Source organism: Streptomyces sp. NPDC043427, from assembly GCF_056436655.1.
Genome location: NZ_JBWKCC010000008.1, coordinates 57,319 through 114,280 on the forward strand (window position 1 = coordinate 57,319; position 56,962 = coordinate 114,280).

General features: G+C 70.0%; 55 protein-coding genes and 1 pseudogene (2 of these 56 running past the window's edge). 47 read left to right on the forward strand and 9 right to left on the reverse strand.

Annotated elements, in window-relative coordinates:
* A protein-coding gene (locus AC067M_RS16075; protein ID WP_478697613.1) for an HSP90 family protein crosses the window boundary here: on the reverse strand, positions 1–94 show its 5' end (the start). The gene continues 1,733 nt to the left of window position 1, outside the view; 94 of the gene's 1,827 nt are visible here — the first part of the coding sequence; the start codon lies at positions 92–94; its stop codon lies beyond the left edge, outside the window.
* A 169-nt stretch (positions 95–263) separates the two neighbouring features.
* Between AC067M_RS16075 and recG the strand changes: the two genes are divergently transcribed.
* From recG to mutM, 8 genes are all read left to right on the forward strand, one after another.
* The gene (recG, locus tag AC067M_RS16080; protein WP_478697614.1) at positions 264–2,474 is read left to right on the forward strand and encodes an ATP-dependent DNA helicase RecG; all 2,211 of its coding nucleotides are present in this window, start codon (positions 264–266) and stop codon (positions 2,472–2,474) included.
* A gap of 76 nt (positions 2,475–2,550) precedes the next feature.
* Positions 2,551–3,138: a 16S rRNA (guanine(966)-N(2))-methyltransferase RsmD gene (gene rsmD / locus AC067M_RS16085; RefSeq protein ID WP_478697615.1), complete on the forward strand. Its 588-nt coding sequence runs from the start codon at positions 2,551–2,553 to the stop codon at positions 3,136–3,138.
* A gap of 26 nt (positions 3,139–3,164) precedes the next feature.
* Positions 3,165–3,644 (forward strand): pantetheine-phosphate adenylyltransferase, encoded by a 480-nt coding sequence (gene coaD, locus AC067M_RS16090; protein WP_478697767.1) that lies wholly within the window; start codon positions 3,165–3,167, stop codon positions 3,642–3,644.
* 99 nt (positions 3,645–3,743) lie between these two features.
* On the forward strand, positions 3,744–4,877 hold the full coding sequence (locus tag AC067M_RS16095) for an ATP synthase F0 subunit B (RefSeq protein WP_478697616.1): 1,134 nt from the start codon (positions 3,744–3,746) through the stop codon (positions 4,875–4,877).
* Positions 4,878–5,038: 161 nt separating this feature from the next.
* Complete coding sequence (locus AC067M_RS16100; protein WP_478697617.1) at positions 5,039–5,692, forward strand: YceD family protein; 654 nt, start codon at positions 5,039–5,041, stop codon at positions 5,690–5,692.
* Between the two features lie 2 nt (positions 5,693–5,694).
* On the forward strand, positions 5,695–5,868 hold the full coding sequence (gene rpmF / locus AC067M_RS16105; protein WP_003951102.1) for a 50S ribosomal protein L32: 174 nt from the start codon (positions 5,695–5,697) through the stop codon (positions 5,866–5,868).
* Between the two features lie 19 nt (positions 5,869–5,887).
* Entirely contained in the window at positions 5,888–6,715 is an 828-nt protein-coding gene (gene rnc, locus AC067M_RS16110; protein ID WP_478697618.1) for a ribonuclease III, read from the forward strand.
* A 135-nt stretch (positions 6,716–6,850) separates the two neighbouring features.
* Positions 6,851–7,711, forward strand: a complete 861-nt coding sequence (mutM, locus tag AC067M_RS16115; protein WP_478697619.1) for a bifunctional DNA-formamidopyrimidine glycosylase/DNA-(apurinic or apyrimidinic site) lyase — start codon at positions 6,851–6,853, stop codon at positions 7,709–7,711.
* Here the strand turns inward: mutM and AC067M_RS16120 are convergent.
* Complete coding sequence (locus AC067M_RS16120; protein WP_478697620.1) at positions 7,684–8,091, reverse strand: winged helix-turn-helix transcriptional regulator; 408 nt, start codon at positions 8,089–8,091, stop codon at positions 7,684–7,686. The two genes, mutM and AC067M_RS16120, sit on opposite strands and share 28 nt — an antisense overlap.
* 85 nt (positions 8,092–8,176) lie before the next feature.
* Positions 8,177–9,277, reverse strand: a complete 1,101-nt coding sequence (locus AC067M_RS16125) for a CAP domain-containing protein (protein ID WP_478697621.1) — start codon at positions 9,275–9,277, stop codon at positions 8,177–8,179.
* A gap of 168 nt (positions 9,278–9,445) precedes the next feature.
* Here AC067M_RS16125 and AC067M_RS16130 point away from each other — a divergent pair, with 168 nt between their 5' ends.
* The 4 genes from AC067M_RS16130 to AC067M_RS16145 all read left to right on the forward strand — a co-directional run bounded on the left by AC067M_RS16130 (position 9,446) and on the right by AC067M_RS16145 (position 15,817).
* Entirely contained in the window at positions 9,446–9,727 is a 282-nt protein-coding gene (locus tag AC067M_RS16130) for an acylphosphatase (RefSeq protein WP_478697622.1), read from the forward strand.
* Between the two features lie 381 nt (positions 9,728–10,108).
* A complete protein-coding gene (locus AC067M_RS16135) occupies positions 10,109–10,312 on the forward strand; it encodes a hypothetical protein (RefSeq protein WP_478697623.1) in 204 nt (67 codons plus the stop codon).
* A 258-nt stretch (positions 10,313–10,570) separates the two neighbouring features.
* On the forward strand, positions 10,571–14,188 hold the full coding sequence (gene smc / locus AC067M_RS16140) for a chromosome segregation protein SMC (RefSeq protein WP_478697624.1): 3,618 nt from the start codon (positions 10,571–10,573) through the stop codon (positions 14,186–14,188).
* A 210-nt stretch (positions 14,189–14,398) separates the two neighbouring features.
* On the forward strand, positions 14,399–15,817 hold the full coding sequence (locus tag AC067M_RS16145) for a sugar porter family MFS transporter (protein WP_478697625.1): 1,419 nt from the start codon (positions 14,399–14,401) through the stop codon (positions 15,815–15,817).
* A gap of 85 nt (positions 15,818–15,902) precedes the next feature.
* Here AC067M_RS16145 and AC067M_RS16150 read toward each other — a convergent pair whose 3' ends face one another.
* A complete protein-coding gene (locus tag AC067M_RS16150) occupies positions 15,903–16,874 on the reverse strand; it encodes an LLM class flavin-dependent oxidoreductase (protein ID WP_478697626.1) in 972 nt (323 codons plus the stop codon).
* Between the two features lie 304 nt (positions 16,875–17,178).
* On the opposite strand from AC067M_RS16150, the gene ftsY reads away from it, so the two are divergent.
* Positions 17,179–18,384, forward strand: coding sequence for a signal recognition particle-docking protein FtsY (gene ftsY, locus AC067M_RS16155; RefSeq protein ID WP_478697627.1), 1,206 nt, complete (start codon positions 17,179–17,181; stop codon positions 18,382–18,384).
* Positions 18,385–18,476: 92 nt separating this feature from the next.
* Here ftsY and AC067M_RS16160 read toward each other — a convergent pair whose 3' ends face one another.
* Positions 18,477–19,142 (reverse strand): bifunctional DNA primase/polymerase, encoded by a 666-nt coding sequence (locus AC067M_RS16160; protein WP_478697628.1) that lies wholly within the window; start codon positions 19,140–19,142, stop codon positions 18,477–18,479.
* Between the two features lie 445 nt (positions 19,143–19,587).
* Here AC067M_RS16160 and nsdA point away from each other — a divergent pair, with 445 nt between their 5' ends.
* The 5 genes from nsdA to ffh all read left to right on the forward strand — a co-directional run bounded on the left by nsdA (position 19,588) and on the right by ffh (position 27,224).
* Positions 19,588–21,066 (forward strand): transcriptional repressor NsdA, encoded by a 1,479-nt coding sequence (gene nsdA, locus AC067M_RS16165; protein WP_478697629.1) that lies wholly within the window; start codon positions 19,588–19,590, stop codon positions 21,064–21,066.
* A 313-nt stretch (positions 21,067–21,379) separates the two neighbouring features.
* The gene (locus AC067M_RS16170; protein WP_478697630.1) at positions 21,380–22,723 is read left to right on the forward strand and encodes an ammonium transporter; all 1,344 of its coding nucleotides are present in this window, start codon (positions 21,380–21,382) and stop codon (positions 22,721–22,723) included.
* Positions 22,720–23,058: a P-II family nitrogen regulator gene (locus AC067M_RS16175; protein WP_030990174.1), complete on the forward strand. Its 339-nt coding sequence runs from the start codon at positions 22,720–22,722 to the stop codon at positions 23,056–23,058. The genes AC067M_RS16170 and AC067M_RS16175 overlap by 4 nt, the downstream gene beginning before the upstream one ends.
* A 36-nt stretch (positions 23,059–23,094) precedes the next feature.
* Complete coding sequence (locus tag AC067M_RS16180) at positions 23,095–25,545, forward strand: [protein-PII] uridylyltransferase (protein WP_478697631.1); 2,451 nt, start codon at positions 23,095–23,097, stop codon at positions 25,543–25,545.
* Positions 25,546–25,670: 125 nt separating this feature from the next.
* The gene (gene ffh, locus AC067M_RS16185; RefSeq protein ID WP_478697632.1) at positions 25,671–27,224 is read left to right on the forward strand and encodes a signal recognition particle protein; all 1,554 of its coding nucleotides are present in this window, start codon (positions 25,671–25,673) and stop codon (positions 27,222–27,224) included.
* Positions 27,225–27,339: 115 nt separating this feature from the next.
* Here ffh and AC067M_RS16190 read toward each other — a convergent pair whose 3' ends face one another.
* On the reverse strand, positions 27,340–28,197 hold the full coding sequence (locus AC067M_RS16190) for an SAM-dependent methyltransferase (RefSeq protein ID WP_478697633.1): 858 nt from the start codon (positions 28,195–28,197) through the stop codon (positions 27,340–27,342).
* A gap of 205 nt (positions 28,198–28,402) precedes the next feature.
* Here AC067M_RS16190 and proS point away from each other — a divergent pair, with 205 nt between their 5' ends.
* The 18 genes from proS to AC067M_RS16280 all read left to right on the forward strand — a co-directional run bounded on the left by proS (position 28,403) and on the right by AC067M_RS16280 (position 43,194).
* Complete coding sequence (gene proS / locus AC067M_RS16195; RefSeq protein WP_478697634.1) at positions 28,403–29,818, forward strand: proline--tRNA ligase; 1,416 nt, start codon at positions 28,403–28,405, stop codon at positions 29,816–29,818.
* Positions 29,819–30,133: 315 nt separating this feature from the next.
* Positions 30,134–30,730, forward strand: a complete 597-nt coding sequence (locus AC067M_RS16200) for a hypothetical protein (RefSeq protein ID WP_037677558.1) — start codon at positions 30,134–30,136, stop codon at positions 30,728–30,730.
* Between the two features lie 362 nt (positions 30,731–31,092).
* Positions 31,093–31,512, forward strand: a complete 420-nt coding sequence (rpsP, locus tag AC067M_RS16205; RefSeq protein ID WP_478697635.1) for a 30S ribosomal protein S16 — start codon at positions 31,093–31,095, stop codon at positions 31,510–31,512.
* A gap of 2 nt (positions 31,513–31,514) precedes the next feature.
* On the forward strand, positions 31,515–31,754 hold the full coding sequence (locus AC067M_RS16210; protein WP_003973401.1) for an RNA-binding protein: 240 nt from the start codon (positions 31,515–31,517) through the stop codon (positions 31,752–31,754).
* A gap of 99 nt (positions 31,755–31,853) precedes the next feature.
* Positions 31,854–32,396 (forward strand): ribosome maturation factor RimM, encoded by a 543-nt coding sequence (gene rimM, locus AC067M_RS16215; RefSeq protein ID WP_478697636.1) that lies wholly within the window; start codon positions 31,854–31,856, stop codon positions 32,394–32,396.
* Positions 32,396–33,229, forward strand: a complete 834-nt coding sequence (gene trmD / locus AC067M_RS16220) for a tRNA (guanosine(37)-N1)-methyltransferase TrmD (RefSeq protein WP_478697637.1) — start codon at positions 32,396–32,398, stop codon at positions 33,227–33,229. Before rimM ends, trmD begins: the two co-directional genes overlap by 1 nt.
* 133 nt (positions 33,230–33,362) lie before the next feature.
* The gene (rplS, locus tag AC067M_RS16225) at positions 33,363–33,713 is read left to right on the forward strand and encodes a 50S ribosomal protein L19 (RefSeq protein WP_053848457.1); all 351 of its coding nucleotides are present in this window, start codon (positions 33,363–33,365) and stop codon (positions 33,711–33,713) included.
* A gap of 45 nt (positions 33,714–33,758) precedes the next feature.
* The gene (gene lepB / locus AC067M_RS16230) at positions 33,759–34,475 is read left to right on the forward strand and encodes a signal peptidase I (RefSeq protein ID WP_478697638.1); all 717 of its coding nucleotides are present in this window, start codon (positions 33,759–33,761) and stop codon (positions 34,473–34,475) included.
* A complete protein-coding gene (gene lepB / locus AC067M_RS16235) occupies positions 34,468–35,562 on the forward strand; it encodes a signal peptidase I (protein WP_478697639.1) in 1,095 nt (364 codons plus the stop codon). Before lepB (AC067M_RS16230) ends, lepB (AC067M_RS16235) begins: the two co-directional genes overlap by 8 nt.
* Positions 35,450–36,454, forward strand: coding sequence for a signal peptidase I (lepB, locus tag AC067M_RS16240; RefSeq protein ID WP_478697640.1), 1,005 nt, complete (start codon positions 35,450–35,452; stop codon positions 36,452–36,454). Before lepB (AC067M_RS16235) ends, lepB (AC067M_RS16240) begins: the two co-directional genes overlap by 113 nt.
* A 51-nt stretch (positions 36,455–36,505) precedes the next feature.
* Positions 36,506–37,282 (forward strand): signal peptidase I, encoded by a 777-nt coding sequence (lepB, locus tag AC067M_RS16245; protein WP_478697641.1) that lies wholly within the window; start codon positions 36,506–36,508, stop codon positions 37,280–37,282.
* 28 nt (positions 37,283–37,310) lie between these two features.
* Positions 37,311–37,808, forward strand: a complete 498-nt coding sequence (locus tag AC067M_RS16250) for an NUDIX hydrolase (RefSeq protein ID WP_478697768.1) — start codon at positions 37,311–37,313, stop codon at positions 37,806–37,808.
* A 56-nt stretch (positions 37,809–37,864) separates the two neighbouring features.
* A complete protein-coding gene (locus tag AC067M_RS16255) occupies positions 37,865–38,173 on the forward strand; it encodes a DUF2469 domain-containing protein (protein WP_003993268.1) in 309 nt (102 codons plus the stop codon).
* Between the two features lie 80 nt (positions 38,174–38,253).
* Positions 38,254–38,655 (forward strand): YraN family protein, encoded by a 402-nt coding sequence (locus tag AC067M_RS16260; RefSeq protein WP_478697642.1) that lies wholly within the window; start codon positions 38,254–38,256, stop codon positions 38,653–38,655.
* Between the two features lies 1 nt (position 38,656).
* Positions 38,657–40,282: a YifB family Mg chelatase-like AAA ATPase gene (locus AC067M_RS16265; RefSeq protein WP_478697643.1), complete on the forward strand. Its 1,626-nt coding sequence runs from the start codon at positions 38,657–38,659 to the stop codon at positions 40,280–40,282.
* The gene (gene dprA / locus AC067M_RS16270) at positions 40,279–41,439 is read left to right on the forward strand and encodes a DNA-processing protein DprA (RefSeq protein ID WP_478697644.1); all 1,161 of its coding nucleotides are present in this window, start codon (positions 40,279–40,281) and stop codon (positions 41,437–41,439) included. The genes AC067M_RS16265 and dprA overlap by 4 nt, the downstream gene beginning before the upstream one ends.
* A 261-nt stretch (positions 41,440–41,700) precedes the next feature.
* Positions 41,701–42,543, forward strand: a complete 843-nt coding sequence (gene whiG, locus AC067M_RS16275) for an RNA polymerase sigma factor WhiG (protein ID WP_478697645.1) — start codon at positions 41,701–41,703, stop codon at positions 42,541–42,543.
* Positions 42,544–42,636: 93 nt separating this feature from the next.
* Complete coding sequence (locus AC067M_RS16280; RefSeq protein WP_478697769.1) at positions 42,637–43,194, forward strand: TetR/AcrR family transcriptional regulator; 558 nt, start codon at positions 42,637–42,639, stop codon at positions 43,192–43,194.
* 121 nt (positions 43,195–43,315) lie between these two features.
* On the opposite strand, the gene AC067M_RS16285 is transcribed toward AC067M_RS16280, so the two are convergent.
* Entirely contained in the window at positions 43,316–43,900 is a 585-nt protein-coding gene (locus AC067M_RS16285; protein ID WP_478697646.1) for a M23 family metallopeptidase, read from the reverse strand.
* A gap of 279 nt (positions 43,901–44,179) precedes the next feature.
* On the opposite strand from AC067M_RS16285, the gene rpsB reads away from it, so the two are divergent.
* The 6 genes from rpsB to AC067M_RS16315 all read left to right on the forward strand — a co-directional run bounded on the left by rpsB (position 44,180) and on the right by AC067M_RS16315 (position 49,501).
* Positions 44,180–45,094, forward strand: a complete 915-nt coding sequence (gene rpsB, locus AC067M_RS16290) for a 30S ribosomal protein S2 (RefSeq protein ID WP_478697647.1) — start codon at positions 44,180–44,182, stop codon at positions 45,092–45,094.
* 159 nt (positions 45,095–45,253) lie between these two features.
* A complete protein-coding gene (gene tsf, locus AC067M_RS16295; RefSeq protein WP_478697648.1) occupies positions 45,254–46,090 on the forward strand; it encodes a translation elongation factor Ts in 837 nt (278 codons plus the stop codon).
* A gap of 200 nt (positions 46,091–46,290) precedes the next feature.
* Positions 46,291–47,049 carry a UMP kinase gene (gene pyrH, locus AC067M_RS16300; protein ID WP_478697649.1) on the forward strand — a complete coding sequence of 253 codons (759 nt, stop codon included), beginning with the start codon at positions 46,291–46,293 and terminating at the stop codon, positions 47,047–47,049.
* Between the two features lie 133 nt (positions 47,050–47,182).
* On the forward strand, positions 47,183–47,740 hold the full coding sequence (gene frr, locus AC067M_RS16305; protein ID WP_030168208.1) for a ribosome recycling factor: 558 nt from the start codon (positions 47,183–47,185) through the stop codon (positions 47,738–47,740).
* Positions 47,740–48,909: a phosphatidate cytidylyltransferase gene (locus AC067M_RS16310; RefSeq protein WP_478697650.1), complete on the forward strand. Its 1,170-nt coding sequence runs from the start codon at positions 47,740–47,742 to the stop codon at positions 48,907–48,909. The genes frr and AC067M_RS16310 overlap by 1 nt, the downstream gene beginning before the upstream one ends.
* Before the next feature lie 142 nt (positions 48,910–49,051).
* The gene (locus AC067M_RS16315; protein WP_478697651.1) at positions 49,052–49,501 is read left to right on the forward strand and encodes an SRPBCC family protein; all 450 of its coding nucleotides are present in this window, start codon (positions 49,052–49,054) and stop codon (positions 49,499–49,501) included.
* A gap of 200 nt (positions 49,502–49,701) precedes the next feature.
* On the opposite strand, the pseudogene AC067M_RS16320 reads toward AC067M_RS16315, so the two are convergent.
* Together AC067M_RS16320 and AC067M_RS16325 are read right to left on the reverse strand one after the other, a co-directional pair.
* Positions 49,702–49,959: pseudogene (locus tag AC067M_RS16320) on the reverse strand (tyrosine-type recombinase/integrase); the annotation flags it as partial.
* 491 nt (positions 49,960–50,450) lie between these two features.
* Positions 50,451–50,651: a hypothetical protein gene (locus tag AC067M_RS16325; RefSeq protein WP_478697652.1), complete on the reverse strand. Its 201-nt coding sequence runs from the start codon at positions 50,649–50,651 to the stop codon at positions 50,451–50,453.
* Positions 50,652–51,103: 452 nt separating this feature from the next.
* Here AC067M_RS16325 and rlmN point away from each other — a divergent pair, with 452 nt between their 5' ends.
* From rlmN to AC067M_RS16350, 5 genes are all read left to right on the forward strand, one after another.
* Positions 51,104–52,210 carry a dual-specificity RNA methyltransferase RlmN gene (gene rlmN, locus AC067M_RS16330; RefSeq protein WP_478697653.1) on the forward strand — a complete coding sequence of 369 codons (1,107 nt, stop codon included), beginning with the start codon at positions 51,104–51,106 and terminating at the stop codon, positions 52,208–52,210.
* Between the two features lie 212 nt (positions 52,211–52,422).
* Positions 52,423–53,499, forward strand: a complete 1,077-nt coding sequence (locus AC067M_RS16335; RefSeq protein WP_478697654.1) for a thiamine ABC transporter substrate-binding protein — start codon at positions 52,423–52,425, stop codon at positions 53,497–53,499.
* 38 nt (positions 53,500–53,537) lie between these two features.
* Entirely contained in the window at positions 53,538–55,175 is a 1,638-nt protein-coding gene (locus AC067M_RS16340; protein ID WP_478697770.1) for an ABC transporter permease, read from the forward strand.
* Positions 55,175–56,194, forward strand: a complete 1,020-nt coding sequence (locus AC067M_RS16345; RefSeq protein ID WP_478697655.1) for an ABC transporter ATP-binding protein — start codon at positions 55,175–55,177, stop codon at positions 56,192–56,194. The genes AC067M_RS16340 and AC067M_RS16345 overlap by 1 nt, the downstream gene beginning before the upstream one ends.
* Before the next feature lie 25 nt (positions 56,195–56,219).
* Positions 56,220–56,962, forward strand: the 5' portion of a protein-coding gene (locus AC067M_RS16350) for a maleylpyruvate isomerase family mycothiol-dependent enzyme (protein WP_478697656.1). The gene runs 55 nt beyond the window's last position; 743 of the gene's 798 nt are visible here — the first part of the coding sequence; its start codon is at positions 56,220–56,222; its stop codon lies off the right edge, out of view.

Sequence of the window (56,962 nt, forward strand, 5' to 3'; positions counted from 1 at the left end):
GATGGGACAGCAGGTCCACCAGACCACGCAGGTCGACCTGGAACGTATGAGGTGACTGTGATGCCTGGGATGACTGTGAGGTCTGGGAGTCCATCGTCGCAGCGCCGGTGGGGGGAGATCGCGACGGCGCGGGGTCGGGCGGTCCCGGTGAGGCGGTGACCGCGGGGAGGGATGGCCGGAGCGCGCCATCCTAGGGCCCGAACGAGCGGCCTGACCAGGGGCTTCCCGGTATGTATCCGGCAATGTCAGTGCCGTGGTGTGCAATGGATCTCGTGCCCGCACTGGAAGAACCACTGAAGAAGGTGCTCGGCCCCGCCACCGCGAAGGTGATGGCCGAGCACCTCGGCCTGCACACCGTCGGCGATCTCCTGCACCACTATCCGCGCAGATACGAGGAGCGGGGACAGCTCACCCACCTCGCCGACCTCCCCATGGACGAGCACGTCACGGTGGTCGCCCAGGTCGCCGACGCCCGCCTGCACACCTTCGCCTCGGCCAAGGCTCCCCGCGGCAAGGGCCAGCGCCTGGAAGTCACGATCACGGACGGCAGCGGCCGCCTCCAACTCGTCTTCTTCGGCAACGGTGTTCACAAGCCCCACAAGGAACTCCTGCCGGGTACCCGCGCGATGTTCGCGGGCAAGGTCTCCCTCTTCAACCGCCGCCTCCAACTCGCCCATCCGGCGTACGAGTTGCTGCGAGGCGACCCCGACGGCGCCACCGAGTCCGTCGAGACCTGGGCCGGCGCCCTCATCCCGATCTACCCCGCCACCGCCAAGCTGGAGTCCTGGAAGATCGGCAAGGCGGTCCAGACGGTCCTGCCCAGCGCCCAGGAGGCCCTCGACCCCCTCCCCGACTCCCTCCGCGAGGGCCGCGGCCTGGTCCCCCTCCCCGAGGCCCTCCTCAAGATTCACCGCCCCCACACCAAGGCCGACATCGCCGACGCCCACTCCCGCCTCAAGTGGGACGAGGCCTTCGTCCTCCAGGTGGCTCTGGCCCGCCGCCGCCACGCGGACGCCCAACTCCCGGCCGTACCGAGGAAACCGGCCCCCGACGGCCTCCTCACCGCTTTCGACGCCCGCCTCCCCTTCACCCTCACCGAGGGCCAGCAGAAGGTCTCGAAGGAGATCTTCGACGACCTGGCCACGGACCATCCGATGCACCGCCTGCTCCAGGGCGAGGTCGGAAGCGGCAAGACTCTGGTGGCCCTGCGCGCCATGCTCGCCGTCGTCGACGCCGGGGGACAGGCCGCCATGCTCGCGCCCACCGAAGTGCTCGCCCAGCAGCACCACCGCTCCGTCGTCGAGATGATGGGTGAACTGGCCGAGGGCGGGATGCTGGGCGGGGCCGAGCAGGCCACCAAGGTGGTGCTGCTCACCGGGTCGATGGGGGCGGCCGCGCGGCGGCAGGCGCTGCTCGACCTGGTCACCGGAGAGGCCGGGATCGTGATCGGCACACACGCGTTGATCGAGGACAAGGTCCAGTTCCACGATCTCGGCCTGGTCGTGGTCGACGAACAGCACCGCTTCGGCGTGGAGCAGCGTGATGCCCTGCGCGGGAAGGGCAAACAACCCCCGCATCTGCTCGTCATGACCGCCACACCCATTCCGCGCACGGTCGCCATGACCGTCTTCGGCGACCTGGAGACCTCCGTCCTCGACCAGCTCCCGGCCGGCCGCTCCCCGATCGCCAGCCATGTCGTCCCGGCCGCCGACAAGCCCCACTTCCTGGCCCGCGCCTGGGAACGGGTGCGCGAGGAGGTCGAGAACGGGCACCAGGCGTACGTCGTCTGCCCCCGTATCGGGGACGAGGAGGACGACCCGAAGAAGCAGAAGAAGTCCGCCGAGGACGAGAACGAGAAGCGGCCCCCGCTCGCCGTCCTCGACGTGGCCGATCAGCTCACCAGGGGCCCGCTCCAGGGGCTCAAGGTCGAGGTTCTGCACGGCCGGATGCACCCCGACGACAAGGACGCGGTCATGCGCCGCTTCGCCGCCGGCGAGACCCACGTCCTGGTCGCCACGACCGTCATCGAGGTCGGCGTCAACGTCCCGAACGCCACCGCGATGGTGATCATGGACGCGGATCGCTTCGGCGTCTCCCAGCTGCACCAGCTCCGCGGCCGGGTGGGCCGTGGCTCGGCGGCCGGCCTGTGCCTCCTGGTCACCGAGATGCCCGAGGCGAGCGCGGCCCGCCAGCGCCTCAACGCCGTGGCCTCCACCCTCGACGGCTTCGAACTCTCCCGCATCGACCTCGAACAACGCCGCGAGGGCGACGTCCTCGGCCAGGCCCAGTCCGGCGCCCGCTCCTCCCTCCGGGTCCTCGCCGTCATCGAGGACGAGGAGATCATCGCGGAGGCGAGGGCGGAAGCGGCGGCCCTGGTGGCGACCGACCCGGACCTGGAGCGCCTGCCGGGCCTGCGTACGGCGCTGGAGGCTTTGCTGGATGACGAAAGGGAGCAGTACTTGGAAAAGGGTTGAGTGGACCTACCCAGGGGCGCGGGGAACTGCGCGACCAGCCACACTGAACCTTAAAGCCGCCCACAATCAAGGACTGATGATGACCCGCGTGATCGCCGGCGCTGCCGGCGGACGCCGATTGGCCGTCCCGCCAGGGACCGGCACCCGCCCGACCTCCGACCGCGCCCGCGAGGGCCTCCTCTCCACCTGGCAGTCCCTCCTGGGCGGCCCCCTCGACGGAGAACGAGTCCTCGACCTGTACGCAGGCTCAGGGGCAGTCGGCCTGGAGGCCCTCTCCCGAGGCGCGAGCCACACCCTCCTGGTGGAGGCCGACGCCCGCGCTGCCCGCATCATCCGCGAGAACGTGAGAAACCTCGCCCTCCCCGGCGCCGAGGTGAGGGCGGGCAAGGCCCACCAAGTGATCCAGACGGCGCCGACAACGCCGTACGACCTCGTCTTCCTCGACCCCCCGTACGCCGTCACAGACGACGATCTTCGCGAGATTCTGCTCACACTCCGCTCGGAAGGCTGGCTCGCGCCGGAGGCGATCGTCACCGTGGAGCGCAGCACCAGAGGCGGCCCATTCCACTGGCCGGAAGGCTTCGAGGCGATCCGGTCCCGTCGCTACGGCGAGGGAACGTTTTGGTACGGTCGCGCCGCCTCTACGTGCGAAGACGCACGATGACCGGACCGGAGAGCGAGGGATCACAAGTGCGCCGCGCCGTCTGTCCCGGGTCGTTCGACCCCATCCACAACGGACACCTGGACATCATTTCCCGCGCCTCCCGCCTGTATGACGAGGTCTACGTCGCGGTGATGATCAACAAGTCCAAGAAGAGCCTCTTCGAGATCGACGAGCGGATCGACCTGATCCGCCAGGTCACCGCCGAGTACGGCAACGTCCGGGTCGAGGCCTTCCACGGTCTCCTCGTCGACTTCTGCAAGTTGCGGGACATCCCCGCCATCGTCAAGGGTCTGCGCGCGGTCAGCGACTTCGACTACGAGCTGCAGATGGCCCAGATGAACAACGGCCTCTCGGGCGTGGAGACCCTCTTCGTGCCCACCAATCCCACCTACAGCTTCATGTCGTCCTCCCTGGTCAAGGAGGTCGCGACCTGGGGCGGAGACGTCTCCCACCTGGTGCCGCCCCTGGTCCTGGAGGCGCTCACCCGGCGCCTGCGGCGGGACTGACCCGCTGACGGCCCGTCACCCGGTGTCCGGCGGCCACCTCATGGCCGTACAGTCGTCCCGTCCGTCTCCAACGCATCTGTAGAGAGTGGCGAGCACACGGTGGACGTGCAGAAGAAGCTCGACGAGATCGTCGCCGCGGTCTCAGGCGCCCGGTCCATGCCCATGTCGGCCTCGTGCGTGGTCAACCGCGCCGACCTGCTCTCGATGCTGGAAGAGGTGCGTGCGGCGCTGCCCGACTCCCTCGCCCAGGCCCAGGAGCTGATCGGCGGCCGCGAGCAGATGGTCGAGCAGGCCCGCCAGGAGGCCGAGCGGATCATCGAGACCGCCCACGCCGAGCGCGGCTCCCTGATCTCCGACACCGAGGTCGCCCGCCGCTCCCAGGCCGAGGCCGACCGCATCCTCGCCGAGGCCCGCAAGGAGGCCGAGGAGGTCCGGGCCGAGGCCGACGAGTACGTCGACTCCAAGCTCGCCAACTTCGAGGTCGTCCTCACCAAGACCCTCGGCTCCGTCGGCCGCGGCCGCGAGAAGCTCCTCGGCACCGGCCCGGGCGTCGACGAGCGGGGCTACGAGGACGAGGACGCCCCCGAGCGCAGCCACGACCCGGAGACCCTGCGCCGTACCGCCGACGAGTACGTCGACGTCAAGCTCGGTGCCTTCGAGGCGGTCCTCGCCAAGACCCTGGAGGCCGTCGGCCGCGGCCGCCAGAAGCTGCACGGACGCATCGCCACCGACGACCTCGGCGCCCTCGCCGACGACCTCACGACCGTCCAGCACTCCAGCGACGCCGACTACCTGGCCGACCTCGCCGCGCTCGCGGAGGCTGACACCACGGCCGCGGCCGAGCAGCAGGCACAGCGGCAGTACGACCAGCAGCCGGCATATTCCCCCACCTCCGGCTACGCTCCGGCCGGCGGTGCCCCCGTCCAGCAGACCGACCCCTACGGCGGCTACCAGCAGCAGGGCTACGGTCAGCAGGCGGACCCGTACGGCTACCAGCAGGCTGACCCCTACGCCGTCACCTCCGGCTACGCTCCGGCGGGAGGCGCCCCCTTCCAGGGCTACGACACCCAGCAGGCCGCGTACGACCCTCACCAGAGCGCACAGCAGCCCCAGCAGGATCAGCAGGCCCAACAAGCCCAGCAGGATTACGCCCTCGACGAGACGAGCCTCTTCGACACCGGCATGATCAGCGCGGAGCAGCTGCGGGCCTACGAACAGGGCCGCGGCCTGTGACGACGGAAGTGCCAGGCACTGGATTGGGCTGTGAGCGAAAGGTCCAGTATCCTGGCTCTTCGGTCGCGTGTGCGCTTCGCTGACTTCGTATACGCCCGCGATCGACGCTGCCCAGGAACACCGAGGGCGGCACCCCCGAGCTCGAAAGATCGAAAGCAGGAATGGCCCTGAACGCCCGCCTCGACCACCGCAACCCTCTCGTGTTCGACACACACGAGCTGGGGCGGCGTCCTGGTGCGCTGCAGCGCCTGACCCGCACGATCGACGCTCCCAAGGACTTCGGTATCCAGGGAGTCATCGGAGTGCCGGAAGGCGCCCCGGTCGAGCTCGAACTCCGGCTCGAGTCGGTCATGGAAGGGGTGCTTGTCACAGGCACCGCCCGTGCACAGGCCGAGGGGGAGTGCGTAAGGTGTCTGGAGCCGCTCGAGCTCGAACTCGAAGCGGACTTCCAGGAGATGTTCTCGTACCCTGACGCCGACGACCGTGGCCGCGTGAAGGCGGAACCGGCCGACGACGCCGAGGAAGACGAGGACAGGCTCTTTATCGAGGACGGACTGTTCGACCTCGAACCCGTGCTGCGTGACGCGGTGGTGCTCGCACTGCCGATGCAGCCGGTGTGCCAGGAAGACTGCCCAGGTCTGTGCGCCGAGTGCGGTGCGCGCCTGGCGGACGACCCGGACCACCACCATGACGCCGTCGACATCCGTTGGGCGGCACTGCAGGGACTCGCCGAAACCATGACGGACGGCGAGAAGGACGAGATGAGCGGCGGCGCGCCTCGATCAGCACGCGCCGACGAGAAGCAGGAGAAGTAGCCGTGGCTGTTCCGAAGCGGAAGATGTCGCGCAGCAACACGCGCCACCGCCGGTCGCAGTGGAAGGCTGCGGTCCCCACCCTGGTTGCGTGCGAGCGCTGCCACGAGCCCAAGCAGCAGCACATCGCGTGCCCGTCTTGCGGCACCTACAACAAGCGCCAGGTCCTCGAGGTCTGAGCGGCTGGTGAGAGGCACTGTGTCCACGCCGAAGAAAAACTCTGCGGACAACACGGCCTCGTCCCACACGCTTCTGGAAGGGCGGCTCGGGTACAAGCTCGAGTCCGCCCTTCTGGTGCGTGCGCTGACCCACCGTTCGTACGCGTACGAGAACGGCGGTCTGCCGACGAACGAGCGGCTGGAGTTCCTCGGGGACTCCGTGCTCGGCCTCGTCGTCACGGACACGCTGTACCGCACCCACCCCGATCTGCCCGAAGGCCAGCTGGCCAAGCTTCGGGCCGCGGTGGTCAACTCGCGTGCGCTGGCGGAGGTCGGCCGCGGCCTCGACCTGGGCTCCTTCATCCGGCTCGGCCGCGGTGAAGAGGGCACGGGCGGCCGGGACAAGGCATCCATCCTCGCCGACACCCTTGAAGCGGTGATCGGCGCGGTCTATCTCGACCAGGGCCTCGACGCGGCCTCCGAACTGGTGCACCGCCTGTTCGACCCGCTGATCGAGAAGTCCTCGAACCTCGGTGCCGGCCTGGACTGGAAGACCAGTCTCCAGGAGCTCACCGCGACCGAAGGGCTCGGCGTGCCCGAGTACCTGGTCACGGAGACCGGCCCCGACCACGAGAAGACCTTCACTGCTGCCGCCCGCGTCGGAGGCGTCTCGTACGGCACCGGCACCGGCCGCAGCAAGAAGGAGGCGGAGCAACAGGCCGCCGAGTCCGCGTGGCGCTCCATCCGCGCCGCCGCGGACGAGCGAGCCAAGGCGGCGAAGACGGCTCAGGCCGCCCAGCCGGCCGACGGCACCCTGGACCCCGAGTCCGCCTCCGCATCACACGCAGTCGGCACTCAGCACTCCTGAGCTGCACAGACGAACAGCGCGAACCGAGCGCCCGTCCCCACGTCGGGGGGCGGGCGCTCGGATCGTGACCGGCTGACGGTCGCCGTGGCAGGCGCGTTACGCTGCGGTTGCCCGCACACCTGTCGAAGGAGCCCCGTGCCCGAACTGCCCGAGGTCGAGGTCGTCCGGCGTGGTCTGGAGCGGTGGGTCGCGCACCGGGTCGTCGCCGACGCCGAGGTCCTGCACCCGCGCGCGGTACGTCGGCACATCGCCGGCGCCGACGACTTCGCGCACCGCCTCAAGGCCCACCGCGTCGGCATTCCGAGCCGTCGCGGCAAGTACCTGTGGCTGCCGCTGGAGGACACGAACCAGTCGGTCCTGGCGCACCTCGGGATGAGCGGTCAGCTGCTGGTGCAGCCGCAGGGGTCACCCGACGAGAAGCACCTGCGCATCCGCGTCCGGTTCGCCGACGCCCAGGCCACCGAGCTCCGCTTCGTCGACCAACGCACCTTCGGTGGCCTGTCGTTGCACGACAACACCCCCGACGGTCTGCCCGACGTGATCGCGCACATCGCCCGAGACCCCCTCGACCCGCTCTTCGACGACGAGGAGTTCCACCAGGCACTGCGCCGCAAGCGCAGCACCATCAAACGGGCGCTGCTCGACCAGTCGTTGATCAGCGGTGTCGGCAACATCTACGCGGACGAGGCCCTTTGGCGCGCCCGCCTCCACTACGAACGCCCGACCGCCGGCTTCACCCGCCCCCGCACGGCCGAACTCCTCGGCCACGTACGGGACGTGATGACCGCGGCCCTCGCCGTCGGCGGCACGAGCTTCGACAGCCTGTACGTCAACGTCAACGGTGAGTCGGGCTACTTCGACCGGTCCCTGGACGCGTACGGCCGCGAGGGGCTGCCCTGCAAGAGGTGCGCCACGCCGATGCGCCGACGCCCCTGGATGAACCGGTCCAGTTACTTCTGCCCGAGGTGTCAGCGGGCGCCGCGCGTCTCGTCGTAGCGCAGGCGCGACCGGAGGACCTCCTCCATGTTGCCCTCGACGAAGTGGATGAGGGACAGCAGGCGCTCGGCCACCTCGTGTCCCAGCGGGGTCAGCTCATAGTCGACCCGGGGTGGGTTGGTCGGCTGGGCCTCGCGGTGCACCAGGCCGTCGCGCTCCAGCGCGTGCAGGGTCTGGGACAGCATCTTCTCGCTGACGCCGTCGACGCGGCGGCGCAGCTCGTTGAAGCGGAGGGAGCCCTCGTACAGCGCGCCGAGGGTGAGACCGCCCCAGCGCCCCGTGATGTGCTCCAGCGTGCCGCGCGAGGGGCATGCCTTGGCGAAGACGTTGAAGGGGAGGTCCTGGCCCTCCGTCTCGTCCGCGCGCTGAGTGATGTTCATGTTTGAAGCGTACTCGAAGGCAGCGCTACCCAACAGGTTGCACTAACCATAAGTTAGTGCTGGCTGCTTTCTCGGCAGGCGTTGATCAGTAGCCGAAGTCCTGCGTCCACCAAGGGCCGCCGGACCCGTAGTGCACACCGACGCCCAACGTCTTGAAGTCGCAGTTCAATATGTTGGCGCGGTGGCCGGGGCTGTTCATCCAGGCATCCATGACCGCTGCCGCGTCGGCCTGGCCCCGGGCTATGTTCTCGCCGCCGAGGCTGGTTATGCCGGCCTTCGCGGCCCGGTCCCAGGGGGAGGCCCCGTCCGGGTCGGTGTGGTCGAAGAAGCCCCGCGCGGCCATGTCGTCGCTGAAGGCCTCGGCCAGCTCGGTGAGCGAGCTGTTGGCGGCCACGGCGCTGCAGCCCACCTTCGCCCGCTCCTCGTTGACCAGCTTGAGCACCTCCGCCTCGACGGCGGCCTCCGCGGAGATCGTCCCGGGAGTGCTGCTGCGCTGCGGCGCCTTGCCTGACGGTGTGGGCCGCGGCTTCTTCGACGGCGTCGCCGTCGTCGGCTTCTCGGTCGGCTTCTCGGTCGGCGTCGCCGACGGGGTGGAGGACGAGGTCGAGGGGGAGGGCGAGGCGGACCGCTCCGCGTCGCGGCTGGTCGCCGTACCGCCGCTGCGGCTGTCCTCGGAGGTGGAGGCGGGGCCCGAGGCGCCACCCTGCTGGACGTCGGAGTTGCTGGGCGTGTCGACGGCCTGCGTCGCCTCACCGGCACTGCCGCCGCCGAGCTTGTAGCTCTCCAGACCGGGCACCACGCCCGAGGCGACCGCGACGGTGCCGAGGGCGACCGCGGCGGAGACGCCGAGCAGGCCGGCGCGGACCGGGGTGGCGGCCTTCCGCTTCCGGCGTCGGTTGCGCGCGCTGCCGCCGGAGGGCACGTAGCCGTCCGCCGGGAAGGCGGCGGTGGTGCCGGCGGAGTGGGCGTAGTCGTCGTCGGTCGCGAAGAGGTAGTCGTGGCTCTTCGTGTAGGTCTCGGCGTATTCCTCGGGGCGCAGATAGGGCGCGATGCCCATCGTGGCGTGCTCGCCCTCGTACGCGTCCTGCCGGCCGAGGCCTCCCGTGGAGGAGCCGTCGGCCTCTGTGACCCCCGTGGCGCGGCCTGTGGCGGCGCGGCCGGCGGCGTGGCGTCGGTGGCGTCCCATGTCCTGGCCTTCCTCGTCCTAGCGGTCAACCCCACCCATACGATCTTGTGGTCAGCCTGACTCACCTGATCGAGTGAGTTTCATATGAGATTCGTTGGGTGGGGACGGTACCGCATGGCGCTCGGGGCGGAAGTGTCCCGAGTGACTTTGGCCGGTTAGGTTTCACCCATGAGCGAGGATGTACGGCTGGTCGCCTGGGTGAGGGGACGCGTCCAAGGTGTGGGTTTCCGCTGGTTCACACGGGCCAAGGCGCTCGAGATCGGCGGGCTGAGTGGTTTTGCTCTCAATTTGGCCGACGGTCGGGTGCAAGTGGTGGCCGAGGGGGCACACGAGGGGTGTGAGGGGCTCCTGCAGTGGCTCCAGAGTGACGACACGCCCGGGCGCGTGGACGGAGTCACCGAGATCTGGGACACACCGCGCGGGGGCTACGACGGCTTCGCCATCCGCTGACCCGTGCCGTGAACCGGCCTCGGCGGAAGCGGAGGGGCATGCCACGGGCACATGCCCCAAGCGGAAAGGAGCAGGTGGTTGCCAAGAAACGCTTGCGATGGCAGGCTCCGCACGCAAGGATGATCGCCACGCCCCGAGGGGCCCGCAGGAGTCGCCGCGTCGCCGTTCAAGGCCGCGTGCCCCCGGGATGCCCGCCAATACGGGGCGTGATCGTGTTGACCGTCAAACTTTTTGGTGAGACGCTGAAAGCACCCCGCGCACCTTAGCTGTTTGGCATGGATGAACGGCAGCAAGAACTCAAGAGTGTCAAGCACCGCGGGTGCGAATCCCTCACGACCCACACCGCTTCGGTCGGTCACTCAGTGTGGAGGACCATCCATCATGGCAAAGGCGCTTCTCGGTTACGTCGGCGGCTCCGACCCTCGACTCCTCGCCGAGATGCGACGGCTCCAGCAGCGTGTACAAGACCTGGAATCCGAGCTCGTACGGATCCAGGCGGAAAACGACGCGCTGACGGCTGCCGCTTCTCACGACAGGATCATGGAGAGCATCGACGCACACCAGGCGGAGCCTGTGCTCACCTGATCGCTGCATCGCTCCACAACAGCACACGCAGTGGTTGGGCTGCCCGTATCAACCGCTAAGTTGTCAGAGTTTGCAAGGGACGCTTCGGCGTCCCTTCTTTCTTTCCCCCGTCGCCCCCGGTGTGCCGCTTTTGTGTCCTTCGGGTGCTTTCCCCGCGCATCCTTTCACTGTCTTTAACGTTTGGTGTGCCCTGCGCGTTCATGGGCGAAACCGCGCGTTCATGGAGTGAGACAACACCGGGGGGTAAAGTCCGGCGGCGTGCACCTCAAGGCCCTGACCCTCCGCGGCTTCAAGTCGTTCGCCTCGGCGACCACGCTCCGGTTCGAGCCGGGCATCACATGTGTCGTCGGTCCGAACGGCTCGGGCAAGTCCAATGTGGTGGACGCGCTCAGCTGGGTCATGGGCGAGCAGGGTGCCAAGTCGCTGCGCGGCGGCAAGATGGAGGACGTCATCTTCGCCGGCACCACCGGCCGTCCGCCGCTGGGCCGCGCCGAGGTCTCCCTGACCATCGACAACTCCGACGGGGCCCTGCCCATCGAGTACGCCGAGGTCACCATCACGCGGATCATGTTCCGCAACGGCGGCAGCGAGTACCAGATCAACGGCGACACCTGCCGTCTCCTCGACATCCAGGAACTGCTGTCCGACTCCGGCATCGGCCGCGAGATGCATGTCATCGTCGGACAGGGCCAGCTCGACTCCGTCCTGCACGCCGACCCCATGGGCCGTCGCGCCTTCATCGAGGAGGCGGCGGGCGTCCTCAAGCACCGCAAGCGCAAGGAGAAGGCGCTGCGGAAGCTGGACGCGATGCAGGCCAACCTCGCGCGCGTGCAGGACCTGACGGACGAGCTCCGCCGCCAGCTCAAACCACTCGGCCGCCAGGCCGCGGTCGCCCGCCGCGCCGCCGTCATCCAGGCCGACCTGCGCGACGCGCGCCTGCGCCTGCTCGCCGACGATCTCGTACGGCTGCGGGAGGCGCTGCAGACCGAGGTCGCCGACGAGGCCGCGCTCAAGCAACGCAAGGAGGCGGCCGAGGAGGAACTGCGCAAGGCGCTCCAGCGCGAGGCCCTCCTGGAGGACGAGGTGCGGCAGCTCACCCCGCGCCTCCAGCGCGCCCAGCAGACCTGGTACGAGCTGTCCCAGCTCGCCGAGCGGGTGCGCGGCACGATCTCGCTGGCCGACGCGCGCGTGAAGAGCGCCACCTCCGTGCCGCCCGAGGAGCGGCGCGGCCGTGACCCCGAGGACATGGAGCGCGAGGCCGCCCGCATCCGGGAGCAGGAGGCGGAACTTGAGGCGGCTTTGGAGGCGGCCGAGCGGGCCCTGGAGGACACGGTCGCCCACCGCGCCGACCTGGAACGCGAACTGGCCCTCGAGGAACGCCGCCTGAAGGACGTCGCCCGCGCCATCGCCGATCGCCGTGAAGGCCTGGCCCGGCTCAACGGCCAGGTCAACGCGGCCCGCTCCCGCGCCGCGTCCGCCCAGGCCGAGATCGACCGCCTCGCCGCCGCCCGCGACGAGGCACAGGAACGCGCCGTCCGGGCACAGGAGGAGTACGAGGCCCTGAAGGCGGAGGTCGACGGCCTCGACGCCGGTGACGCGGAACTCGCCGAACAGCACGAGGTGGCCAAGCGGCACCTGGCAGAGGCGGAGACCGCCCTGACCGCCGCCCGCGAGGCGGCCACCGCGACGGAACGCAAACGCGCCGCGACCCAGGCCCGCCACGAGACCCTGGCGTTGGGCCTGCGACGCAAGGACGGGACGGGCGCGCTCCTCGAGGCGAAGGATCGTCTGAGCGGTCTGCTCGGCCCGGCGGCGGAGCTGCTGACGGTGGCATCCGGGTTCGAGATCCCGCTGGCGGCCGCCTTCGGCGCGGCGGCCGACGCGATCGCGGTGACATCCCCGTCCGCAGCGGCCGACGCGATCCGCCTGCTGCGCAAGCAGGACGCGGGGCGTGCGGCACTGCTGCTGGCGGGGGATACAGCGCCCCTCAGTGGCGCGGGGAACGGCGCGACCAGCCACGACGAAGCCGCAGACGACCGACGGCCTCGCACGGCGCCCCCTCCGACGTCATCCCCGGCGGAGCGCCACGCCGCCGACCTCGTCCGCGGCCCCGCCGACCTCCTGCCCGCCGTTCGACGCCTCCTGCGGGACATCGTCGTCGTCGGCACCCTCGAGGACGCCGTGGATCTGGTCCACGCCCGCCCCGACCTCACGGCCGTCACAGCCGAAGGCGACCTGCTGGGGGCGCACTTCGCGCACGGCGGGTCCGGCGCGCCCAGCCTGCTCGAGGTGCAGGCGTCCGTGGACGAGGCCGCCGCCGAGCTGGAGGAGCTGGCGGTGCGGTGCGAGGAGTTGACGCAGGCACAGCACGCGGCCGGTGAGCGGCGCAAGGAGTGTGCCGTGCTCGTGGAGGAGCTGGGGGAGCGGCGCCGGGCCGCCGACCGGGAGAAGTCGGCGGTCGCCCAGCAGCTCGGGCGGCTGTCCGGGCAGGCGCGCGGTGCCGCAGGTGAGGCGGAGCGGTCGGCGTCGGCGGCCGCGCGGGCGCAGGAGGCGCTGGACAAGGCACTCCAGGAGGTCGAGGAGCTGGCGGAACGGCTCGCCGTCGCCGAGGAGATGCCGGTCGAGGAGGAGCCCGACACCTCGGTACGGGACCGGCTCGCCGCCGACGGGGCCAACGCGCGCCAGACCGAGATGGAGGCGCGCCTCCAGGTCCGTACTCACGAGGAACGGGTCAAGGGACTTGCCGGGCGGGCCGACTCGCTGGACCGGGGCGCCCGCGCGGAACGCGAGGCACGCGCGCGTGCCGAGCAGCGGCGGGCACGCCTCCGGCACGAGGCGGCCGTCGCCGAGGCCGTGGCCTCCGGTGCCCGGCAACTGCTCGCACACGTCGAGGTGTCGGTCGGGCGAGCCGAGGAGGAGCGGGCCGCGGCCGAGGCCGCGAAGGCCCGGCGGGAGCAGGAACTCACCGCCGCCCGAGGAGCCGGACGCGATCTCAAGGCGGAGCTCGACAAGTTGACGGATTCAGTCCACCGGGGCGAGGTACTCGGCGCCGAGAAACGGCTGCGGATCGAGCAGCTGGAGACGAAGGCGTTGGAGGAACTCGGTGTGGAACCGGCGGGACTCGTGTCGGAGTACGGCCCGCACCACCTGGTGCCGCCCTCGCCCCCCGCCGAGGGGGAGCAGCTGCCGGAGGACCCGGGGCACCCGCGCAACCAGCCCAGGCCGTTCGTGCGGGCCGAGCAGGAGAAGCGGCTGAAGGCCGCCGAACGGGCGTACCAGCAGCTGGGCAAGGTGAACCCGCTGGCACTGGAGGAGTTCGCGGCGCTGGAGGAGCGCCACCAGTTCCTCAGCGAGCAGCTGGAGGACCTGAAGAAGACGCGTGCCGACCTGCTCCAGGTCGTCAAGGAGGTGGACGAGCGCGTCGAACAGGTCTTCACCGAGGCCTACCGGGACACCGCCCGGGAGTTCGAAGGCGTCTTCAGCCGGCTGTTCCCGGGTGGTGACGGGCGTCTCATCCTGACCGACCCCGACAACATGCTCACCACGGGCGTGGACGTCGAGGCACGGCCGCCGGGCAAGAAGGTCAAGCGGCTCAGCCTGCTCTCGGGCGGCGAGCGGTCACTGACCGCGGTCGCCCTGCTGGTGTCGATCTTCAAGGCGCGCCCCAGCCCGTTCTACGTCATGGACGAGGTGGAGGCCGCCCTCGACGACACCAACCTCCAGCGGCTGATCCGCATCATGCAGGAGCTCCAGGAAGCGTCCCAGCTCATCGTCATCACGCACCAGAAGCGGACGATGGAGGTCGCTGACGCCCTCTACGGCGTGTCGATGCAGGGCGACGGCGTGTCGAAGGTCATCAGCCAGCGTCTGCACTGACTGGCCCTCAACTCTTCAAGGCTTGAACACATTCCCTTCACGTGCGGCTTCACGCCCCCCCGATTACGGCCTCGTATCTCACATTCAGGCCCTCTTGACTTCGAAACTTGAAGGCATAGTCTCTGCAGCGTTACTTTTACCTTCAGGTACCACCTACCAGAAGGGTCGCCCCCACCCGGCAGCGTTGCCGGTGGCCCGAGGAGTACACACGTGACCAGCACAGCGCAGGCACCCAAGTCAGGAGCCAGGACGGCTCATCCCGATCATCTCGGGCACGTCATCTTCATCGCGGCGGCGGCCGCGATGGGCGGCTTCCTCTTCGGCTACGACAGCTCCGTGATCAACGGCGCGGTCGAGGCGATCCGTGACCGGTACGACGTCGGCTCCGCGGCACTGGCCCAGGTCATCGCCATCGCCCTGATCGGCTGCGCCATCGGCGCCGCGACCGCCGGCCGCATAGCCGACCGCATCGGTCGCATCCGGTGCATGCAGATCGCCGCCGTACTGTTCACCGTCAGCGCCGTCGGCTCGGCGCTGCCCTTCGCGCTGTGGGACCTCGCCTTCTGGCGCGTCGTCGGTGGCTTCGCCATCGGCATGGCCTCGGTCATCGGCCCGGCCTACATCGCCGAGGTCGCCCCGCCCGCCTACCGCGGCCGTCTCGGCTCCTTCCAGCAGGCCGCGATCGTCGTCGGCATCGCCATCTCGCAGCTGGTCAACTGGGGTCTGCTGAACGCCGCCGGCGGCGACCAGCGCGGCAGGCTCATGGGCCTGGAGGCCTGGCAGGTCATGCTCGGCGTCATGGTCGTCCCGGCCGTCCTCTACGGCCTGCTCTCCTTCGCCATCCCCGAGTCCCCCCGCTTCCTGATCTCCGTCGGCAAGCGCGAGCGCGCCCGCGAGATCCTCGAAGAGGTCGAGGGCAATCAGGTCGACCTGGACGCCCGGGTCGCCGAGATCGAACTCGCCATGAAGAGCGAGCACAAGTCCACCTTCAAGGACCTGCTCGGCGGCGGCTTCTTCTTCAAGCCGATCGTCTGGGTCGGCATCGGCCTGTCCGTCTTCCAGCAGTTCGTCGGCATCAACGTGGCGTTCTACTACTCCTCGACGCTGTGGCAGTCGGTCGGCGTCGACCCGACGGACTCGTTCTTCTACTCCTTCACGACGTCGATCATCAACATCGTCGGCACCGTGATCGCGATGATCTTCGTCGACCGCGTCGGCCGCCGTCCGCTCGCCATCATCGGCTCGGTCGGCATGGTCGTAGGCCTGGCACTGGAGGCCTGGGCGTTCTCGTACGACCTGGTCGGCGGCAAGCTGCCCAGCGCGCAGGGCTGGACCGCCCTGATCGCCGCGCATGTCTTCGTCCTCTTCTTCGCCCTGTCCTGGGGTGTGGTCGTCTGGGTCATGCTCGGCGAGATGTTCCCGAACCGGATCCGCGCCGCAGCCCTGGGCGTGGCCGCCGCCGCGCAGTGGATCGCCAACTGGGCCATCACCGCGAGCTTCCCGTCGCTGGCCGACTGGAACCTGTCCGCGACCTACGTGATCTACACCGTGTTCGCCGCGCTCTCCGTCCCGTTCGTCCTGAAGTTCGTCAAGGAGACCAAGGGCAAGGCGCTGGAGGAGATGGGCTGACCCTCAGTCCGCCCCCTGAGTTCGGGGAGAAGGGCCAAGTCCCCGCTGCCCCTCTCCCCGTGTCCGTCAGACGTACTGCCCCGGCTCACCCCCCGAGCCGGGGCAGTACGTCTTCGCAGAACAGGCGCAGGCTGCGCCACCCCTCCTCCAGCGGCATCCCGCCGACCAGCGGATGCAGGACGAGACTGTCCAGGCCCAGCGCCACGCACGCGTCCGGCGTCAGCACCCGGTACACGCCCTCGGCGCGCAGCTCCGCCACGCTCGTGGCCGCCGACTTCACGGCCGAGCGGACCGTGCCGGACTGCCAGGAGGCGTAGGTCCGCGCCTCATGGAGGAAGTGCTCGCCGTACCGCGCCCACGTCCGCTCCGGATCCTCGGCCAGATGCAGCAGCGGGGTCTCGGCACTCGGCATCATCGTCCAGCCCTCGGTGCCGTACTCCACGAGCCGCTCCTTGTAGTACGCCTCCAGTTCCGGCAGGTGCGCGCTGGGGAAGAAGGGCAGGCCGAGCCGCGCGGCCCGGCGGGCGGCGGCCCGGGAGGAGCCGCCGACCAGCAGCAGGGGGTGCGGGTCCGAGCAGGGGCGCGGGGTGACCCGTACGGTACGGCCCCGGTAGGTGAACTCCTCGCCGGTCCACGCCTTCAGCACCGTCTCCAGCAGCTCGTCCTGGAGCCGCCCGCGCTGCTCGAAGTCCACGCCGAAGTGGTCGTACTCCTCGCGCCGGTAGCCGATGCCGGCGACCGTGACGAGCCGGCCGCCGCTCAGCAGGTCGAGCACGGCCATGTCCTCCGCCAGCCGCAGCGGGTCGTGCAACGGGCCGATGACCGCAGAGACGGTGACCGCCAGGCGCCGGGTCGCGCCGAGCACCGCGCCCGCGAAGACGAACGGCGAGGGCAGCCAGTTGTTGGCGGCCCCGTGGTGCTCCTCGGTCTGCACGGTGGCGACCCCGTGCTCGTCGGCGTACGCCGCCATCTCCAGGGCCGCGCGGTAGCGGGCGCTCAGCGAGGCGGGCGTGGCGCCGGGCTCGACGAGATTGAAACGGACGACCGTGACGGGCATGGCGGGCCCCCTTCGTGTGTGGAGGGGGACGGTAGCTGACGGGCCGTCAGGTAGCCAGAGGTGTCATCCTGGAGTCTTGTGAGGGTGCGTCGCGGCCCACGGCATGGACCGTGACACACCCTGGGTCCGCTTTTGCGGCCCGACCCGCCGCCGATGCTGATACTGGACGGGTTGTGACTCCGCCCCTGAGGGGCTTCCCGGCCGACTTGAAGCCGAGCGGGCGGGCCAGCCCGGCCCGGCGGGGCCTGAGGCCCGCGTGGACAACGAAGGTCCGAGCGGGAGGTCACGCCATACTGGAGCCGTTATGGACATCGTCATCCTTGCTGTAATCATCGCCGTGGTCGTGCTCGGCGCCATCGGCGGGCTCATCATCGGCAGTCGGCGCAAGAAGCCGCTGCCCCCGCCGCCGCCCGCCGCACCCGACATCACCGCGCCTCCCGCCGAACCGCACGTCGGCGACGAAGCCGAGACACCGCGCGACGAACCGCGCCGCACGATAGAGGAGGTGGATCTTCCGGACGGCGGCTCGACCGGCGTCGCCGTCGAGGAGCCACCCGTCGTCGAGGCTCCCGAGATCGAGATCCCGGAGCCCACCGAGGGGCGCCTGGTACGCCTGCGCGCCCGCCTTTCCCGCTCCCAGAACGCCCTCGGCAAGGGGCTGCTCACGCTGCTCTCGCGCGAGCACCTCGACGAGGACACCTGGGAGGAGATCGAGGACACCCTCCTCACCGCCGACGTCGGCGTCCAGCCCACCCAGGAGCTGGTCGAGGGGCTGCGCGCGCGGGTGAAGGTGCTGGGCACCCGCACCCCGGAGGAGCTGCGCGGCCTGCTGCGCGAGGAGCTGCTCAAGCTGGTCGGCACCGATTTCGACCGCACGGTGAAGACCGAGCCCGCGGACCGCAAGCCGGGCATCGTGATGGTCGTCGGCGTCAACGGCACCGGCAAGACCACCACCACCGGCAAGCTCGCGCGCGTGCTCGTGGCGGACGGCCGTACCGTCGTCCTCGGTGCCGCCGACACCTTCCGTGCCGCCGCCGCCGACCAGCTGCAGACCTGGGGTGAGCGTGTCGGCGCCCACACCGTGCGCGGGCCGGAGGCCGGCGACCCCGCCTCCGTCGCCTTCGACGCGGTCAAGGAGGGCAAGGAGATGGGGGTCGACGTCGTCCTCATCGACACCGCGGGCCGCCTGCACACCAAGACCGGGCTCATGGACGAGCTCGGCAAGGTCAAGCGTGTCGTCGAGAAGCACGCCCCGCTCGACGAGGTGCTGCTCGTCCTCGACGCCACCACCGGGCAGAACGGTCTCGTCCAGGCCCGGGTGTTCGCCGAGGTCGTCGACATCACCGGCATCGTGCTGACCAAGCTGGACGGTACGGCCAAGGGCGGCATCGTCGTCGCGGTCCAGCGCGAGCTGGGCGTGCCGGTCAAGCTGGTCGGACTCGGTGAGGGCGCGGACGACCTGGCGCCCTTCGAGCCGGAGGCGTTCGTGGACGCGCTGATCGGTGAGTGAAGCCCGTCCCCGCAAGGAAGCGCCCGTTCCCGAGAAGCAGTGGGGGGACGGGCGCTTCGCTGTGTGCGCCTGAGCGGTGTAGCCGGACAGCCCTACGCGCGCGAGCGGTGGGCCACGTACGCCAGTGTGCCCAGCAGCAGTCGGGCCGCCGGTGGTTTCATGGCCGTGTCCAGCTCGGGTGGGCGCAGCCAGCGGACCGGGCCGTGGCCGCCGCGGTCGGAGGGGGGCACCGTGATGTGCGTACCGGGGCCGAGACCGCGCAGGTCCAGAGAGGACGGGTCGTCCCAGCCCATGCGGTAGAGAAGTGCGGTCAGGTCCGCGGCCGCGCCGGGGGCGACGAAGAAGTGGGCGCGGCCCTCGGGGGTCACGGTCACCGGGCCCAGGGGGAGGCCCATGCGCTCCAGCCGGACCAGTGCCCGGCGGCCGGCGGCTTCGGCCACCTCGATCACGTCGAACGCGCGCCCGACCGGCAGCATCACCGCCGCCCCCGGGACCTCGCCCCACGCCTCGGTCACCTCGTCCAGCGTCGCCCCCGCGGGGATCTCCGGAGCGAAGTCGAGCGGATGAGCGCCCGGCGCCCGGCAGCCGGAGCGACCGCAGGAGCACGCGCCCGCGGCGGCCCGCGCGCCCGGTACGACGTCCCAGCCCCACAGGCCGGTGAACTCGGCCACGGCCGTGCACTCGGACGAGCGGCCGCGGCGGCGTGAAGTGGACCGGAAGTCGCGCATCCCCCGGCTGCTGCCGATCGTGAAGCCCATGCCCCCTCCAACGGGTCCGACGCACCGATGGTTACGAGAAGCGCCCGTAGTGTTACTTTGCGTTATCAACTTCCGCGTTCGGCGGTCGTGGAACCGGCGCTTGGAAGCGCGCAGGGTGGTGCGGCCGTCAACACGCGCCCCCGTGTGCATCGTTCCGCTCGCTCTCAACTGTCGTCAGTCAAGTCAATCGCGAGTGGACGACCGTTAGTTCATTCGAAGGGGTGGCGAATGGTGGCGTTTCCCTGTTCGCCATGGCTGGATGCGTGATCGTGGGATTACTTTGAGTGTGCGAGCCCTGGGGCACATGCACAGGTGAGTATGCCGGAGGCAAAGGCGACTCCCGTTCGAAGGGTGGCAACCGTCGTACGGGAGGCGGCGATTGGCGGCATTCTGATAGGGCTTGGCGCACTCGGCGACAAGTGGTCTCAGGGATGGGGGCGTTCCAGTGGGCGGCAACGGCGGAGGTGGGATGAACGCTGACAAGCGCCCCAACGAGCTGCTCGGGTCGTGGTTCGTGCGCAGCGGCTGGTCCAAGGGCGAGCTCGCGCGCCAGGTCAACCGCCGGGCCCGCCAGTTGGGGGCCAACCACATCTCCACGGACACCTCGCGCGTGCGCCGCTGGCTCGATGGCGAGAACCCCCGCGAGCCCATTCCCAGGATCCTGTCCGAGCTGTTCTCCGAGCGGTTCGGCTGCGTCGTCTCCGTCGAGGACCTCGGTCTGCGCGCAGTCCGCCAGTCACCGTCCGTGTCCGGCGTGGACCTGCCCTGGACGGGCCCGCAGACTGTGGCCCTGCTCGGCGAGTTCTCACGCAGCGACCTGATGCTGGCGCGGCGCGGCTTCCTCGGGAGCTCGCTGGCCCTGTCCGCGGGCCCGTCCCTCATCGAGCCCATGCAGCGCTGGCTCGTCCCCACGCCGCCCGCCCCGCGCACGGAAGCCGAGTCGATCCCCAGCAGCCGGGCGCGCGGCCGGCTCTCCAAGCCCGAACTGGAGCTGCTGGAGTCCACCACCGCGATGTTCCGGCAGTGGGACGCCCAGTGCGGCGGCGGCCTGCGCCGCAAGGCCGTCGTCGGGCAGCTGCACGAGGTCACCGACCTCCTCCAGGAGCCCCAGCCCGAGGCCACCACCAAGAAGCTGTTCAAGGTCGCCGCCGAGCTCGCCGAACTGGCCGGCTGGATGAGTTACGACGTGGGGCTGCAGCCCACCGCGCAGAAGTACTTCGTCCTGGCCCTGCACGCCGCCAAGGAAGCCGGCGACAAGCCGCTCGGCTCCTACGTCCTGTCCAGCATGAGCCGCCAGATGATCCACCTCGGCCGGCCCGAGGACGCCCTGGAACTGATCCACCTCGCACAGTACGGAAGCCGTGACTGCGCGAGCCCGCGCACCCAGTCGATGCTGTATGCGATGGAGGCCCGCGCCTACGCCAACATGGGGCAGCCCGGACGGTGCAAGCGGGCCGTGCGGATGGCGGAGGACTCCTTCGCCGACACCGACGACTGGGACGAGCCGGACCCTGACTGGATCCGCTTCTTCTCCGAGGCCGAGCTGCACGGCGAGAACAGCCACTCCTTCCGCGACCTCGCCTATGTCGCCGGCCGCAGCCCCACCTACGCCTCCCTTGCCGAGCCCCTCATGCGGCGGGCCGTCGAGCTGTTCGCCGAGGACTCCGAGCACCAGCGGTCGTACGCACTGAACCTGATCGGGATGGCCACGGTCCACCTGCTCCAGCGCGAGCCCGAGCAGAGCACCGGACCGGCCGTGCTGGCCATGCAGATCGCCAAGAAGGTGCGCTCCGAGCGCGTCAACACCCGTATCCGAAAGACCGTGGACACCGCTGTACGCGACTTCGGGGACCTCACCGAGGTCGTGGACCTCACCGAGCGGCTCGCGACCGAGCTTCCCGAGGCGGCCGAAGCAGCCGTCTGAACCCCTGAACCCCGGCCGCGGCCGGCCCTCCCGAACTGCCCGACTCGGCTCCCCCATGCCAGGTCGTCGGAGGCCGACCGCGGCCGGTTTTCGATCCTTCGAAAGAAGGTTGCGCCACGATAACGATCCACGCGGCGCCCATCCGGCAGTTCATCGACGCGTAACACACACGGCGCCTTCGTCACGGCGGCGAAACAACGAGGGGCTTCCACCGAAACCGCGCTGCGCCAATCTCATGGCGCATAACCGGCCCACCCCTCAATCCGCTCAGGCTTCGCCCGCACGGGGCCGTACCAACGACGAGGAGACGCCGATGGCACCAGCCATCACGCTCGCCGCAGAAGCACCCAAGCTGTCTGCCGCCAACACGGGCTTCATGCTCATCTGTTCCGCCCTGGTGCTGATCATGACTCCGGGTCTGGCCTTCTTCTACGGAGGCATGGTCCGGGTCAAAAGCACGCTGAACATGCTGATGATGAGCTTCATCAGCATCGGGATCGTCACCATCCTCTGGGTGCTGTACGGCTTCTCCATGGCCTTCGGTACGGACTCCGGCAGCGTCATCGGCTGGAACTCCGACTGGCTCGGCCTCAGCAACATCGGCCTGACCCAGCTGTGGGACGGCTACACCATCCCGATCTTCGTCTTCATGATCTTCCAGATGATGTTCGCCATCATCACTCCCGCCCTGATAAGCGGCGCTCTCGCGGACCGCGTGAAGTTCACCGCGTGGGCCCTGTTCGTCGCCCTGTGGGCCACGGTCGTCTACTTCCCGGTGGCGCACTGGGTCTGGGGGGCCGGCGGCTGGGCCTTCGAGCTGGGCGTGATCGACTTCGCCGGTGGTACGGCGGTCCACATCAACGCCGGTGCCGCGGCCCTCGGCGTGATCCTGGTCATCGGCAAGCGCGTCGGCTTCAAGAAGGACCCGATGCGCCCGCACAGCCTCCCGCTGGTCATGCTCGGCGCCGGTCTGCTGTGGTTCGGCTGGTTCGGCTTCAACGCAGGCTCGTGGCTCGGCAACGACGACGGCGTCGGCGCGCTGATGTTCGTCAACACGCAGGTCGCCACCGCCGCCGCCATGCTGGCCTGGCTCATCTACGAGAAGATCCGCCACGGCGCGTTCACCACGCTGGGCGCCGCCTCCGGCGCGGTCGCCGGTCTGGTCGCCATCACCCCGTCCGGCGGCGCGGTCTCCCCGCTCGGCGCGATCGCCGTCGGCGCCATCGCCGGTGTCCTGTGCGCCATGGCCGTCGGCCTGAAGTACAAGTTCGGCTACGACGACTCCCTCGACGTCGTCGGCGTCCACCTCGTCGGCGGTGTCATCGGCTCCCTGCTGATCGGCCTCTTCGCCAGCGGCCACGGCCAGTCCACGGTCGAGGGCCTCTTCTACGGCGGCGGCCTGACCCAGTTCTGGAAGCAGTGCGCCGGTGTCTTCGCGGTCCTCGCCTACTCGCTCGTGGCCTCCGCGATCCTCGCCTTCCTCCTCGACAAGACGATCGGCATGCGTGTCACGGAGGACGAGGAAGTGACCGGCATCGACCAGGCCGAGCACGCCGAGACCGCATACGACTTCAGCGGTGCCGGCGGCGGCGCCGCCCGTACCAGTGCCGTCGCGCCCCCGGTCGCCGACGCCGCGAGCAAGAAGGTGGACGCATGAAGCTCATCACCGCCGTCGTGAAGCCCCACCGGCTCGACGAGATCAAGGAGGCCCTCCAGGCCTTCGGGGTACACGGTCTGACGGTCACCGAGGCGAGCGGCTACGGTCGTCAGAGGGGCCACACCGAGGTCTACCGTGGTGCCGAGTACACGGTCGACCTGGTCCCCAAGATCCGCATCGAGGTCCTGGCCGAGGACGACGACGCCGAGCAGCTGATCGAGGTCATCGTCAAGGCCGCCCGCACCGGCAAGATCGGTGACGGCAAGGTCTGGTCCCTGCCGGTCGAGACGGCCGTCCGGGTCCGCACCGGCGAGCGCGGTCCGGACGCGCTGTAAAAGAAGAACCACCTGAATACAGGCAGGAGTCGCTGGGTGTCGAGCACGGAGATGCGCACGGAAGCAGAGGACTCGGGACCCAGCGGCTACGCGGCGGCCCGGCTGCGCCTCCTCCAGGAGGGGGCGCGGTCCGGGCCGCCGCGCCGTGCTGCCCTCGCCGAACTGACCGACGAATGGCTCTTGGGCCTCTTCGACGCGGGCAGCGAGGAACTGCGCGGTGTCTCCCTGGTCGCGGTCGGCGGCTACGGCCGGGGCGAGCTGTCCCCGCGCAGCGACCTCGACCTGCTCCTGCTGCACGACGGCCAGGACCCCAAGGCCGTCGCCGCCCTGGCCGACCGCCTCTGGTACCCCGTGTGGGACCTCGGCCTGGCCCTCGACCACTCCGTGCGGACCCCGGCGGAGGCCCGCAAGACCGCGGGCGAGGACCTCAAGGTCCAACTCGGCCTGCTCGACGCCCGGCACCTCGCCGGCGACCTCGGCCTCACGGCCGGCCTGCGTACGACGGTCCTCGCCGACTGGCGCAACCAGGCACCCAAACGCCTCCCCGAACTCCAGGAGCTGTGCGCCGAGCGCGCCGAACGGCAGGGCGAGCTCCAGTACCTGCTCGAGCCGGACCTGAAGGAGGCCCGGGGCGGGCTCAGGGACGCCACCGCGCTGCGCGCCGTCGCCGCCTCCTGGCTGGCCGACGCCCCGCGCGAGGGCCTCGACGCCGCCCGGCGCCGCCTGCTCGACGTGCGTGACGCGCTCCACCTCACCACCGGGCGGGCCACCGACCGGCTCGCGCTCCAGGAGCAGGACCAGGTCGCCGCCGAGCTCGGGATGCTCGACGCCGACACGCTGCTGCGGCAGGTGTACGAGGCGGCGCGGGTCATCTCGTATGCGAGCGATGTCACCTGGCGCGAAGTGGGGCGCGTGCTTCGGTCGCGCGCCGTACGGCCGCGGCTGCGCGCCATGCTGGGCGCCGGGAAGCCGGCCCCCGAACGGTCACCGCTCGCGGAGGGCGTGGTCGAGCAGGACGGCGAGGTGGTGCTCGCGCGCGCCGCACGCCCCGAACGCGACCCCGTGCTTCCGCTGCGTGCCGCGGCCGCCGCCGCACAGGCCGGCCTGCCGCTCTCCCTGCACGCCGTGCGGCGCATGGCGGCCGTCGCCCGCCCGCTTCCCACGCCCTGGCCCGCCGAGGCACGCGAACAGCTCGTCACCCTGCTCGGCTCCGGGCAGCCCACCATCGACGTGTGGGAGGCACTGGAGGCCGAAGGCCTGATCACCCGCCTGCTGCCGGACTGGGAGCGGGTGCGCTGCCGCCCGCAGCGCAACGCCGTCCACATCTGGACCGTCGACCGGCACCTCATCGAGACCGCCGTCCGCGCCTCCGAGTTCACCCGCCGCGTCAGCCGCCCCGACCTGCTGCTCGTCGCCGCGCTGCTGCACGACATCGGCAAGGGCTGGCCAGGCGACCACTCCGTCGCGGGCGAGATCATCGCCAAGGACGTGGCCACCCGCATCGGCTTCGACCGCGCCGACGTGACGGTGATCTCCTCGCTCGTACGCCATCATCTGCTGCTCGTCGAGACGGCCACCCGGCGCGACCTGGAGGACCCGGCGACCGTCCGCTCCGTCGCCGACGCGGTCGGCTCGCAGGGCACGCTGGAACTGCTGCACGCGCTGACCGAGGCGGACGCGCTCGCGACCGGCCCGGCCGCCTGGTCGTCCTGGCGGGGCTCCCTCGTCGCCGACCTCGTCAAGCGGGTCTCGGCCGTGCTGGCCGGGGACGACCTCGAGGAGCCCGAGGGCGCCGCGCCCACCGCCGAGCAGGAGCGGCTCGCCGTGGAGGCGCACCGCACGGGCGGTCCGGTGCTGGCGCTGCGCGCGCAGACCGAGCCGCCCTCCGACGGGGAACCCTCCGGCGACCCCGAGCCGCTGGGCGTGGAGCTGCTCATCGCCGTACCCGACCAGCCGGGCGTACTGCCCGCGGTCGCCGGCGTCCTCGCCATGCACCGCCTCACCGTCCGCACCGCGGAACTGCGCTCCCTCGGCCTGCCCGACGGCGTCGACGAGGGCTCCGTCCTGCTGCTGAACTGGCGGGTCGCCGCCGAGTACGGCTCCCTGCCCCAGGCCGCCCGGCTGCGCGCCGATCTGGTTCGGGCCCTGGACGGCTCCCTGGACATCGCCACCCGCCTCGCCGAACGCGACGCCGCGTATCCGCGCCGCCGGGGCGTCGTGGCGCCCGCGGCCCAGGTGAAGGTCGCCTCCGCCGCCTCCCGCCTGGCCACCGTCATCGAGGTCCGCGCGCAGGACGCTCCCGGCCTGCTCTTCCGCATCGGCCGTGCCCTGGAGGACGCCGCCGTCCACGTCCGCAGCGCCCACGTCAGCACCCTGGGCGCCAACGCGGTCGACGCCTTCTACGTCACCGGCCCGAAGGGCGATCCGCTGCCGGCCGACGAGGCGGCGGGGCTGGCCCGGAAGCTGGAGGAGACGTTGCGGGCGTGACCGTGTGGTGATGTCATGCGTTCGTCCCCGCCTGCTGAATGCGGCAGGCGGGGACGAATGTCTTGCGCGGCCAGATACCCTGGAAGACGCTCAGACCGCCCCCGACCCCGAGGACCGACGCCGCCGTGTTCGATACTCTCTCCGATCGCCTCTCAGCGACCTTCAAGAACTTGCGCGGCAAGGGGCGCTTGAGCGAAGCGGACATCGACGCCACGGCGCGCGAGATCCGCATCGCCCTCCTCGAAGCCGACGTCGCCCTGCCTGTCGTCCGCACGTTCATCAAGAACGTCAAGGAACGCGCACTCGGAGCCGAAGTCTCGCGGGCGCTCAACCCCGCCCAGCAGGTCCTGAAGATCGTCAACGAGGAACTCGTCACGATCCTCGGCGGCGAGACCCGGCGCCTGAGGTTCGCCAAGCAGCCGCCGACCGTGATCATGCTGGCCGGTCTGCAGGGTGCCGGTAAGACCACCCTCGCGGGCAAGCTCGGCCGGTGGCTCAAGGAGCAGGGGCACTCACCGCTGCTCGTGGCGTGCGACCTCCAGCGTCCCAACGCCGTCAACCAGCTGAGCGTCGTCGCCGAGCGCGCCGGTATCGCGGTCTTCGCGCCCGAGCCGGGCAATGGCGTGGGCAACCCGGTCCAGGTCGCCAGGGACTCCATCGAGCACGCCAAGACCAAGGTCCACGACATCGTGATCGTGGACACCGCCGGCCGCCTCGGTATCGACCAGGAGCTGATGCAGCAGGCCGCGGACATCCGCGACGCCGTCAGCCCCGACGAGATCCTCTTCGTCGTCGACGCGATGATCGGTCAGGACGCCGTCAACACCGCCGAGGCGTTCCGCGACGGTGTCGGCTTCGACGGTGTGGTGCTGTCCAAGCTCGACGGTGACGCCCGCGGTGGTGCGGCTCTCTCCATCGCCTCGGTCACCGGCAAGCCGATCATGTTCGCGTCGAACGGTGAGAAGCTCGAGGACTTCGACGCCTTCCACCCGGACCGGATGGCCTCCCGCATTCTCGACATGGGTGACCTGCTCACCCTGATCGAGCAGGCGGAGAAGACGTTCGACCAGGCCGAAGCCCAGAAGATGGCCGAGAAGCTGGCCTCCAAGAAGGGCCAGGACTTCACCCTCGACGACTTCCTGGCCCAGATGGAGCAGGTCAGGAAGATGGGCTCCATCTCCAAGCTGCTCGGCATGCTGCCCGGTATGGGGCAGATGAAGGACCAGATCAACAACCTCGACGAGCGGGACGTCGACCGCACGGCCGCGATCATCAAGTCGATGACCCCGGCCGAGCGCCAGGAGCCGACGATCATCAACGGCTCCCGTCGCGCCCGCATCGCCAAGGGCTCCGGTGTCGAGGTCAGCGCGGTGAAGAACCTCGTCGAGCGGTTCTTCGATGCCCGCAAGATGATGTCCCGCATGGCCCAGGGTGGCGGCATGCCGGGCATGCCGGGGATGCCGGGCATGGGCGGCGGCCCCGGCCGCACCAAGAAGCAGCCGAAGAAGGCCAAGGGCAAGCAGCGCTCCGGCAACCCGATGAAGCGCAAGCAGCAGGAGCAGGAGGAGGCCGCCCGCCGGGCCGCCGCCGCGCAGGGCGGCAATGCGTTCGGCGTGCCGGGCCAGCAGGCCGGCCAGGACTTCGAACTGCCGGACGAGTTCAAGAAGTTCATGGGCTGACGCGGCTCGTACGGCACGGCGTACGTCACCTCGTACGCTCGCATGTCACCTCGTACGTCGCTGGGGGCGCTCCTCGTGAGAGGGGCGCCCCCGGTGCTTTTCGGCCAGATCGAGGTCAGGCCGTCCGGGCCACCAGGTACCGGAACACGTTCGGCATCCACACCGTCCCGTCCGGACGCTGGTGCGGGTGCAGTGCCTCGGTCAGCTCCTTGTCGACCTGTCCCTGGTCCGTCGCGGCGATGGCCGCGTCGAACAGCCCCGTCGACAGTAGTCCGCGCACCGCGCTGTCGAGGTCGGCGTAGCCGAAGGGGCAGGAGACCCGTCCGGAGCCGTCCGGCCTGAGACCGGCCCGCTGGGCGACCTCCTCCAGGTCGTCGCGCAGGGCGGGACGCCAACCGCCCGAGGTGCGCATCGGATCGGCCAGCTTCGTGGCCACCCGCAGCACGGACGACGTGTCGCACCGCTCGGGCGGACCCCAGCCGGCCAGCACCACGGGCGCCCCGCGCTCGGCGAGCGGCGCCGCCGCCGTGAGGAGCTCGCTCAGCCCCTCCGAGTCGCCCGCCAGGCACCCGATGGGCTCGAAAGCGGTCACCAGGTTGTACGGGGGTGTCTCCGCGTCGGCCGCGTCCGCGGGCCCGCCGTCGATGAGCCGGGTGGCCGCACGCGTGCGCGTGCCCCATGACTCCGGCAGCAGCCGCTCCCGTGCCAGCGCCAGGCGCTCCGGACAGCGGGATTCGACACCGGTGACGGCGGCGCCTCTGGACGCCGCCATGAGCAAGGAGAGCCCCGAGCCGCAGCCGAGGCCCAGGAGCCGGGTGGCCGGGCCCACTTCGAGTCGCTCGTGGACGGCCTCGTAGAGCGGGACCAGCATCCGCTCCTGAATCTCGGACCAGTCACGCGCGCGTGCACCGCGGTCCACGTGGGATTCGGATCCCGCGTGGGGCAGGTGCTGCCGCACGAGCGTAGGTGTCATATGAAAGCGCCCCAATCCGCCGAGAGTTGCCAGATGTGTGCTCGTCGTGTCCGAGGCCCCCGTGGTGCGCGCTCGCGCTTCCCCCGTATGCCAGGAAACTCCCGGCTCGCGGCGGCGTCCAGGGGTTGTGGAGTCCGGCTTGGGGCTTTTCGGCGCCTGTGGCGAGAATTCACATTCCGGCAACGTGGGCCCGTACCATCTCGCCATGGCAAAAGCACCCGTTCTCACGCCCAGGGCGGACGACTTCCCGCGCTGGTACCAGGATCTGATCGCCAAGGCCGAGCTGGCCGACAACGGGCCGGTGCGCGGCACCATGGTGATCCGACCGTACGGGTACGGGCTGTGGGAGCGCATGCAGGCCGAGATGGACGCCCGGATCAAGGAGACGGGCACCCAGAACGCGTACTTCCCGCTGCTGATCCCGCAGTCGTACCTCACGCGTGAGGCCGACCACGTCGAGGGTTTCGCGCCCGAACTCGCCGTGGTCACGCATGGCGGCGGCAAGGAGCTGGAGGAGCCGGCGGTGGTCCGCCCCACCTCCGAGATGATCATCAACGACTACTTCTCGAAGTGGGTGCAGAGCTACCGCGACCTGCCCCTGCTGATCAACCAGTGGGCCAACGTGGTCCGCTGGGAGCTGCGGCCCCGGCTCTTCCTGCGCACCACCGAGTTCCTCTGGCAGGAGGGCCACACGGCGCACGCCACGTACGAGGACGCGCGCGCCTTCGCCTCGCACATCCACCGCGAGGTCTACGAGGACTTCATGGTGAACGTCCTCGCGATGGACGTCGTGCCCGGCCGCAAGACCGTCAAGGAGCGGTTCGCCGGTGCCATCAACACCCTCACCCTCGAAGGGATGATGGGCGACGGCAAGGCGCTGCAGATGGCCACCAGCCATGAGCTGGGGCAGAACTTCGCCAAGGCGTTCAACACCTCGTACCTGTCGAAGGACGGCACCCAGGAACTGGTCTGGCAGACCTCCTGGGGCTCCACCACTCGCATGATCGGCGCCTTGGTGATGATGCACGGCGACGACAACGGGCTGCGTGTCCCGCCGCGCCTGGCCCAGATCCAGGCCGTCGTCCTCGCGATCAAGGGCGACGAGGCGGTTCTGGCCAAGGTCCGTGAGATCGGCGACCGGCTCAAGGCGGCCGGCATCCGTGTCCAGGTCGACGACCGCACCGACACCCCCTTCGGCCGCCGCGCCGTCGACTGGGAGCTCAAGGGTGTGCCCGTCCGCATCGAGATCGGTCCGCGCGACCTGGAGAACGGCACCGCGATGCTGGCCCGCCGCATCCCCGGAGGCAAGGAACCGGTGTCCCTGGACGCGCTGGCCGAGCTGCTGCCCAGCGTCCTGGAAGAGGACCAGGCGCTGCTGCTGAAGCAGTCCCGGGAGCGTCGGGTGTCCCGTACGGCAGACGTGTCCTCGATCGAGGAGGCCGTCGAGGCCGCGACCGCCGGCAACTGGGCGCGCATCCCGTGGGCGACCCTCGGTGAGGAGGGTGAGAACAAGCTCGCCGACCACGCGGTGACCGTACGGTGTCTGGTTGCCGAGGACGGGTCGGTCCCGGAGGAGGGCGACGCGCCGGGTAACGTCGCGATCGTGGCGCGCGCTTACTGAGGTAGCGCCCTCCGAGCGGAAGAGCGACCGAAACGCCCCTTGCGCGCTCGCGGACCTCACCTGCCCCGGCGCGCGGACATCGTCTACGCGCCGGGACAGAGGGGTGGCCCGAAGAGCCTCGGTTGAGGGTGGTGGTGGGAGACGGGTGGGCGTAGGGCGAACTACGCACCAGCTTGGTATGAGCTGTGAGGCTTCTCCGCAGATCGGCGCACCCGCCCTCGTCAGGGCGCATCATTCGCAACTGACGGGTACGTGCAAATTATTTGGGATGGCCCGGAATCGGAACACAGGGGCACCCCGGCTCGTTGTCATTACGTGAGCACGACACAGACACCACCTGTTCTCGCCGCAGAGCTGGCACAGGCGTGGGCCGACATTCAGCGGTACCACCCCGAGCTGCCGGATCTCGCCGCGCCAGAGTCCCTGATCGGGGAGTCGTCGTCCGCGTGCGGTCACGAGCTCTCCTTCGAGCGACTGCTTCACGAGGCAGTCCACGGCATCGCGGCCGCACGCGGAGTCCGCGACACCTCCCGCGCCGGCCGCTACCACAACCGCAGATTCCTCGCGATCGCCGAGGAGCTGGGCCTGGACCACCCCGAGGAGCCGCATCCCAGCAGCGGATTCTCGCTGGTCACGCTCAACCCCGAGGCGAAACGCCGCTACCGGCCGACGATCGAGCGCCTGCAGCGCGCCCTGAAGGCGCACACGGCGGCCACCTCCGCCGAGACCACCCGCGCCTTCCGCGGCCCCGCCGCCCGGCACGGCTCGTCCGGCGGTGGCGTCCGCGTCAAGGCGGTGTGCGACTGCGGCCGCAACGTCCGCGTCGTCCCGTCGGTCCTGGCTCAGGCCCCCATCGTCTGCGGCGGCTGCGGCAAGCCGTTCCGCATCCCGGAGGTCATGGGCGCGGCGTAACGGCGGGCGCGCGGGAACCGGCATCTCGTGGCTGTCGGTTCGGGGCGCGGGGTGTCGTGTCCGCTCATCCGCGGGCAGTCGGGCCGCTGGGCGGCTCGGGTGGCGTAGGCGGCACCCCGCAAGCGCCGGGTTGCGCGTCGTACCCGAAGGCACCCGGCGCCGGGTGCCCCTCAGGCGTGCCCTCGTACACCCTGTGGCTCAAGGTGACCCGCAGGGTGTGGCACAATGGCTAGCTGTACTCGACAGTCGCACAGGACCCCTCTCTCCTCCGGCTGACGCGTCCATCGGGCACTCGGGTACCGCAACCCCACGCGGCCATCTCGCCGTGCCCAACCACGTCAAATCCAGGAGAACCCACTCCCGTGGCAGTCAAGATCAAGCTGAAGCGTCTGGGCAAGATCCGTTCGCCTCACTACCGCATCGTCGTCGCCGACTCCCGTACCCGTCGTGACGGCCGTGCGATCGAGGAGATCGGCAAGTACCACCCGACGTACCACCCCTCGGTCATCGAGGTGGACGCCGAGCGCGTCGCGTACTGGCTCGGTGTCGGCGCCCAGCCGACCGAGCCCGTGCTCGCCATCCTGAAGAAGACCGGCGACTGGCAGAAGTTCAAGGGCGAGCCCGCCCCGGCGCCGCTGCTCGTCGCCGAGCCGAAGGCCGCGCGCGTGTCGTTCGAGTCCCTCGGCGGCGACGACGAGGGCAAGGGTGAGGCGATCACCCAGAAGAAGAAGGCTGAGAAGAAGGACGAGGCTGCGGCTGAGTCCGAGTCGACCGAGGCCTGAGCATGCTCGAGGAGGCTCTCGAGCACCTCGTGAAGGGCATCGTCGACAACCCTGACGATGTGCAGGTCGCCTCGCGCAACCTGCGTCGCGGGCGCGTGCTCGAGGTCCGGGTCCACCCGGACGACCTCGGCAAGGTGATCGGCCGTAACGGCCGCACCGCACGCGCTCTGCGCACCGTCGTGGGCGCCATCGGCGGCCGCGGTGTCCGCGTCGACCTCGTCGACGTGGACCACGTCCGCTGACGCTTATCGCAACCGGCGGGATTCGCCGGACCGGCTCGGGCCGGGGAGGGCCACTGGGCCGTCCCCGGCCCGTAGTCGTACGACAGGAGATTTGGACACGTGCAGCTGGTAGTCGCACGGATCGGCCGTGCCCATGGCATCAAGGGTGAGGTCACCGTCGAGGTACGTACCGACGAGCCGGAACTCAGGCTCGCCCCCGGCGCCGTACTCGCCACCGATCCCGCCTCCGCGGGACCGCTCACCATCGAGACGGGCCGCGTCCACAGCGGCCGGCTCCTTCTGCGCTTCGAGGGCGTCGGCGACCGCACCGCCGCCGAGGCGCTGCGCAACATCCTCCTCATCGCGGACGTCGACCCGAACGAGCTCCCCGAGGACGAGGACGAGTACTACGACCACCAGCTCATGGACCTCGACGTGGTGACCGCCGACGGCGTGGAGGTCGGCAGGATCACCGAGATCTCGCACCTGCCCTCGCAGGACCTGTTCATCGTGGAGCGCCCGGACGGCACCGAGGTCATGATCCCGTTCGTCGAGGAGATCGTCACCGAGATCGACCTGGAGGAACAGCGGGCCGTCATCACCCCGCCGCCCGGGCTGATCGACGACAACGCCGAGATCGCCTCGTCCCGGGAAGAGTCCTGATGCGCCTCGACGTCGTCACGATCTTTCCCGAGTACCTGGAGCCCCTGAACGTCTCCCTGGTCGGCAAGGCACGCGCGCGTGGACAGCTGAACGTCCATGTGCACGATCTGCGCTCCTGGACGTACGACCGCCACAACACGGTCGACGACACGCCCTACGGCGGCGGACCCGGCATGGTCATGAAGACCGACCCCTGGGGCGACGCCCTGGACTCCGCCCTCGCCGACGGTTACGAGACGGGCTCCCACGCACCGGCTCTGATCGTGCCGACCCCCAGCGGACGCCCCTTCACCCAGGAACTCGCCGTCGAACTCTCCGAGCGTCCCTGGCTGATCTTCACGCCGGCGCGCTACGAGGGCATCGACCGCCGGGTCATCGACGAGTACGCGACCCGGATGCCCGTCTACGAGGTGTCCATCGGCGACTACGTCCTCGCCGGCGGCGAGGCGGCCGTACTCGTCGTCACCGAGGCCGTGGCGCGGCTGCTGCCCGGAGTTCTGGGCAACGCCGAGTCCCACCGGGACGACTCCTTCGCGCCCGGCGCCATGGCCAGCCTCCTGGAGGGGCCCGTCTACACCAAGCCGCCCGAGTGGCGCGGCCGCGGGATCCCGGAGGTGCTGCTCAGCGGCCACCACGGGAAGATCGCCCGCTGGCGCCGCGACGAGGCACTACGGCGTACGACGGCCAACCGCCCCGACCTCATCGAGCGTTGCGATCCCAAGGCCTTCGACAAGAAGGACCGCGAGATGCTCTCCATCCTGGGCTGGGCACCGGACCCGGAGGGTGAGCCGTACGGCCGATTTTGGCGCAGGACTCAGGGCGTGGAAGAATAGGTCGCTGTTGTGCGCCGTCCGGCGTGCGCCCCTGCCACAGGGGGACACGACGCCCGCCCCGACGCGCACGGCCTCATCCAGAACCTCTAGTTCCCGTTGATGACCTGTGGCATCAGCGAAGAAAGCAGACGAAATGTCTCACCTGCTCGACTCCGTCGACTCCGCGTCGCTGCGCAGCGACATCCCGGCCTTCCGCCCGGGTGACACCGTCAACGTCCACGTCCGCGTCATCGAGGGCAACCGCTCCCGTGTGCAGCAGTTCAAGGGCGTTGTGATCCGTCGCCAGGGCGCCGGTGTCCGCGAGACCTTCACGGTCCGCAAGGTCTCGTTCTCCGTCGGCGTCGAGCGCACCTTCCCGGTGCACACCCCGATCGTCGAGAAGATCGAGCTCGTCACCCGCGGTGACGTGCGTCGCGCGAAGCTGTACTACCTGCGCGAGCTGCGCGGCAAGGCCGCGAAGATCAAGGAGAAGCGCGAGAACTGAGCGCTTCCCGGGGTTCACAGCGGGGCCGGATAGCATCTGGCTCCGATGGACACCGAAGCACAGCCGACGGAGCGCGACCGCTCCTCCCGCCCTTCCGATTCCGAGGCGATCTCGGACACAGGGGGACAGGAGGGACGGTCGCGTTTCTCGTTGGTGTCGCGGATCACCAACTGGCTTCCGGGCGGCTGGATCAGTCTCACCCTGCTCGTCTGCCTGCTGTTTTTGCTGATCCTCAACAGGTTCGTGGTGCAACCGTTCCAGATTCCGAGCGGATCCATGGAACAGGGATTGAGGATCGGGGACCGCGTTCTCGTAAATAAGTTGGCATACCGTTTCGGGGCCGAGCCGCGGCGGGGCGACGTGATTGTGTTCGACGGCACTGGGTATTTCGGGGACGCCGACTACGTCAAGCGCGTTGTGGGTGTGGGGGGAGACCACGTGGTCTGCTGTGACAAGGAGGGGAGGATCCAGGTGAACGGCCGGTCGGTCGACGAGTCGGCGTTTCTGTTCCCCGGCGACAGTCCTTCCTCGGTGCCCTTCGACGTCGTCGTGCCGGACGGCACCCTCTTCCTCCTCGGCGACCACCGCAGCGACTCCAGCGACTCCCGCGACCACCTCGGGTCACCGGGCGGCGGCATGATCCCCGTCGGTGAGGTGATCGGGCGCGCCGACTGGATCGCCTGGCCCTTCGCCCACCTCTCCCATCTGCAACGGACCGACGCCTACGCGCGCGTGCCCGCCGCGGAGGGCGCCCATGGGTAACCGCGGCAAACCACGCGGCGCGGGGAGCAGCCCCGCCGACAGCCTGCTGCCCACCGGCTCCCGCCGGGCCGGCCCCGGCCCGTCCGCCGGCCGCAGCCGCGCCGAGCGGCGCAAGCTCCAGCGCAAGGTCAAGCGCCGCCGCAGGCGCTCGGCGGTCAAGGAGATACCCCTCCTCGTCGGCGTCGCGGTGCTCATAGCGCTGGTGCTGAAGACCTTCCTCGTCCAGGCGTTCGTGATCCCGTCGGGCTCCATGGAGCAGACGATCCAGATCGGCGACCGCGTCCTGGTCGACAAGTTCACCCCGTGGTTCGGCTCCAAGCCGCAGCGCGGGGACGTCGTCGTGTTCAAGGACCCGGGCGGCTGGCTGCAGGACGAGCAGACGACCACGAAGAAGAACGACCCGATCGTGGTCAAGCAGGCCAAGGAGGCGCTCACCTTCATCGGCCTGCTGCCCTCCGACGACGAGAAGGACCTCATCAAGCGGGTCGTCGGGGTCGGCGGGGACCGCGTGAAGTGCTGCGACACACAGGGGCGGGTCACCGTCAACGGCGTCCCGCTGGCCGAGGACTACCTCTATCCCGGGAACGCCCCGTCCAACACGCCGTTCGACATCACGGTCCCCCAGGGACGGCTGTGGGTGATGGGCGACCACCGGGCCAACTCGGCGGACTCCCGTTCGCACCAGGACACCGACTACGGCGGCACCGTCTCCGAGGAGGAGGTGGTGGGGCGGGCCATGGTGATCGCGTGGCCCTTCACCCACATGACCACCCTCGACGAACCCGGCACCTACGCTTCCGTGTCCGACTCGGTGGCCGGGTCGACCGCTGCCCCCCGGCTGTCGCATAGGGTTGCCCCGGACGATTCGAACGGAACGATCCAGCTCCCGAGCCCTGCGGAACTCCCGCTCGTTATGGGAGTGGTGGGCCTGCGCCGCGTATGGGGCAGGCGGTGGCACAGAGTGAGGAGTTGGCGTGGGGGATGTGGCGGTTGGCGCACGGTCCGGACACGACGGCGAGGAGCACCGCGGACGTCCCGTGGAAGCTGCCGTCCCGGCCGCGGACAGCGCCGTGACCTCCGGGAGTGACTCCGGAGCGACTGAGGACGGCAGGCCGGTGGACGAGGTGACCCAGGGTGGTGGCGAGGGGCCTGGAACCCCTGGGCCCAGGCAGAAGAAGCCCCGCTCCTTCTGGAAGGAGCTGCCCATCCTGATCGGTATCGCGCTCGTGCTGGCGCTGCTGATCAAGACGTTCCTGGTGCAGGCGTTCTCCATCCCCTCGGACTCGATGCAGAACACCCTCCAGCAGGGTGACCGCGTCCTGGTCGACAAGCTGACCCCGTGGTTCGGCTCCGAGCCGGAGCGGGGCGAGGTCGTCGTCTTCCACGACCCCGCCCAGTGGCTGGCGGGTGAGCCGACGCCCGACCCGAACGCCCTGCAGACGTTCCTCAGCTGGATCGGCCTGATGCCGTCCGCGGAGGAGAAGGACCTCATCAAGCGGGTCGTCGGCGTCGGCGGCGACACCGTCGAGTGCAAGAAGACCGGCCCGCTGCGGGTCAATGGCAAGGCACTGAACGAGCCGTACGTCTACCCGGGCAACACCCCGTGCACCATGGACGACCAGGGCGGCCAGTTCAAGGTCAAGGTGCCCAAGGGCTACATCTGGGTCATGGGCGACCACCGCCAGAACTCGCGCGACTCGCGCTACAACCAGTCGGACAAGAACCACGGCATGGTCCCCGTCAAGGAGGTCGTCGGGCGCGCCATCGTCAAGGCCTGGCCGATCAACCGCTGGGGCACGCTGCCCGTCCCGGACACCTTCGACCAGGACGGCCTGAACGACCAGTCGTCGGCGGCCGCCGGCCTCACGGTCGCCCCGCAGGGTCTCGCCCTCGCCGGCGTGGTGCCGGTGGCGCTGTGGCGGCGCAGGCGGCTCATGACCGAGCCGGCCCGGCGCCTCCAGCTCAAGGGCCGGTCATGATCTCGACCATGGGCTGACCCCGGCCCGTACCCCCGGGTAGGGTGCGGGTCCATGAGTGGCGAGAGCGCGACACGTACGGTCCCGCGCAGCGGTGGCGCGGGAAAGGGCCCCGTGGGCAGCCGGACCGGACAGATACTGTCCGGGCTGGCTGTCGCACTGGGCCTGCTGCTGTTCCTGGGCGGTTTCGGCTGGGGAGCGCTGGCCTACCGGCCGTACACCGTGCCGACCAGCTCCATGACGCCGACGATCGACGCGGGGGACCGCGTGCTGGCGCAGCGGTTGGACGGCGACGAGGTGCGCCGCGGTGACGTCGTCGTCTTCGAGGACGCCACCTGGGCCAACGCTCCCGTGGTCAAGCGTGTGGTCGCCGTCGGCGGGGACACGGTCTCCTGCTGCACCGACGGCAAGCTGACCGTCAACGGCAAGCAGATCGACGAACCGTATCTCGCCGCAGGCAGCCCGGCCGAGGACAAGAACATCCCCACGGTGAAGGTTCCCGAGGGGCGGCTCTTCCTCCTCGGTGACGAGCGTCAGGGCTCCCTGGACTCCTCAGCCCACCTCACGGACGCGGCCAGCGGCACGGTGGCCGTGAAGGCCGTACAGGCCCGCGTGGACGCCGTCGTGTGGCCCATGAACGGCATGCTGAAGCGCCCCACGGGCTTCGAGGCCCTCGGCAGCCTCTCCTCGCCGGGTCCGCTCGGCACGATCGGCCTCATGATCGTCGCGGGTGCGGTGCTGGTCCTGGGTGGCGGGGCCTACGGTCCGATCGCCAAGCGGCTGGGCGGCGGCCGGGGCGGTACGCGCACGGAGCCTGCCGGTGTCCGCTGAGCAGACGGACGCGGAGGCGGGTACGGGCATGGAGTCGCATGCGGGCGGCCTGCGGAAGGTCGCCAGGGTGGTCCTCCTCGACCCTCAGGACCGCATCCTCCTGCTGCACGGCCACGAGCCCGACGATCCGGCCGACGACTGGTGGTTCACGCCCGGAGGCGGCCTGGAGGGCGACGAGAGTCGTGAGGAGGCCGCGCTCAGGGAACTCGCGGAGGAGACCGGCATCACCGAGGTCGAGCTCGGCCCGGTGCTGTGGCGCCGGAGGTGCTCCTTCCCGTTCGCGGGCCGACGCTGGGACCAGGACGAGTGGTACTACCTGGCCCGTACGACCCAGACGGCCACCCGGGCCGCGGCCCTCACCGAGCTGGAACGGCGCAGTGTCGCCGGAGCGCGCTGGTGGACGTGTCAGGAACTGAGCCGGGCACATGAGACGGTGTATCCGACCAGACTCGCCGAGCTGCTGCGCAGGCTGCTCGACGAAGGTCCCCCGGCCAGGCCCGAGATCCTTGACACGGAAATCGTCTAGAGGCTCACGGGACTGGCGCACAATGGTGGGATCGCACGGCTGAAGGGGAACATGCCATGAGCGCCGAGGACCTCGAGAAGTACGAGACCGAGATGGAGCTGAAGCTCTACCGGGAGTACCGCGATGTCGTCGGTCTGTTCAAATACGTGATCGAGACCGAGCGGCGTTTCTACCTGACCAACGACTACGAGATGCAGGTGCACTCGGTCCAGGGTGAGGTGTTCTTCGAGGTGTCCATGGCGGACGCCTGGGTGTGGGACATGTATCGGCCGGCCCGGTTCGTGAAGCAGGTACGTGTCCTCACGTTCAAGGACGTGAACATCGAGGAGCTCAACAAGAGCGACCTGGAGCTCCCGAGCGGCTGAGGGGCGGGCCCCGAGTGGGTGACGGAGTTATCCACAACCGCTGAGTTCCCCACCAAGATCCACTTCGTGGGGGCGGATGCGTGACGGTTGGCGCCGGAGGTGGTGCCGACATGAACGCACATCGGGCACGCAGTGCTCTCGGCAGGTACGGCGAGACGCTGGCCGCGCGGCGGCTGGCCGAGGCCGGAGTGACGGTCCTGGAGCGCAACTGGCGCTGCGGCAGGACCGGGGAGATCGACATCGTGGCGCGGGATGGTGACGTCCTGGTCATCTGCGAGGTGAAGACCCGCAGGGCGGGGCCCTTCCAGCACCCCATGGCCGCGATCACACCCCTCAAGGCTGACCGTCTGCGGGGCCTCGCACAACGCTGGACCCAGGAACACGGCGGAGCCCCACCCGGAGGCGTCCGCATCGACCTCGTCGGCGTCCTCCTGCCCCGGCGCGGCGCGCCCGTGGTCGAGCACGTGCGGGGGGTGGCCTGAGATGGGGTTCGCACGTACGTGCTCCGTGGCCCTCGTAGGAGTCGAGGGCGTCGTCGTCGAGGTCCAGGCCGACCTGGAGCCGGGTGTGGCGGCGTTCACACTGGTCGGGCTGCCGGACAAGAGCCTGACGGAGAGCCGGGACCGGGTTCGGGCGGCGGTGGTCAATTCGGGAGGCGAGTGGCCGCAGAAGAAGCTCACCGTGGGCCTGAGCCCGGCATCGGTGCCGAAAGCGGGCAGCGGCTTTGACCTGGCGATCGCCTGCGCTGTGCTGGGTGCCGCCGAGCGGATCGACCCACGGGTGCTCGCCGACATCGTGATGATCGGAGAGCTGGGCCTGGACGGGCGGGTGCGCCCCGTCAGGGGCATCCTCCCGGCGGTGCTCGCCGCGGCGGACGCCGGGTACGAGCAGGTGGTCGTACCGGAGTGCGCCGCCGCCGAGGCCTCGCTGGTGCCGGGGATCTCCGTGCTCGGCATCCGCAGCCTGCGCCAGTTGATCGCCGTGCTGACGGACGAGCCGGTGCCCGAGGAGGAAGCGGAGGAGCCGGGGCGCCCCGATCCCCTCCTCGCCGGACTGCGCGTGCCCGGCACGGCCGCGGCCACCGGCATGCCCAGCGCCGGCGCGGCCCAGCACGACCAGGGACACGACCTCGCCGACGTCGTCGGCCAGATCTCGGCGCGCACCGCGGTCGAGGTGTCCGCGGCGGGCGGGCACCACCTGTTCCTGGAGGGCCCGCCAGGGGCGGGCAAGACGATGCTCGCGGAGCGGCTGCCCGCCGTCCTGCCCCGCCTCGCCCGGGAAGAATCGCTGGAGGTCACGGCGGTGCACTCGGTGGCAGGGCTGCTGCCGCCTGGCAGGCCCATGATCGACCTCCCGCCGTACTGCGCCCCGCACCACTCGGCCACGATGCAGGCGCTCGTCGGCGGTGGCGGGGGCGTCGCCCGGCCCGGAGCCGTGTCGCTCGCCCACCGCGGAGTGCTCTTCCTCGACGAGACGCCGGAGTTCAGCAGCCACGCGCTCGACGCCCTGCGACAGCCCCTGGAAGCGGGCCATGTCGTGATCGCGCGGAGTGCGGGGGTGGTGCGGTTCCCGGCGAGGTTCCTGATGGTGCTCGCGGCCAACCCGTGCCCCTGCGGGCGGTTCTCGCTCAGGGACAACCTCTGCGAGTGCCCGCCCTCGGCGATCCGCCGTTACCAGGCGAGGCTCTCCGGGCCCCTGCTCGACCGGGTCGATCTGCGCGTCGAGGTCGACCCGGTCGGCAGGGCCGAGCTCACGCAGCGCGGAGCCTCGGGCGAGTCCACTGCGACGGTCGCCGCCCGGGTGCGGGCCGCCCGGGAACGGGCAGCCATGCGGCTCGCGGGCACACCGTGGCGGACCAACAGCGAGGTCCCGGGCCGGGAACTGCGCAGCCGCTGGCATGCCGCCCCCGGGGCGATGGACGAGGCCGAGCGGAGCCTGGAACGCGGGGTGCTGACGGCGCGTGGCCTCGATCGCGTCCTGCGTGTCGCCTGGACCGTCGCCGACCTCGTCGGTCACGACCGGCCCGACGCCACGGACGTCGCCCTGGCGCTGCAACTGCGCACCGGGGTGCCGCGCGGCGTGCCGATGTCCATCGGGGCGCTGACGTGAGCGGAGGCGACGATCCGGGCGTCGAGCCGCTCGCCCGTGTCTTTCTCACCCGTGTCATCGAGCCCGGCGACGAGGTCGTCGGGCGGTGGGTGCGGGAGATCGGGGCGGTGGAGGTGGCGCGGCGGTTGCGAGGCGGTGGGGTCGCCCTGCCTGGGGTGAGTGACACGCGGTGGGCCGGGCTGGTGGCGCGGGCCGAGAGGGCGGAGCCCGAGCGGGATCTGGTGATCGCGCGGGAGGCCGGGGTGCGGTTCGTGTGTCCTGGTGGGGTCGAGTGGCCAGGGGTGCTCGACGACCTGGGGGACGCCCGGCCCCTGGGGCTGTGGGTGCGCGGACGGCCCAGCCTGCGGATGTGGGCGCTGCGGTCGGTCGCCGTCGTCGGTGCCCGCGCCTGCACCGAGTACGGCGCCCACATGGCCGCCACCCTCGCCGCGGGCCTCGCCGAGCGCGGCTGGGTGGTGGTCTCCGGCGGCGCCTACGGGGTCGACGGCGCCGCGCACCGGGGCGCCCTCGGTGCGGGTGGTGCCACCGTCGCCGTCCTCGCCTGCGGAGTCGACCGGCCCTACCCGCGCGGGCACACCGAGCTGATCACCAGGATCGCGGAACAGGGGCTCGTGATCGGCGAGCTGGCGCCCGGTGACCATCCGACGCCCAGCCGGTTCGTCCTGCGGAACCGGGTGATCGCCGCGCTCACTCGCGGCACGGTGGTGGTCGAGGCGGCGTACCGCAGCGGATCGCTCGTGACGGCGCGGGCGGCGCAGCGTCTCGGCCGGCACACCATGGGCGTGCCGGGGCCCGCCACCAGCGGCCTCTCCGCGGGTGTGCACGAACTGCTGCGCGGCGAGGCGGTGCTCGTCACCGACGCCGCCGAGGTCGTCGAACAGGTCGGCGGCATCGGGGAGCTGGCTCCGGACCGGCGCGGACCGGTGCTGCCCCGTGACCTGCTGGAACCGGGAGCCCGGCGTGTCCTCGCCGCACTGCCGGCGAGGAGAGTGGCGGCCGTGGGAGAGGTCGCGAGGGGCGCTCAGACGGCCGAGGACGACGCGATCGCGAGACTGTACGAACTTAGAGCACTTGGTTACGTCGAACGACACGGCGATGGCTGGAAGTTGACACGCCAGGCGATGCTCTCCGCCCGCGAGGGCCGCGGTGAAGATTGACCGAGCGTGTTCGGCCGTCCGGGGGAACCCCGAAGCCCTTGGGGTTTCCCGGAGTTGGGATCCATCGGCCGTCACCGAGAGCGACCGCCGCGACCCTGCCAAGCACCCGGCGACACCGTGCCGCTTACGGGTAAGGCCTCGCTCTTCGCGCACCGCAACACTTCAGTCACGCTACGCTCACGAGGATCCGGGCACAGTCCGGCAACTCGACATCAGACCGACACCTCACGTACTTCACGGCAGAACGGCACAAGGCGACGAATGCCCCAGCACACCTCCGGGTCCGACCGGGCGGCTGTCCCCCCAGCCGCCCGCGACGGTGGCAGCGTGCGGCCGCCCGCTCCCTCGACGCTCGACGAGCTGTGGCGGTCCTACAAGGCGACGGGGGACGACAGGCTGCGGGAGCAGCTGATCCTGCACTACTCACCACTCGTGAAATACGTGGCGGGACGGGTGAGTGTCGGTCTGCCGCCGAACGTGGAGCAGGCCGACTTCGTGTCCTCGGGCGTCTTCGGACTCATCGACGCGATCGAGAAGTTCGACATCGACCGGGAGATCAAGTTCGAGACGTACGCGATCACCCGCATCCGCGGCGCCATGATCGACGAGTTGCGCGCGCTGGACTGGATCCCGCGGTCCGTGCGGCAGAAGGCGCGGAACGTGGAGCGGGCGTACGCGACGCTGGAGGCGCGGCTGCGGCGCACGCCCACGGAGGGCGAGGTCGCCGCCGAGCTCGGCATCGCGGTGGACGAGCTGCACGCCGTGTTCAGTCAGTTGTCGCTGGCGAACGTGGTGGCCCTGGAGGAACTGCTGCACGTCGGGGGCGACGGCGGGGACGGCCTGAGCGTCATGGACACACTGGAGGACACCGCCGCGGACAACCCGGTGGAGGTGGCCGAGGACCGGGAGCTGCGGCGCTTCCTGGCGCGGGCGATCAACACGTTGCCCGAGCGGGAGAAGACCGTGGTCACGCTCTACTACTACGAGGGGCTGACGCTGGCAGAGATCGGCAACGTGCTGGGCGTGACCGAGAGCCGGGTCAGTCAGATCCATACCAAGTCCGTGCTGCAGCTGCGCGCGAAACTGGCGAGCTTCGGCCGTTGAAGCGGCCGTCCGGGGCAGGTCGGCGGGAGTCACTCCCGTCGAGGGTGCCACGTCCGTAAAGTGGTTGACGTGCCAAGGATTAGAGCGGCCTCCGTGGCCGAGCACCGGTCGATGCAGCGTGCCGCCCTGCTGAACGCGGCGCGTTCTTTGTTGTCCGAGGGCGGGACGGAGGCTCTGACCTTCCCGGCCCTCGCCGAGCGGACGGGGCTGGCGCGGTCGTCCGTCTACGAGTACTTCCGGTCGCGGGCGGCCGTCGTCGAGGAGCTGTGCGAGGTCGACTTCCCGGTCTGGGCGGCGGAGGTCTCGGCGGCGATGGCGGCGGCGGACGGGCCCGAGGCCAAGGTCGAGGCGTATGTGCGGCAGCAGCTGGCGCTGGTGGGGGACCGGCGGCACCGGGCCGTTGTGGCGATCTCGGCGAGTGAACTCGATGCGGGGGCCCGGGAGAAGATCCGGGCGGCGCACGGGGGGCTTGTGGCCATGATCGTGGAGGCGTTGGGGGAGATGGGGCACGCGGAGCCTCGGTTGGCGGCGATGTTGCTGCAGGGAGTTGTGGACGCGGCTGTGCGGAGGATCGAGCTGGGGGCGGCGGAGGACCCCGCGGCGATCACCGATGCGGCGGTGTCCATGGCGTTGCGGGGGGTTCAGGGCTGAGGTCTGGTGTGGCTGGGGTGGGGCGTCCGCCCGTGCCGGCGGGGTGCCGCCATTCTCTGGGTCGGGAGCCGCCCCCAGCGGCACGACTGCCCGCAGCCACGGCAGCGTTCGGCCGGGGCGGCTACGGCAGTGGCACCCCCAGCACCGGCAGCAAGCGTGCGGGCCCCCTGTGCAGCAGCCACGGTGGCAGCAGGGTGAGGGGGTCCAGGTAGGTGTCGCCTCTCAGCAGGCCCCAGTGCACGCACGTGGCCGAGCAGTGGGAGCCCGTCGGTTCCACCGTGCCGATCGGCTGGCCCGCCTGGACCTCGTCGCCCTTCGTCACCGACGGGCGTACCGGTTCGTACGTCGTCCGCAGGGGTGGGGTGCCCGTGCCGGGCAGCTCCACCGAGACGACCGGCTTGCCTGCCACCCGGCCGGCGAAGGACACCCTGCCCGCCGCCACCGCCCGTACCGGTGTCCCCGGTGGGGCCGCCAGGTCCACGCCCCGGTGGCCGCGGGCGTACGCCGTCGCGGGGGGCTCCCAGCCGCGCAGGATCAAGGGGCGCGTTCCCACCGGCCAGGTGCGGCCGATGGCCGGTACTGGTGGTGTCGGCGCGGGGGCGGGTGGTGGTGCCGGGGCGTCCGCCCAGGCCATGGGGGCCAGGACAGCAATGGTCAGGGCCACCAGCAACGTCCAGGCCGCTCGCACGTGTCGGTTCGCTCGCATGGCAGGAGCCTTGCGCAGGCCCGCCGATCATGGCTGGATCTGTGGATTACTCCCCGGTTGTGGACAGTGGCGTCACCCGGTACCTCCCGGGTCCCGTACACTTCTTCTGGCGATCCGGGTCACCGGGTCGACTTCGCACGCCCCGATATGAGACGGCCGGCAACGGCCCGTACGTATCAAGCGCCCCTCGGTCCTTCGTGGCACGGCGCGTCGTGGGCGTCAGGCGCGGGAGCCGTCCGGCATCCGCGGCACAACCGAGAAATTCAAGGAGATACGGCCATGGCCGTCGTCACGATGCGGGAGCTGCTGGAGAGCGGCGTCCACTTCGGTCACCAGACCCGTCGCTGGAACCCGAAGATGAAGCGCTTCATCTTCACCGAGCGCAACGGCATCTACATCATCGACCTGCTCCAGTCGCTGTCGTACATCGACCGCGCCTACGAGTTCGTCAAGGAGACCGTCGCCCACGGCGGCACGGTCATGTTCGTCGGCACGAAGAAGCAGGCGCAGGAGGCCATCGCAGAGCAGGCCACCCGCGTCGGCATGCCCTACGTCAACCAGCGCTGGCTGGGCGGCATGCTCACCAACTTCTCGACCGTCTACAAGCGTCTGCAGCGCCTCAAGGAGCTCGAGCAGATCGACTTCGAGGACGTCGCCGCGTCCGGTCTGACCAAGAAGGAGCTTCTCGTGCTCTCGCGCGAGAAGGCCAAGCTGGAGAAGACCCTCGGCGGTATCCGCGAGATGTCCAAGGTTCCCAGCGCCGTCTGGATCGTGGACACCAAGAAGGAGCACATCGCGGTCGGTGAGGCCCGGAAGCTCAACATCCCGGTCGTCGCGATCCTCGACACCAACTGCGACCCCGACGAGGTCGACTACAAGATCCCGGGCAACGACGACGCGATCCGCTCCGTCACCCTGCTCACCCGTGTGATCGCCGACGCGGTCGCCGAGGGCCTCATCTCCCGTTCCCGCGTCGCCACCGGTGACAAGGGCGAGAAGGCCGCGGGCGAGCCGCTCGCCGAGTGGGAGCGCGACCTGCTCGAGGGTGAGAAGAAGGCCGACGAGGCCGAGGCCCCTGCCGCCGAGGGCGAGAAGCCGGCCGAGGCCGCTGCCGAAGAGGCCCCCGCCGCCGAGGCCCCCGCCACGGAGGCCCCGGCTGCCGAGGCTCCGGCCGCCGAGGCTGAGCAGGCCTGACCCGTCAGCGTCCGTGTGACGGCGGGAGCGGTGACATGAAAACCGCTCCCGCCGTTCACCCGTAGGTCAGCGGAGAGTCGGCGGCCCCCGCTACTCCATGGGAGCTGTAGACCCCGTAGATCTTCGATCTTCCAGACTTCGAGAAAGATTCACAGACTCATGGCGAACTACACCGCCGCCGACGTCAAGAAGCTCCGTGAGCTCACGGGCGCCGGCATGATGGACTGCAAGAAGGCGCTGGACGAGGCCGAGGGCAGCGTCGAGAAGGCCGTCGAGGCGCTTCGCATCAAGGGCCAGAAGGGCGTCGCCAAGCGCGAGGGCCGCTCCGCCGAGAACGGCGCCGTGGTCTCGATCATCGCCGACGACAACTCCTCCGGTGTCCTCGTAGAGCTGAAGTGCGAGACGGACTTCGTCGCCAAGGGTGACAAGTTCCAGGCCGCCGCCACCGCGATCGCTGAGCACGTCGCCAAGACCTCCCCGGCCGACCTCGAGGCCCTGCTCGCCTCCGAGATCGAGGCCGGCAAGACCGTCCAGGCGTTCGTGGACGAGGCCAACGCCAACCTCGGCGAGAAGATCGTCCTGGACCGCTTCGCGCAGTTCGCGGACGGCTTCGTGCTCGCGTACATGCACCGCACGATGCCCGACCTGCCCCCGCAGATCGGTGTCCTCGTCGAGCTGGACAAGCCGAACGCCGAGGTCGCCAAGGGCATCGCCCAGCACATCGCCGCCTTCGCGCCGAAGTACCTCTCCAAGGAGGAGGTGCCGGCCGACGTCGTCGAGTCCGAGCGCCGTATCGCCGAGGAGACCACCCGCGCCGAGGGCAAGCCCGAGGCCGCGATCGCCAAGATCGTCGAGGGTCGCCTGAACGGCTTCTTCAAGGACGCCACGCTGCTCGGTCAGCCGTACGCGCTCGACAACAAGAAGTCGGTCCAGAAGGTCCTGGACGAGGCCGGTGTCACCCTGAAGCGCTTCTCGCGCATCAAGGTCGGCATCTGAGTCCGTACGGCGATCGAAGCGCGACCCCGATAGGGTCGACAGCAGTCGTCCCTGTCACTCGCGCAGGCGGCCACGCACGCGTGCGCGACGGACGACAGCAGATCTGACGAGGAGGCCATTGCCGAGCATGGGTTGCGAACGACACCCCACCGGCAATGGCCTTCTTCGTATGTGCAACAGGTGAAAGAGGCGGGATCCCCATGACCACCAAGGCCCAGAAGAGCGACGACGGCAAAGTGCGCGGCCGGTACATGCTGAAGCTGTCCGGAGAGGCCTTCTCCGGTGGCGGGGGCCTGGGCGTGGACCCCGACGTGGTGCACAAGATCGCCCGCGAGATCGCGGCCGTGGTACGGGACGGCGCACAGGTCGCGGTCGTCATCGGCGGCGGCAACTTCTTCCGCGGCGCCGAACTCCAGCAGCGCGGCATGGACCGTGCCCGTTCGGACTACATGGGCATGCTCGGCACCGTGATGAACTGCCTCGCCCTCCAGGACTTCCTGGAGAAGGAGGGCATCGACAGCCGGGTCCAGACCGCCATCACCATGGGCCAGGTCGCCGAGCCGTACATCCCGCTGCGCGCGGTGCGCCACCTGGAGAAGGGGCGCGTGGTCATCTTCGGCGCCGGTATGGGCATGCCGTACTTCTCCACCGACACCACCGCCGCACAGCGAGCCCTGGAAATCGACGCCGAGGCGCTGCTGATGGGCAAGAACGGCGTGGACGGGGTCTACGACTCCGACCCGAAGACCAATCCGGACGCCGTCAAGTTCGACTCCCTCGGCTACGGCGAGGTCATCACGCGGGACCTCAAGGTCGCCGACGCCACCGCCATCACACTGTGCCGCGACAACAAGCTGCCCATCCTCGTCTTCGAGCTTCTGGCGGAGGGCAATATCGCGCGCGCCGTCAAGGGTGAGAAGATCGGCACGCTTGTGGGTGACCAAGGCAGCCGGGACTGACCATGGACCCCGACCAGGGGTGGACAATGTCCTGCCGGTCGGGAACCGTGCAGAAAGAAGACGCGACGCAGCCGGCCGCCGCCACCGCCAAGGAACCGCAGCCGGGCCTACTCAAGACACGCAGGAGCAAGTGGTGATCGAAGAGACCCTCCTCGAGGCCGAGGAGAAGATGGAGAAGGCCGTCGTGGTCGCCAAGGAGGACTTCGCCGCGATCCGCACCGGCCGTGCGCACCCGGCGATGTTCAACAAGATCGTGGCCGACTACTACGGCGCGCCGACGCCGATCAACCAGCTGGCTTCGTTCTCCGTGCCGGAGCCGCGCATGGCGGTCGTGACCCCGTTCGACAAGAGCGCGCTGCGCAACATCGAGCAGGCGATCCGCGACTCCGACCTCGGCGTCAACCCGAGCAACGACGGCAACATCATCCGTGTGGTGTTCCCCGAGCTCACCGAAGAACGCCGCCGCGAGTACATCAAGGTCGCCAAGGGCAAGGGCGAGGACGCCAAGGTGTCCATCCGCTCGGTCCGCCGCAAGGCCAAGGACGCCATCGACAAGCTGATCAAGGACGGCGAGGTCGGCGAGGACGAGGGCCGTCGTGCGGAGAAGGAGCTCGACGACACCACGGCGAAGTACGTCGCCCAGGTGGACGAGCTCCTGAAGCACAAGGAGTCGGAGCTGCTCGAGGTCTGATGAACGACTCCTCCTGGGGCGCTCCGCCACAAGCCGGGTCACACACCGGGTACTGGGGACCGTCCGACCAGGGGCCTGTCCAGGGGGCTGCCCCGGCGGGTCCCGCGTACGATGCGCCTGAGGCGCAGCACACTCGCCCCATGTCCATCGTGCCCGACGTGCCCGCATACGGCGGAAACCAGGATGACGACCGGGGGGCCGCTCGGCTGAGCGGCCCCTTGTTCCGCAACGAGACGCCGCAGGCCCAGCCCCGCGGGTCGTACGACACGCCGCAGACACAGCCCTACGGGGCGGTGCCGCAGAATCCGGAGCCCATGCCCGACGCCCCTCAGCCGGCGCCCGCACCGCAGAAGAAGAGTGCGGGCCGCGACCTGAGCGCGGCCATAGGGGTCGGGGTCGGGCTCGGCGCGGTCATCGTGGCGTCCCTGTTCGTCGTCAAGGCCGTGTTCGTCGGCGTGATCGCGGTCGCCGTCGTCGTGGGTCTGTGGGAGCTGACGAAGCGGCTCGAGGAACGCAAGGGCATCAAGGCGCCCGTGGTGCCGCTCGCGGTCGGTGGCGCGGCCATGGTCGTCGCCGGGTATGCGCGGGGCGCCGAGGGCGCGTGGATCGCCATGGCGCTCACCTCGCTGGCCGTCCTCGTATGGCGCATGACGCAACCGCCCGAGGGCTACCTCAAGGACGTCACGGCGGGCGTCTTCGCGGCGTTCTACGTCCCGTTCCTGGCCACGTTCGTCGCGATGATGCTGACGGCCGAGGACGGCCCCTGGCGCGTCCTGACGTTCCTGGTTCTCACGGTCGTCAGCGACACCGGCGCGTACGCCGTCGGCTGGCGCTTCGGCAAGCACAAGCTCGCTCCGCGCATCAGCCCGGGCAAGACCCGCGAGGGCCTGCTCGGCGCGGTCACCTTCGCCATGGTCGCCGGGGCGCTGTGCGCGCAGTTCCTGATCGACGACGGCACCTGGTGGCAGGGCCTGGTCCTGGGCCTGGCCGTCGCGGCCAGCGCCACGCTGGGCGACCTCGGCGAGTCGATGATCAAGCGGGACCTCGGCATCAAGGACATGGGCACCTTGCTGCCGGGCCACGGAGGCATCATGGACCGGCTTGACTCGCTGCTTCCTACGGCGCCGGTGGTGTGGTTGCTGTTCGTGATCTTCGTGGGGTCCGGGTGACCCGCAGCATGTATGCGGCTTGAGCGAGCCCCCGTCCTTCGGCAGGACGGGGGCTCGCTCTTTCGTAGGGGGACGACCGAGTGGGACTATTCCGGTATAAGCCCCCAAAGGGGGCGTGATCGCCTGGAAGGAGGCGGGCATCATGTCCGACTTCCGAGAAGTGGTCGACGTCGACCGCAGCCCCGAGGACGTCTGGGAGTACATCATCGACCCCGCCCACCTGCCGGAATGGCAGGAGAGCGCCGTCGCCGTGGAGCAGTTGGGTGAGGGCCCGATCCACGTCGGCTCCCGCCTGCGCATCACCCGGCACGTCGGTCGCCGCGACATGCCGTTCCTGATGGAGTTCACCGAGTGCGACCCGCCGCACGCCTGGGGTCTGCGCGCAGTGGAGGGCCCCGTCCGGCCGCGCGTCCACGGCGAGATCACCCCGCTCGACGACGGCCGCCGCTCCCGCGTGACGATGGAGATCGACCTCGAAGGGCGCGGCGTCGGCAAGATCCTCCTCCCCCTCGTCGTCCGCCCGCAGGTCCGCAAGGAACTCCCGCGCGACGAGCAACTGCTCAAGCAACGCCTGGAGCGCACCACCGCGTAATTCACGTCACCGGCGCCGCGATGCCACTGCCGCGGATCCCGCCACGGGACGGCCCGGGTCACACAAGTGGATCTGCGACCGTGGGACAGCCATGCCTAAGCCCGGAGAACTGATGTGATCCAGGCACGAAGAAGCCCCCTACCGGCGATGTTGTCGCCAGTAGGGGGCTGTCTTGTGTCCCGAGGGCCGTCTCAGGACCGTCAGGGCTCCTGGGCCGTGCCGAAGACACCGTCCAGGGCCCGGCGGGCACGCTCGCTGCTGCTGGGCATCAGGTGGGCGTACATCCGCAGCGTCATCGCCGGATCGGAATGCCCGAGGTACTCGCTCACGGCCTTGATGCTCTCGCCCGCGTCCAGGAGGACCGAGGCATGGAAGTGGCGAAGGGCGTGCATCCCGTGTTGCCGGGCGGAGGCGTACGGCTTGCCGGGTTCGGGCGTCGGGATGAGGCCGGCCGCTGACCTCGGAGCTCGAAAAGCAATTCCAGTACGACCCGCTAGTCATAGAGGCCGTTGCCGTCAACAATGGCGACCGAGTCACCGCATTGAGTCCCTACAGCGCTCTAATGGCGAAAGACGGACACAAGCAAATTGGTCGCAAGGAGGCGACATCGAGTTCGGGCCAGGTGGCCTGCGGACTCTCGGCGCGTCGCAGCCCTCCTGCCGCACGAGTGTCTCCCTCAAACATATGAGCGCCCTCCGGGGCCGTCCTCGGGCCGTGAAAGGGCGTTCAGGTGGCCGCAGGTCACGGCCGCCGATGATCAGTTGTGGCTGCGCCGAGGCGCCACCCAAATTCCCGCCAGCACCCCTTCAAGTATTTAAAGTAATAGCGAACGGCGATCGCGAAACGCCCATTCCAAAGGTGAAATCACGAGGTAAACTCAAGAAAATAAAGACCGCATGGAAATGATTCGGGAAGGGGGTGAAAGGCGAGCTTCGCAAGGAAATCAGGCTCACCAGGAGTGAGATTGTGTTCGATCGCGGCCGAGAAGTCTCCGGATCAGCAAGAACGTGCCCGCGACGATCAGGGCCACCCCCGTAAGGATCAAGGCCACCCCGATGGCGATCAGGAGCGTGCCAATAAGGACCAGAAGCGCCCCGATCAGGACCAAGAGCGTCCCGATGATAAGGAGAAAGATCGCGAGGACGGTCACGGTTGTCTCCTGTCCTCCCTCCCACTCAGGCTCCTTCCCATTCCCGGCGCAAACACTCTGCCTCGCGATCACCGACGGCTTGTCGCGGCCAAGAGGTCAGCCCGTGGTCCGCTGGTTTCAATCGGGACCAGCGCTGGGCCGTGCGAGGCAACCCGACGCCGACCAACAACGACAGAAGCCCACGGCATCCGAACTGGTCAGAGCCGTGGGCTTCTTCTGCCTCGCTGGTCGGCGAGACAGATGATCAGTAGACCGGCATGTGCGCGCTCCCCGGTCGTCCTCGGGGTGCGGGCGCTCAAGGTGATCACGACCGCCGAACCCGCCGGGCCGTCCCTGGGCCGTCCCTGGGCCGTCCGAGGCCGGCCAACGCTGACAGTCGGCACCCACGGGTGACCACCCCCACCCCGCTCTGGCCTGGGCCGCCGAAGTTGATCTGCGACACTGGGAGGGTTATGCCTGCACCCGGAGAACTCACATTCGTCGCCCCCCGCGGAGCCAAGAAGCCGCCGCGGCATCTCGCTGATCTCACGCCCGCCGAGCGCAAGGAGGCTGTGGTCGAGGTCGGGGAGAAGCCGTTTCGTGCCAAGCAGCTCGCTCAGCACTACTTCGCGCGGTACGCGCACGACCCGGAGCAGTGGACCGACATCCCGGCCGCCGCGCGCCCCAAGCTGCAGGAGGCGCTGCTTCCCGAGCTGATGACGGTCGTACGGCATCTGGCGACGGACCAGGGGACCACGCGCAAGACGCTGTGGCGGCTGTTCGACGGGACGCTCGTCGAGTCGGTGCTCATGCGGTACCCGGACCGGGTGACGATGTGCATCAGCTCGCAGGCGGGGTGCGGGATGAACTGCCCGTTCTGCGCGACCGGGCAGGCGGGTCTGGACCGGAATCTCTCCACCGCCGAGATCGTCCACCAGATCGTGGACGGGATGCGGGCGCTCAGGGACGGCGAGGTTCCCGGTGGGCCCGCTCGGCTCTCCAACATCGTCTTCATGGGCATGGGTGAGCCCCTCGCCAACTACAAGCGGGTCGTGCAGTCCATTCGGGCCCTCACCGACCCCGCGCCGGACGGGCTCGGGCTGTCCCAGCGCGGCATCACCGTGTCGACCGTCGGGCTCGTCCCGGCGATCCACCGGTTCGCCGACGAGGGCTTCAAGTGCCGACTCGCCATCTCGCTGCACGCCCCCGACGACGAGCTGCGTGACACCCTCGTCCCCGTGAACACGCGGTGGAAGGTGCGCGAGGTCCTCGACGCGGGCTTCGACTACGTCGAGAAGTCGGGGCGCCGGCTGTCCATCGAGTACGCGCTGATCCGGGACATCAACGACCAGGCCTGGCGCGGTGACCGGCTCGGGCGGCTGCTCAAGGGCAAGCCCGTGCACGTCAACCTCATCCCGCTGAACCCGACCCCGGGCTCGAAGTGGACCGCCTCACGGCCCGAGGACGAGAAGGCGTTCGTGGAGGCCATCGCGGCGCACGGAGTGCCGGTGACGATCCGGGACACCCGTGGGCAGGAGATCGACGGGGCCTGTGGCCAGCTCGCGGCCACCGAGCGGTAACCTGGCTGGGTTCCATTGGTCCCACCACATCTTCATATTCCGACAGGGGAGCGCCACAGCGCTGAGAGTGCGGCAAGTGGGCCGCAGACCCTCTGAACCTCGCCCAGGTCATTCTGGGTAGGAAGTTCGGTCACCACTCAAGCTGTTGCGCCCTGCCCGGGCATTCCGGGCGGGGCCGCGTCTCTTCCTGGCCAACCCCAGGAGGAAAACCAGTGCACACCAAGACGTTCGTGGCCGTAGCCGTCGGCCTCGGCCTGATCACGCTGTCCGCGTGCGGGTCGTCGTCCGACAGCGGGGGCTCGTCGGACTCCAAGACCGTCACCCTCGTCAGCCACAACTCGTGGGCCGTCTCCAAGAGCGTCCTCGCGGACTTCGAGAAGCAGTCCGGGTACAAGGTCAAGGTCCTCGAGGACGGCGACGCGGGCCAGGCCGTCAACAAGGCGATCCTGACCAAGGACAACCCGCAGGGCGACGTGTTGTTCGGCGTCGACAACACCCTGCTGTCCCGGGCGCTCGACAACGGGCTGTTCCAGCCGTACGAGGCCAAGGGGCTCGACCAGGTCGACGAGCAGTACCGGCTCGACAAGGACAAGCACCGGGTCACCCCGGTCGACTACGGTGACATCTGCGTCAACTACGACAAGAAGTACTTCGCCGACCACAAGCTGGCCCCGCCGGCCTCCTTCGACGACCTGGCCAAGCCGGCGTACAAGAACCTCCTCGTCACCGAGAACGCCTCCACCTCCTCGCCCGGCCTGGGCTTCCTGCTCGCCACTGCCGCCAAGTACGGCGACGACGGCTGGCAGGGCTACTGGAAGAAGCTCAAGGCCAACGGCGTGAAGGTCGTCGACGGCTGGGAGCAGGCCTACAACGAGGAGTTCTCCGGGTCCGCCGGCGGCAAAAAGGCCAAGGCCGACCGGCCGCTCGTCGTCTCCTACGCCTCCTCGCCGCCCGCCGAGATGATCTACGCAGACCCCAAGCCGACGACCGCGCCCACCGGCGTGGCGACCGGCACGTGCTTCCGGCAGGTCGAGTTCGCGGGGCTGCTGAACAACGCGAAGAACACCAAGGGCGGCAAGGCGCTCATCGACTTCCTGCTCTCGAAGGAGTTCCAGGAGGACATGCCGCTGAACATGTTCGTCTACCCGGTTCTCGCCGGGGCGAAGGTGCCCGCCGAGTTCAGCGAGTACGGGCCCGCCGCCAAGGATCCGCAGACCATGGACCCGGCGAAGATCGCCGACCACCGTGACCAGTGGGTCAAGTCGTGGACCTCGCTCGTACTCAAGTAAGGGGCAAGGCCCGCGGGGGCGCGGCGCGGCTCGGGCTGATGGCCCTGCCCGTCGCGTTCTTCGGCCTGTTCTTCGCCTACCCGGTCGCCGCGATCGTCGCCCGTGGGCTCGACACCGACGGCGGCTGGCAGTTCGGGCGGCTCGTGGACGTGCTCGGGCAGTCCGACATCCGCCACGTCCTGTGGTTCACCACCTGGCAGGCCCTCGCCTCCACCGCGCTCACCCTGATGATCGCCCTGCCGGGTGCGTACGTCTTCGCCCGCTTCGACTTCCCCGGCAAGCAGGTACTGCGGGCCGTCGTCACCGTCCCCTTCGTGCTGCCGACGGTCGTCGTCGGTACGGCGTTCCTGGCCCTGGTCGGGCGCGGCGGTCTGCTCGACGAGCTGTGGGGCGTACGACTCGACACCACCGTCTGGGCGATCCTGCTCGCGCATGTCTTCTTCAACTACGCGGTCGTCGTACGGACGGTCGGCGGCTTGTGGGCGCAGCTCGACCCATGGCAGGAGGACGCGGCGCGGATGCTGGGGGCGTCGCCCCTGAAGGCCTGGAGAAACGTCACTCTGCCGGCCCTCGCGCCCGCCGTGGCCGCCGCCGCACTGATGGTCTTCCTGTTCACGTTCACCTCCTTCGGTGTGGTGCAGATCCTCGGTGGGCCCACCTTCTCCACGCTGGAGGTGGAGATCTACCGGCAGACCTCCGAGATCTTCGACCTGGCCACCGCCGCCGTTCTCACCCTCGTGCAGTTCGTGGCGGTGGGCGCGATCCTCGCCGTGCACGCCTGGACCGTACGGCGGCGGGAGACCGCGCTGCGGCTGGTGGACGCGTCGGTGACGGCGCGACGGCCGCGCGGGGCCGGGCAGTGGGCGCTGCTGGCCGGCGTCCTGGCCACCGTCGTCGTGCTGCTGGTGCTGCCGCTCGCCGTGCTGGTGCAGCGGTCGCTGGGCGCACCGGACTTCGGCTACTACCGGGCGCTGACGTCGTCGGACGGGGGCGTGTTCCTCGTCCCGCCGATCGACGCGATCGGGAACTCGCTTCAGTACGCCGTCGCCGCCACCGCCATCGCGGTCGTCATCGGCGCACTCGCCGCCGCCGCTCTGACCCGGCGGGACGCGGGCCGGTTCGTACGCGGCTTCGACGCGCTGCTGATGCTGCCGCTCGGTGTCTCCGCGGTGACCGTCGGCTTCGGGTTCCTGATCGCCCTCGACGAGCCTCCGCTGGACCTGCGTGCCTCCTGGATCCTCGTACCGCTCGCCCAGGCGCTGGTGGGCGTGCCGTTCGTCGTACGGACCATGCTGCCGGTGCTGCGGGCGGTCGACGTACGGCTGCGGGAGGCGGCCGCCGTGCTCGGGGCGTCGCCGTGGAAGGTGTGGCGGGAGGTCGACCTGCCGATGGTGCGGCGGGCGCTGCTCGTCGCGGCCGGGTTCGCCTTCGCGGTGTCGTTGGGGGAGTTCGGGGCGACGGTGTTCATCGCGCGGCCCGACAACCCGACGCTTCCGGTCGCCGTGGCGAAGCTGCTCGGGCGGGCCGGTGACCTCAACTACGGTCAGGCGATGGCCCTGTCGACGATTCTGATGCTGGTGTGCGCGGTGGCGCTGCTGATCCTGGAGAGGCTGCTCCCCCAGTCTCGAACAGACTCGACCGGGGGCACCCCCATCGACCGGACCGGGGAGTTCTGATGCTGCTGAGCCTTGAGGGCGCGACCGTGCGGTTCGGGGGGCGGGCCGTGCTCGACGCCGTCGATCTCGGGGTCGCCGAGCACGAGGTCGTCTGTGTGCTCGGGCCGAGCGGCAGCGGCAAGTCGACGCTGCTGCGGGCGGTGGCCGGGCTGCAATCACTGGACGCCGGGCGGGTGTTGCTCGACGGGCGTGACCAGGCGGGGGTGCCCGCGCACCGGCGCGGGGTGGGGCTGATGTTCCAGGACCATCAGCTGTTCCCGCAGCGGGACGTGGGCGGCAATGTGGCGTTCGGGCTGCGGATGCAGGGTGCCTCCCGGGGCGAACGGGACTTGCGTGTAGGGGAGTTGCTCGACCTTGTCGGACTTCCCGGGGCCGCCGGCCGGGCCGTGGCCTCGCTCTCCGGCGGTGAGCAGCAGCGCGTCGCGTTGGCCCGGGCCCTCGCGCCCCGCCCGCGGCTGCTGATGCTGGACGAACCCCTCGGGCAGCTCGACCGGTCGCTGCGGGAGCGGCTCGTCGTCGAACTGAGGGAACTGTTCGGGCGGTTGGGCACCACCGTGCTGGCCGTCACCCACGATCAGGGCGAGGCCTTCGCGCTCGCGGACCGGGTCGTGGTGATGCGGGACGGGCGGATCGCCCAGTCCGGTACGCCTCTTGAGGTGTGGCAGCGGCCGGCCGACGCGTTCGTGGCCCGCTTCCTCGGCTTCGACAACGTGGTTCCGGGGACGGTCGCCGGGGAGGCCGCCGTCACGCCGTGGGGCAAGCTGCCCGTCCCCGACGGCGCCCCGCAGGGGACATGCACGCTGCTCGTACGGCCGGCCGGGGTAAGACTGGTGCCCGCGGACGAGGGCCTGCGCTGCACGGTGACCGCCCGCACCTTCAAGGGCACCCATGTCTCCGTGCGTCTCCAGCCGGAGGAGGCGCCCCGCCTGGAGGCGGCGTGCGCGCTGCGGGCTGCGCCCGAGGTCGGGGACGAGGTGGGTGTGGAGTTCGACGCGGCCGAAATCGTCGTGCTCGACTGAGCGGGGCACCTCTAGGGTGTTACGCATGACCCTCCTCACGCATGACAACCACTGCGACGAAATCGCCCACCAGGTGGGCCGGTTGAGGGCCGTGGTGACCTCCGGCGCCGACCTGTCCGCCACCGTGCCGACCTGCCCCGACTGGTCGCTGGAGGAGTTGGTACGGCACACGGGTGCCGCCCTGCGCTGGGTGGAGTTCATCGTGCGCACCCGGGCGCAGGAGGAGGTCCCGATGGAGAAGGTCCCGCTGTACCGGGGGCCGGAGGCCGAGGGCGATCCCGCCGCGCTGGACGCCTGGCTGGCGGAGACCTGCGAGATGCTCGTCGGCGCGCTGCGGGAGGCCGGGCCCGACACCCAGGTGTGGGGGTGGGCAGGGATCCTCACCACCCACTTCTGGGCCCGCCGTATGACGCATGAGCTCGTCGTGCACGGCGCGGACGCCGCGCTGGCCGCGAAGCAGCCGTACGAGGTCGCGCCGGAGGTGGCCGCCGACGCGCTCGACGAGTGGCTCCAGCTCGTGGAGTTCGTGCAGCGGACCGGGGCCTACGAGGCGGCGCGGGACCTGCCGAGGGACGGGCGCAGCATCCACCTCCACGCGACGGACACGCCTCCCGGGCTGAACGCCGAGTGGGTCGTCGAACTCGCCGAGGACGGGGTCTGCTGGCGGCGCGGTCACGAGAAGGCGACGGTCGCGCTGCGCGGGCCGCTGACCGACGTACTGCTCGCCTTCTACCGCCGACAGCCCCTGGACACCCCCGGGCTGGAAGT

Bases quoted from the DNA above. Each gene is read 5' to 3' on its own strand.
- trmD (WP_478697637.1), top strand. From the start codon at position 32,396: ATGCGCCTCGACGTCGTCACGATCTTTCCCGAGTACCTGGAGCCCCTG.
- pyrH (WP_478697649.1), top strand. From the start codon at position 46,291: ATGACCACCAAGGCCCAGAAGAGCGACGACGGCAAAGTGCGCGGCCGG.
- lepB (WP_478697638.1), top strand. From the start codon at position 33,759: ATGGACACCGAAGCACAGCCGACGGAGCGCGACCGCTCCTCCCGCCCT.
- whiG (WP_478697645.1), top strand. From the start codon at position 41,701: ATGCCCCAGCACACCTCCGGGTCCGACCGGGCGGCTGTCCCCCCAGCC.
- AC067M_RS16100 (WP_478697617.1), top strand. From the start codon at position 5,039: ATGGCCCTGAACGCCCGCCTCGACCACCGCAACCCTCTCGTGTTCGAC.
- AC067M_RS16345 (WP_478697655.1), top strand. From the start codon at position 55,175: ATGCTGCTGAGCCTTGAGGGCGCGACCGTGCGGTTCGGGGGGCGGGCC.
- recG (WP_478697614.1), top strand. From the start codon at position 264: ATGGATCTCGTGCCCGCACTGGAAGAACCACTGAAGAAGGTGCTCGGC.
- AC067M_RS16130 (WP_478697622.1), top strand. From the start codon at position 9,446: ATGAGCGAGGATGTACGGCTGGTCGCCTGGGTGAGGGGACGCGTCCAA.
- AC067M_RS16210 (WP_003973401.1), top strand. From the start codon at position 31,515: ATGCTCGAGGAGGCTCTCGAGCACCTCGTGAAGGGCATCGTCGACAAC.
- AC067M_RS16190 (WP_478697633.1), bottom strand. From the start codon at position 28,197: ATGACACCTACGCTCGTGCGGCAGCACCTGCCCCACGCGGGATCCGAA.
- rlmN (WP_478697653.1), top strand. From the start codon at position 51,104: ATGCCTGCACCCGGAGAACTCACATTCGTCGCCCCCCGCGGAGCCAAG.
- AC067M_RS16255 (WP_003993268.1), top strand. From the start codon at position 37,865: ATGAGCGCCGAGGACCTCGAGAAGTACGAGACCGAGATGGAGCTGAAG.
- AC067M_RS16310 (WP_478697650.1), top strand. From the start codon at position 47,740: ATGAACGACTCCTCCTGGGGCGCTCCGCCACAAGCCGGGTCACACACC.
- AC067M_RS16150 (WP_478697626.1), bottom strand. From the start codon at position 16,874: ATGCCCGTCACGGTCGTCCGTTTCAATCTCGTCGAGCCCGGCGCCACG.
- AC067M_RS16340 (WP_478697770.1), top strand. From the start codon at position 53,538: ATGGCCCTGCCCGTCGCGTTCTTCGGCCTGTTCTTCGCCTACCCGGTC.
- lepB (WP_478697641.1), top strand. From the start codon at position 36,506: ATGAGTGGCGAGAGCGCGACACGTACGGTCCCGCGCAGCGGTGGCGCG.
- AC067M_RS16315 (WP_478697651.1), top strand. From the start codon at position 49,052: ATGTCCGACTTCCGAGAAGTGGTCGACGTCGACCGCAGCCCCGAGGAC.
- rsmD (WP_478697615.1), top strand. From the start codon at position 2,551: ATGATGACCCGCGTGATCGCCGGCGCTGCCGGCGGACGCCGATTGGCC.
- AC067M_RS16265 (WP_478697643.1), top strand. From the start codon at position 38,657: ATGGGGTTCGCACGTACGTGCTCCGTGGCCCTCGTAGGAGTCGAGGGC.
- AC067M_RS16125 (WP_478697621.1), bottom strand. From the start codon at position 9,277: ATGGGACGCCACCGACGCCACGCCGCCGGCCGCGCCGCCACAGGCCGC.
- AC067M_RS16170 (WP_478697630.1), top strand. From the start codon at position 21,380: ATGGCACCAGCCATCACGCTCGCCGCAGAAGCACCCAAGCTGTCTGCC.
- lepB (WP_478697639.1), top strand. From the start codon at position 34,468: ATGGGTAACCGCGGCAAACCACGCGGCGCGGGGAGCAGCCCCGCCGAC.
- AC067M_RS16175 (WP_030990174.1), top strand. From the start codon at position 22,720: ATGAAGCTCATCACCGCCGTCGTGAAGCCCCACCGGCTCGACGAGATC.
- AC067M_RS16160 (WP_478697628.1), bottom strand. From the start codon at position 19,142: ATGGGCTTCACGATCGGCAGCAGCCGGGGGATGCGCGACTTCCGGTCC.
- AC067M_RS16285 (WP_478697646.1), bottom strand. From the start codon at position 43,900: ATGCGAGCGAACCGACACGTGCGAGCGGCCTGGACGTTGCTGGTGGCC.
- rplS (WP_053848457.1), top strand. From the start codon at position 33,363: ATGTCTCACCTGCTCGACTCCGTCGACTCCGCGTCGCTGCGCAGCGAC.
- AC067M_RS16120 (WP_478697620.1), bottom strand. From the start codon at position 8,091: ATGAACATCACTCAGCGCGCGGACGAGACGGAGGGCCAGGACCTCCCC.
- AC067M_RS16250 (WP_478697768.1), top strand. From the start codon at position 37,311: ATGGAGTCGCATGCGGGCGGCCTGCGGAAGGTCGCCAGGGTGGTCCTC.
- tsf (WP_478697648.1), top strand. From the start codon at position 45,254: ATGGCGAACTACACCGCCGCCGACGTCAAGAAGCTCCGTGAGCTCACG.
- proS (WP_478697634.1), top strand. From the start codon at position 28,403: ATGGCAAAAGCACCCGTTCTCACGCCCAGGGCGGACGACTTCCCGCGC.
- AC067M_RS16135 (WP_478697623.1), top strand. From the start codon at position 10,109: ATGGCAAAGGCGCTTCTCGGTTACGTCGGCGGCTCCGACCCTCGACTC.
- rpsB (WP_478697647.1), top strand. From the start codon at position 44,180: ATGGCCGTCGTCACGATGCGGGAGCTGCTGGAGAGCGGCGTCCACTTC.
- ftsY (WP_478697627.1), top strand. From the start codon at position 17,179: ATGGACATCGTCATCCTTGCTGTAATCATCGCCGTGGTCGTGCTCGGC.